Here is a 57671-nt window from a genome sequence, read left to right on the forward strand (position 1 = left end):
AGTATCCGGAGGAAGAGAAAGAAAAATCGATTCCCTGAGTAGCGGCGAGCGAAACGGGAAAAGCCCAAACCAGGAAGCTTGCTTCCTGGGGTTGTAGGACACTCTATACGGAGTTACAAAAGGATGAGTTAGGCGAAGCGACCTGGAAAGGTCCGCCAGAGTGGGTAAAAGCCCCGTAACCGAAAATTCATCCCCTCCAGAGTGGATCCTGAGTACGGCGGAACACGTGAAATTCCGTCGGAATCCGGGAGGACCATCTCCCAAGGCTAAATACTCCCTAGTGACCGATAGTGAACCAGTACCGTGAGGGAAAGGTGAAAAGCACCCCGGAAGGGGAGTGAAATAGATCCTGAAACCGTGTGCCTACAAGTTGTCAGAGCCCGTTAATGGGTGATGGCGTGCCTTTTGTAGAATGAACCGGCGAGTTACGATTCCATGCGAGGTTAAGCAGAGAATGCGGAGCCGCAGCGAAAGCGAGTCTGAATAGGGCGAATGAGTATGGGGTCGTAGACCCGAAACCAGGTGATCTACCCATGTCCAGGGTGAAGGTAAGGTAACACTTACTGGAGGCCCGAACCCACGTACGTTGAAAAGTGCGGGGATGAGGTGTGGGTAGCGGTGAAATTCCAATCGAACCTGGAGATAGCTGGTTCTCTCCGAAATAGCTTTAGGGCTAGCCTCAAACGTTAGAATCTCGGAGGTAGAGCACTGTTTGGACTAGGGGCCCATCCCGGGTTACCGAATTCAGACAAACTCCGAATGCCGATGATTTATGTTTGGGAGTCAGACTATGGGTGATAAGGTCCATAGTCGAGAGGGAAACAGCCCAGACCGCCAGTTAAGGTCCCAAAGTATTCGTTAAGTGGAAAAGGATGTGGCGCTGCCCAGACAACCAGGATGTTGGCTTAGAAGCAGCCATCATTTAAAGAGTGCGTAATAGCTCACTGGTCGAGTGGCGCTGCGCCGAAAATGTATCGGGGCTAAACGAATCACCGAAACTGCGGATTGACACCTTTGGTGTCAGTGGTAGGAGAGCGTTCCAAGGGCGTTGAAGCTGGACCGGAAGGACTGGTGGAGCGCTTGGAAGTGAGAATGCCGGTATGAGTAGCGAAAGAAGGGTGAGAATCCCTTCCACCGAATGCCCAAGGTTTCCTGAGGAAGGCTCGTCCACTCAGGGTCAGTCGGGACCTAAGTCGAGGCCGATAGGCGTAGACGATGGACAACAGGTTGATATTCCTGTACTACCTCCCCACCGTTTGAGTGATGGGGTGACGCAGAAGGATAGGGTGAGCGCGCTGTTGGTCATGCGCGTCTAAGCAGTGAGGTGTGAAACGAGGCAAATCCCGTTTCTCTAACATTGAGCTGTGATGGCAAGGGGTGTATACCCTGGAGTCCCTGATTTCACACTGCCAAGAAAAGCCTCTAACGAGGTGGGAGGTACCCGTACCGCAAACCAACACAGGTAGGCGAGGAGAGAATCCTAAGGTGATCGAGAGAACTCTCGTTAAGGAACTCGGCAAAATGACCCCGTAACTTCGGGAGAAGGGGTGCTCTGGTAGGGTGTATAGCCCGAGAGAGCCGCAGTGAATAGGCCCAGGCGACTGTTTAGCAAAAACACAGGTCTCTGCAAAACCGTAAGGTGACGTATAGGGGCTGACGCCTGCCCGGTGCTGGAAGGTTAAGAGGAGAGGTTAGCGCAAGCGAAGCTTCGAATTGAAGCCCCAGTAAACGGCGGCCGTAACTATAACGGTCCTAAGGTAGCGAAATTCCTTGTCGGGTAAGTTCCGACCCGCACGAAAGGCGTAACGATCTGGGCACTGTCTCAACGAGAGACTCGGTGAAATTATAATATGCGTGAAGATGCGCATTACCCGCGACAGGACGGAAAGACCCCGTGGAGCTTTACTGTAGCCTGATATTGAATTCCGGTGCAGCCTGTACAGGATAGGTAGGAGCCTGAGAGACCGGAGCGCTAGCTTCGGAGGAGGCAATGGTGGGATACTACCCTGGCTGTATTGGACTTCTAACCCTTGCCCGTGATCCGGGCAGGAGACAGTGTCAGGCGGACAGTTTGACTGGGGCGGTCGCCTCCTAAAGAGTAACGGAGGCGCCCAAAGGTTCCCTCAGAATGGTTGGACATCATTCGCAGAGTGCAAAGGCATAAGGGAGCTTGACTGCGAGACCTACAAGTCGAGCAGGGTCGAAAGACGGGCTTAGTGATCCGGTGGTTCCGCATGGAAGGGCCATCGCTCAACGGATAAAAGCTACCCCGGGGATAACAGGCTTATCTCCCCCAAGAGTCCACATCGACGGGGAGGTTTGGCACCTCGATGTCGGCTCATCGCATCCTGGGGCTGTAGTCGGTCCCAAGGGTTGGGCTGTTCGCCCATTAAAGCGGTACGCGAGCTGGGTTCAGAACGTCGTGAGACAGTTCGGTCCCTATCCGTCGCGGGCGCAGGAAATTTGAGAGGAGCTGTCCTTAGTACGAGAGGACCGGGATGGACACACCTCTGGTGTACCAGTTGTCTTGCCAAAGGCATCGCTGGGTAGCTATGTGTGGACGGGATAAATGCTGAAAGCATCTAAGCATGAAGCCCCCCTCGAGATGAGATTTCCCATTACGCAAGTAAGTAAGATCCCTCAAAGATGATGAGGTGGATAGGTCTGGTGTGGAAGCATGGCGACATGTGGAGCTGACAGATACTAATAGATCGAGGACTTTCCCAAATATAAGTGAAGAGCCGTAAGGCTGTCTTGAAACATCAATGTTGGTTTTATCCAGTTTTGAGCGAACAAGCTCAAGTTGTCTGGTAATGATGGCGAAGAGGTCACACCCGTTCCCATACCGAACACGGAAGTTAAGTTCTTCAGCGCCGATGGTAGTAGGGGGCTTCCCCCTGTGAGAGTAGGACGTTGCCGGGCAATTCATAAAACGAGTCGAGGAATTCATTCCTTGGCTCGTTTTTTTGTTTGTTGAATTTTTTTTTTATCCAGGTGGTAAAAGGCTGGTTGAATGGTGTCTATTTGGGAGAAACTTATTATATGTGGATGGGTAGGATAGGTGGAGGTAGGCTTCTTATGAGCGGAATTTAGGATTTATGATCACAATGTCGAGTTTATGAGCGGAATATAGGATTTATGATCACAATGTCGAGTTTATGAGCGGAAATCGGGATTTATGATCAGAATGCTGGGGTTATGAGCGGAATTGAGGATTTATGATCACAATGTCGAGTTTATGAGCGGAATCCTGGGTTTATGATCAGAATGCTACATCTAAAAGCAGATTCGGAAATAAATGAGCAAACTTGAAGTAATCTTAAGGTTACATACTAAAAAACCCCTCCAAAGCTAATCCGCTTTGGAGGGGTGTATGAGCTTTAACCAATTACCATTGGTTGAAGTTTTTATGTTCTGCGTAATGAAGGAAACCTTGTTTCTCTGCATACTTCTTGCTCTTCGCATGTTGTTCAAATGAAACAGTTAGCACTTTGAAGTTGTGTTTCTTTTGTAATTGCTGAAGACCTTTAATCTGATTTTGGGACCATTCATCTCTCGTCATAGATTTGTATTCAAATCCTTCCCACATAAGAGCATCCATGTATTGAACCGTGTCCGCTCTAAACAGCTCTATTCCCCAGTTTTGAATATTAGAGAGGTTTTCATATTGACGATCAAGCTGATTCAGCAATGTGATGAAACCACTCTTCTGTGCATTATACTGCTGAGGGTCTTTGCCGTAAAATTGATCTTCCATATCACCGACTGTATCAAAAAATACTCCATCAAACCCTTTATCGACTACTTGTGTTTGAATGTCATTCATTAGAACAGAACGGTAATGAGAAGATGTCATATCCATGAGATAAGAATCCCATTCTTCAAAATGGACACGTTCCCCATTCTTAATGAAGAAGTCTTGTGGTTGGAGAGACTCGATTCGTTCAGTGTTCCATGTATCTGATTCCATGACTGATACGTACGCATACAACTTTGTTCCAGACTTTTGTAATTTCGTAACAAGCTCTTTTGTATAAAAAGCTGGTTCTACAATGACCAGGTCGTATTTTTTCATCTGACGCTGTATTTTTTGAGTCGGTTCATCGTAAAAGATTTTATAGGATTGAACGTGGTCAAGTGGAGAAGAATCCATCGCTGCAAAAGTCTCCTTTCCGGAAACAGTACTAGCAAACAAGAGGCAGAGGAGCAGGACGGGAAAAAGTTTCTTAAACACAAAAAGCCCTCCTAGGCTATTAGAAGGGAAGGGAGGTTAGTAGGCTGGCGATCGGTATACTTTTTTTAAGAAGTATCGACGACCCATACCTTTGCGCCCCTATTTTTCAATAGGTTTGCCCTTCACAACCCTCTAACGGGTAGTTTTTAGTTAGCCATTGGCTACTACCAATACTATAACTTGCATATGTTTGTCAAGTCAATTTGTTAAATAGATTGAAGGAATTATTTTCCGATAATGTTTGCGGGTTTGACACATAAACTAGATTGTGTTAATCCGAAAGTTCCTTATCCTTTCTTGAATAGAATCTATTGGGAATGTGGGCATCACTGTGGTGGAATGAAATACATTAGCTTCCCATTTAGCATATAAAATGCACAAAATAATAAGTAATGAGATATGCATTAGACCACCCCCTTAAGAAGAGAATTGGCAATTCGTGTCTGGATACCATCTGAATATTTTACATCTGTACTTGGGAGTAAAAATAGCAATTGATATGAAGAAGGGTTCCAACTGATGATATCCATTTCACGCAATTCATCCCTCAACAAGTCGAATAGTTTGTTCATATTAAGAGGTTTCTTTGGAAGGGACACGGTAAAGGATGAGTAAGGCTGGTTAAAACGATGTTTCCGTTCTTGATGAATGGCTAGCATATCGCTGTAATAGGAAGTTGTATAAAAAGGTGTGCCGGGAACTAGTACTTTTTCTCGTCGAACTTGCTCTTTTTGCAAAGCAACAGTTAGAGGATCAGCGACAAATCGAAGAATCCATTTAAGTGTTTCGAGTCCATCGGGCGTGACACGAAACGAATCAACTTTTCGAATGACTAATACATATTTCACAGCAGTTCCGGTATAGATAGGCGCGCAGATGAGAGGACCAGAAGAATCAGGATTGTCTATTGAACGCATGTACAGTTCTTTTTGAGTGAGGACTTTTTTGAAAAGGAATGGATGATCTTCGTAAAAATATGAAGGCGGCATTTGTTCTTCACCCGAACTGCGGTGAACTTTCAGGCGCCAAACTTTGTTGGAATGATCTACATGATAAATACCATACACTTCTGCTCTGTAATGATCTTGTATAATACGGATTGCCTCGTTCAAGATCTTTTCAGAGTGCCCCCGGTTCAGCAAGTTCGTAATTGCATATATAGTGGCAAGGTTGGTTTCATTTTCGACTATTTTCTTCTTCAGATGGTTATTCGCATCTTGAGAAGCGGTGAGTGCTTGTCGAGATTGCTCATACTCTTGCTGTAAGTCTTCTTTTTCATGAAAGAGACTCTGGTAACGTTTGTTGAGTGAAGTACGGAAGGCGCCGCTTAGCAGCCCAATTACGAAAATGGATATTGCAAACCGGACAAACCCAGGTTCATGGAGAAGGTTGAGGGGATTGCTGCCGGCTTGCGTCGCGTAGAACAAGTGGAGCCCAATTCCCCCAGTGATTGTGACTAAAGAGTAGCCAATTCCATAACGAATTCCGAACAAAAAGGCTGTTAGAGCCAACAAAGTTCCTATCCATTCCAGGTTTAACAGCTGGTAGCTTGCTGCAAAAACAAAAAGTAGTGTAACTGTGACAAGCTCTATTAAAATGATCCAGTTCTTTTCGGTTCCATAAACGATTGAATGCTCACTTCTCATACTAGTTCACGTCCTTTCATCAAAAACCTCCAGTATTCCGACATTCCATTTGGGAAACTATCACACGGCGGCCCGTAGAGTTGTTCAACCACTCTAAAGTTGTTTAGAGTACCGTGTTCCAAATCTCCAGCTCGCTTGTTTGCCCTAAACAACGGGTCACCTCTGAAATATTAGTCTGAATTCCTGTCCTGACGTGGATCATAGACATTCGAATAGCGTAGAATGGAATGAGATAGGTTATGATGGGCACACGTCAATCGAATATTGGGTCTATATGTTCTTTTTGACAATCCGTATGGGGATAGAGGTTCAAGTGCATGCTCTTGTGAGATGGGCAAAGTCACTGGGACGCCGTATACTGCAGCGTCTTTCAATGGATCTTCCACCGAGACGGATAGGGAAGATTGTGGGTTTAGATTCTTTCTCTTCCCATTCGATAGATTATCAATAACAACTACGCGAGGGCCAAGTTCTAAGAGTCGTGTAGTTAAATGGGAACCAATAAAGCCAGCCCCTTTAGTAACTGCAATTCGCATGTGCACACTCTCCCTAGTAGTGAAATTTTATAAAATGGTAGCATAGGGTCATAGAAGTGGCAGATTGGGACATAAGCATTCGACAAGTAGTCTTAAAACTTTTTAGAAACATCGATTAAACGCAAGATAAAGGTCTGAAATCTAGATAATATGTAGAGTATACATCTTTTTGCAGTATAAGGTAACTAAAAATTTGAAGTATACTAAAAAAAGGAGGAAGCTTGTAAAACTTACGACATATGGCTTAGTTTTTATAAAAGGAGAGTTTCTATGAAAATAGGGATTAAGGTCCTCAAACGATTTATAAATGAACGTTTTTTCGATCAAGCCGCTCAAACCGCTTATTACTTGCTGTTATCTATGTTGCCATTCTTCATTTTTGTCCTTTCATTATTGAATTTGTTTCCGGTCAATGAGGAGATTCTGTTTCGCTTTTTACGACCGTTTATACCTGAGCAGTCTTTTCTGCTGATTGAGGACAATGTTCGTGAGGTGTTGAGAAACGGGAAAGGAAAATGGTTGTATTTCAGTTTGGCAGGAGCATTCTGGTTATCTTCTGTAACGGTACAATCTTTAGCACGTTCGCTGGACTTGGCAAATGGGTATATACGGAAGAGAGGGTTCTGGCTATCGTTAATCCGTGATCTTGGGGTGACATTACTATTCATGCTCGTAGTACCTCTCTCCATTCTTCTTCCATTCATTGAAAACATTCTCCACGAAGTTATCGCTTACTATGATCGAATTGACGATTGGAAAGGCTGGCTGTTTTTATGGCCCAAAGTAAAATGGGGACTGGGTACAATGTTTTTGTTTGTCTTTTTCCTGCTCTTCTATAAAATTGTTCCGAGTGGTAAAGTATTATTTCGTCAAGCGGTGCCGGGTGCATTGCTCTCGACGCTTGGATGGCAGCTGTTTTCGTATCTATTTGGAGGATGGGTAACGGCAGTAGATTACACACGATTATATGGTCAGTTATCAGGAATCATCATGCTGGTGATTTGGTTTTACATGACCGCCGTTATTATTTTGATTTCTGGATTATTGAATGCAGAGTGGAGTAAGTCTAAAAAAAGGAGCGGGTTAAATGTTAACAATTTTAGCGGTCGATGATGATCCAAATATTTTAGAGCTGGTCCGCATAACATTATCTGCTGCGAGCTATCGTGTGATGAAAGCAAAGAACGGCCGGGAAGCGCTGGAGCTCATGGAAAAAGAAGTACCAGACCTTGCTGTCGTCGATGTGATGATGCCTGAAATGGACGGATATGCACTGACGAAGAAACTGCGTTCCGAATGGGATATCCCTGTACTATTGCTTACTGCAAAAGGAGAACTAGAGGATAAGGAAAAGGGGTTTCTAGCGGGATCGGATGACTATCTGGTAAAACCTTTTGAACCGAAGGAATTGCTGTTTCGAATCCGTGCGATTCTGCGGCGTTATGACAAAGCGGTCGATGTATTTATACAGGCAGGACCCTTATCCATTAATCGTCAAACCTATGAAGTGTCAATTGGGAACAAAGTATTGCTGCTGCCATTGAAAGAATTTGAACTGTTGTCGGTTCTGGCATCACGTGCGAATCAGGTGTTCACGCGGGAGGTATTGCTGGATCGAGTATGGGGATTTGACTATGAAGGCGATGAACAAACATTGAATGTCCATATTAAGCGGTTGAGGGATAAGCTGGAAGGCCTCCCAGAGCAAGTAAGTATCGTAACCGTACGGGGTGTCGGTTATAAGCTGGACACGGGTGCAGTATGAGGTCCCTATATGGTAAGTTTCTGCTTTATACAGCAGGAATCATGGCGTTCAGCGCACTTGCGGCGTTTCTGGCGGTCAATACGTTTTATCATCAAAACTTAAAAGGGTCGAATGATGAAAAAAATATGAACATCGCTCGACAACTCGTAAGTTACATTGAAAAAGCATCACCTGATGACTTAGACCTCTATTTGGAAACGCAAGCGGCAGCAGGGTACAAGTTATTGATTGTAAATGAAGACTTAAAAGGCCAGCGTTACGGGCAGTCATTTCGTCTGGATAACTTAGAAGAAAGCGATGTGAAATCCGTACTTCAAGGAACGGACTATCACGGCATGAAAAACTATCCGACAGAAACCTTTGTGACAGGCTTCTTTTCAGATGAAACCGCGAATACAGTCGGCGTTCCATTTACATATAAGGGTGAGGAGTATGCCCTGTTTTTGCGTCCGGATATTAAGTTGCTTTTCACAGAAGTTCATTACTTGCTTGGCGGTATGGTCATAGTGATGGCAATCGCGAGTCTGTTAGCAATGTTGATTGTGGCAAAACGTCTGATCCGGCCGATTACACAACTGACGCTGGCAACGAAGAAAGTGGGGAAAGAAGAATTCAGCGGCATCCTGCAGATTCATCAGAAAGACGAAATTGGACAGCTGGCGGAAAGTTTCCAAAAAATGACCGAGCGTTTGGGAGAAAATGATTTAATACGCAAGAAGTTCATCAGTGACGTGTCTCATGACTTTCAATCGCCGCTATTGAATATTAAGGGCTATGCGGGCCTGTTGATGGATGAATCGCTGCCTGCTGAAGAACGGGCTGGCTATGCTAAAGTGATCCAGTCCGAGACTGATCGCTTATCGTCATTAACCAAACAGCTGCTCTTGCTGACGTCACTTGATCAGATGATGAGTCCGTTGAAGCCTGTTTCATATGATGTCAGTGAACAGTTGAGAGAGACAGTGCGCAAATACCGATGGTTGCTCGAGGAGAAACAAATTTCACTTTCTATGGAAATTGAGGACTCTGCGATAATCGGGGATCCGGCGTTTCTTGAGAAGGTATGGGAGAACTTGTTGTCGAATGCGTTAAAATATACGGCTGATTACGGCACCATCGATGTTTCCTTAGTTTCAGATGAAACCTCTGTAACTGTGCAAATCGGAGATTCCGGAATTGGGATTGCAGAAGAGAACCTCGCGCATATCTTCAACCGATTTTACCGGGAAGATGACTCACGGACAATTGCCGCCGAAGGGACTGGCCTGGGGTTATCCATTGTTCAGCAAGTGATTGAGCTCCACAATGGAGAGATTTCCGTCGCGAGTGAAAAAGGAAAAGGAACCGTCTTTACAATTATTTTGCCCAAACTGTAATGTGCAGTACATGTTGCGTTCATGTTCGGGTCGTATGATAAAGGTAATCAGAACGATACAGGAGGAATGCAACATGCAGGAAAAATGGAGTATACGCTTAATACGAATTGCTGCGTTATTTGGATTGGTCGGAACGGTGCTTGGTTCACATATGGCGGGATCAGGATCCTACGCATTTAAACCCATTCATGCACACATCTTGTTAGTAGGTTGGCTATCTGTCTTTTCATGGGGCGTCTTTTATAAAATTTATCGCGTGCGCGCAACGAAACTCGTGGCAGTTCACGGGTGGGCAGCGATTATCGGTTCAATCGGATTAACTGCTGGGATGTGGCTCCAGTTCATCCATCCATTTGATATTAATGAAACGTTCGCACTTGTCTTTTATATTGTAGGCGGAACAATTCTGTTACTCGCTTTTGCGCTATTCGTAGTGATGACGTTCCTAATTGACCGTACGGAAAAAAGATAATTGATTCAATTTGGCCGCTCCTATTCATAGGAGCGGTTTTTTGATCTGCAGCAGCTTCCGGCGCGGAACCCGCTCGTTCTGGCGGCCAACCCGCTCGTTCCGACAAGGAACCCGCTCGTTCTGGCGGCCAACCCGCCCGTTCCGGCGAGGAACCCGCTCATTGCCACAATTCACCCGCCCAAAAACCAAAAAAACCTGCAAATCCATCACTCTACAGTGACAGACTCACAGGTTTTCACCTATCTGCTCAGCTACCTCATCAAATTACAATCCGCGATATCCAGTTTCCGCTTTGAATCGGACTTCTGCATACGCAACTTCAGCTTCTTCATGTCGTTTCGCTCCGATATACGTTCCGACAATAGCTGCTAGGAATCCAGCCGGGATCGAGACGATGGCCGGGTTCACGAATGGGAACAGTGGATCTCCTACGAAGAACGCAGCCCCGGGAACCGGATTAATGACGTTAGGACTGACCGCAACCAGCACAAGCGCCGTGATTAATCCGGTCAGCATCGATGCAACTGTGCCTGTCGTATTAAATTTACGCCAGTAGATTGTCAGTAAGATTGTTGGAACGTTTGCAGATGCAGCAATACAGAAGGCCAGCGACACTAGAAACGCTACATTCAGTTTTTCAGAACCGAGGGCCAGCAAGATGGATACAATCCCAACACTGATTGCAGCAATACGCGCAGCCTTCACTTGCTGCTTCTCTGTTACTTTGCCTTTCATAATAATCTCAGCGTAAAGGTCATGAGCAATGGCGGAAGCACCGGATAATACTAGTCCAGCTACGACAGCTAGAATTGTAGCAAACGCTACTGCTGCAACGAACGACTCTAATGCATCCCCGCCTAATACACCTGCAAGCATCGGTGCAGCCATGTTTCCGGCTGCGTTTTCTGCAATGATTGCCTTAGATCCAACAAACTTCGCAGCACCGAATCCTAGGAAAATCGTCAACACGTAGAAAATCCCAATAATCCATACTGCGTAGACAACTGACGAACGTGCAGTCTTCGCATCTTTCACCGTAAAGAAGCGCATCAAAATGTGAGGAAGACCTGCAGTACCTAACACAAGCGCAAGCAATACGGAAATTAAGCCAATCGGATCTTTATAAACAACACCCGAATGCAGGAAGGACTCTCCATGATTGGTCGCAGTTCGCATAATATCGAACATCCCCACGAAGTTGAAATTGAATTTCATGAGCACGAGGAACGAAATCACAATCGTACCAATCATAAGCAAGATTGCTTTTACAATTTGAACCCAGCTCGTTGCGGTCATTCCGCCGAACAGTACATAAATGAGCATCATTACGCCCACGATGAGAACAGAAATCCAGTAGTCGATGCCAAACAGCAACTTAATCAGCGCACCAGCGCCAACAAGCTGTGCGAGCATGTAAAACAGGACAATTGTAATCGTATTCAAAGCGGCGGCTCCGCGGACTTTCTTCGCGCCAAACCGAGAACCAATCATATCCGCCATCGTATATTTACCAAGGTTTCGAAGCGGTTCAGCAATTAGGAACAGCACAACCAGGTATGCGGTCAAAAACCCGACACTGTAATAAAATCCGTCAAATCCATTCAGCGAAATTGCACCAGCAATTCCAAGGAATGAGGCAGCGGATAAATAGTCGCCTGCGATGGCCATGCCATTCTGCCAGCCTGTGAGTGAGCCACCCGCTGTATAAAAATCACTGGCAGTCTGCGTTTGTTTTGCAGCCCAGTACGTAATATAGAGTGTTAATAAAATCACAGCAAAAAAGATTGCGATAGAAATCATACTCATAAACGGAGTCCCCCTTAGTCTCTAACGTGTTTTTGGATAATCTGGTCAACGTCTTTATCGAAGTCACGTGCTTTTTTCACATAGATTTGCGTGAATACCCATACCATCACGAACAATCCAAATGCGTATACCCATGTCCACGTCATCCAGCCAATAGCCCGGGTTTCTAAGATGGACGTGTATCCTGTCAGAATAGGCAACAGCAGATATATCGCAAAAAATGCAATGACATAAGGTGTTAAAAAGCGATTCTTCTTTTTGACCAGATGCTTAAACTCGGGTGTCTCGATGATTCGCTCATAATCTAACTTGCCATCAGTCGTACGTGGCAGCTCCGGATCTCTCTTCAACTCCGCTTCTTGCAACTCGATTGTCAATTCTCCATCCCCTTTATAGATTCGTTCGAATTAGTTGGATTTCTATGAAACTCATCCCCCAATGAATTCCAAACAGTGAATCGCCTTCCAATAATCCTATTTGTCCAACGTATCAAATAGACAGAAAATAAGCAATATTATTTTTATATAAGGTGGATGCTTTGAGATTAAGTAATTAAAAAGAAAAACCCGCAACCATCCTCAGGCAGGATCGTTGCGGTGATATAAGAAAAAACATCCTTACTTTCTGTAAAAAGTGTCAAGCAATCGTCTCTCCATGCTTCAATACTTTTAACTGTTTGTCTTTCAGTGCACGCTGCTTCCACTCGGCAAGCAGGCGATTCAGCGCTTCTTCTGTAGTGTCATCCGCAAGATAAAAGGCTCCGTAATGCATGGGGATGAACACCTCAGCGCTGACATCCACAAACGCCTGAATGGCTTCTTCAGGTGTCATATGCTGGGTCCCCATAAACCACTCGGGCTCGTATGCACCAATTGGCATGAGTGCATACGTAATAGCCGGAAATCTTTCACCAATCTCACGAAATCCCTGGAAATACCCGCTGTCACCAGCAAAGTAAATCGAGTCAGATGCTTCATTTGAAGCTGGTATTCTCCGTTGAATGACCCAGCCGCCCCAATGAGAGGTATTTGTATCTGTCAGTGTTCGTTTCGTCCAGTGCTGAGCCGGAACAAAGTGGAATTCAACAGCACCGATATGCACTTGTCCCCACCAAGGCAGCTCATAAACTCGATTTTCTTTCATCAGTCTGCGCACTTTAGGGCCAAGCCCCTCGGGGACAAGTATGGCAGGCGTGCCTTTCAGTTTCTTCAAAGAAGGCACATCCATATGGTCATAGTGAGAATGCGATAACAAAATAATATCGACTGGCGGGATTTCATCTATGGAAAGTCCGGGCTCTTCCAGTCTTTCACTGAATCCCATGCTCTTTGCCCAAACGGGATCTGTCACAATCGTCAAACCAGCAAGCTGGATCAGAAACGTTGAGTGACCAATCCAAGTAATCGTGAAATCCTTCTGGCCGGCATGAAGGATTTCCAGTTGTTTATCTTCGACTTGGCCAATTTTGAAGCTCATATCTTTTTGTTTACGGAAGCGCTCCATTTGCCAGCGCACCAATTCCTTGAATGTTGCGGTCCGGGCATTCGGATCCATATTTCGATAGCGGTTTGCAGACACAAGCCTTCACTCCTTTGAAAGACTGACTTCATCATCGTCACTTGGTTTCGCGCGGTACACAACAAACGAAAGCACAACCGCGACAATCGACATTGCAAAGGCTATGAAGTATACCAATTCAACACCTGACACCAACGCTAGGTTCATCGTCGCAGGATCTGTCGGCGTTGACGACTTTTGCAAGACGTGCAGCTGCCGGGAATTCATAATGCTGATGAAAACAGATACACCAATCGCCCCTGCAACTGGCTGCAGTGTAGACATAACAGCTGTTCCATGAGGATAAAGACGTTTCGGGAGCTGATTCAGACCATTCGTCTCCGCAGGCATCATGATAGCGGAGACAGACAGCATGATGAGAATATAACTGACAACAACTACCCATACAGGTGTATCCACGGTCAACTGACTCATCATGAACATCGTGCCGCTTAACACGAGTGTTGCGGGAATCATCAACACACGGGGCCCGAACTTATCGAACAAGGCACCCATAAATGGAGACATGATTCCGTTCAAGATACTGCCCGGCAGCAGAACCAATCCAGCTGTCGCCGCAGTTAAAGCCAGTGGACCCTGCATATAGATTGGCAAAATGATTTCTGAGGCGAACATCGCCATAATGATGATCAAAAACATCACGACCGCGTGTGAAAACATAGGATAGCGGAATACGCGCATATTCATAATAGGTTCGTCGAGCTTAAGCTGACGCCAAACAAATAGCGCGATGCCGATAACTCCCATGCCGATGAACAGCCAGACGTTCGGACTTGCAAATCCATCTTTGCTTTCTCCGACAGAACTGAATCCATAGACAATGGAGCCGAAACCAATTGTTGAGAACAAGAGAGATACGAAGTCAATCTTAGGCTTTGTCACCTCTGACACATTAACCAGATACTTGTAGGCAAAGGCAATTGAGAACAACGCGAAGGGAATGACGATGATAAACAAATAGCGCCACCCTAAGTATTCAACAATAACTCCTGACAGCGTAGGTCCGATTGCAGGAGCAAACATAATGACGAGACCAATCATCCCCATCACTTTCCCGCGTCGTTCAGGAGGATAAATTAACAGGAAGACGTTGAAAATGATTGGCATCAATAAACCAGTTCCGACTGCTTGAATCAGCCGGCCAACTAGTAAGATAGAAAATGCAGGGGCACTTGCGCAAATGATTGTACCCAGCGTGAATACGACCATCGTTCCTAAAAACAGCTGTCTCGTTGTGAACCACTGAAGCAGCAGTGCAGAAATCGGTATGACAATCGCCATGACGAGCATGAACCCAGTCGCCATCCATTGAACAGCTGTTAACGAAATCGAGAACTGATCCATCAGGGTGACGAGCGCGATATTTAATAATGTTTCATTTAAAATGGCGAAAAAGGCACCAATTATGAGCGTTAACATAATAGGGAGCACTTTCACGTTCGGATTATCCGCTAAATATTCATACTGTTTCTGTTCCATTCAAAAACCTCTTCCATGTTTAGAGTGATTTAAGCTGACGATTACTGATGGTGTTTTCGGATGATCCCTAACATAGCAACAAAAGAGGCAACTTCCGATGCTGAAAAACGATCTTCAATTTCTGCAATTGCTTGTTTCAATGAAACATCCAACTGTTTGTAGTCCTCCGCAATTTCAGGGCGGACACTTAAGTAGTTGACGCGCTTATCAGTGCTGCATGGTGTTTTCGTAACAATCCCTTTTGCGACTAGTTCATTAACTTTCACAGTAACTGCAGAGCGTGCTACGTGAAGTGTATCTGCTAAAAAACTGGCCGTGCACTTTTCGTTATACAAAATGACTTCCATATACAGCAAACTATTATAAGTCAAATTTCCATACACATTATTGTGATTCATTTCACGAAGGCTTTTTAAAATTTGTTCGTAATAGAATTGGTCCAGCGCATGGATAAGTTTCATGTAATCACATCCTGTTTGTTAAGTGAAACTAATTATAATCGTTTAACTAGATAAAGCAAGAGTAACGATCAATTGTAAAAAACAACATCAGCTTCTCGTTGGAAAAACTATTTTTTCAGGATCATATTTCTTTTCATAGGGTCCATGGTATAGTGAATACTACTTTCTAAAGAATTGAATCGATGCATCAATATGAATTCTTAAGGATTGAAAAGTATAATTTTCATTAAAATTAAAACAAGAAGGCAGGTGTATTTATGGGAATAGGATATATAATTACGTTGATTTTATCCATTACAATAGTGATCAATCTTTTATTGCTGGTGGGAGTACTGTTTTTCGAAAGACGCGACATCGGGAATACATGGGCATGGATATTAGTCATGGTGTTTATTCCTATAGCGGGCTTTTTCATCTATCTGTTCCTCGGTCGGAATTTGAAGCAAAAGAACTTCTATAAGCTGACGGATGAAGAGAGAAGAGAAATTGATACGGAAGTGAATCACCAATTATCGACAGTCTATAGAGAAAAGGTTCAACAGTCTCCGTTGCTCAAGAAACATGAAGAACTCATTCACATGAACTTGATATCATCGGATGGACTATTATCCACGGATAATGACATCCAGATCTTCGAAGATGGACACAAGAAATTCGATTCCTTAATTGCGGATATTCAGTCAGCTGAAAAGGAAGTCAATGTTCAGTATTACATTATCCAGTCTGACGCATTAGGGACAAGACTTCGGGATGCCTTAATAGAGCGTGCGAAGGCAGGGGTGAAAGTTCGTCTCCTGTATGATGAAGTCGGTTCCAAAAGGACCTCACCTAAGTTTTTTGATGAATTGCGTGCAGTAGGCGGCGAAGTCGAGGTGTTTTTCCCATCGTTTTTCAGGTTGATAAACTTCAGAGTAAACAACCGGAATCACCGAAAACTAGTCATTATCGATGGACGCATCGCGTATATTGGCGGATTCAATGTCGGGGACGAGTACCTGGGGCTGGACAAAAAGTTTGGCTACTGGCGGGATACACACCTGCGTATTAAAGGAAAAGCCGTCCACCACATTCAAGGGAAGTTCATACTGGATTGGCATCGTGCCGGCAATAACAAGCCGGGTGAATGGGAGGAGTACACATTTACGGAAGAACCTAACCAAGGAATGAGCCCGATTCAAGTCGTTTCGAGCGGACCGGATTCTGTTACAGAGCACTTAAAAAACATGTACATCAAACTTATCTTATCTGCGAAAAGAAGCGTTTATATTCAAACGCCTTATTTCATACCGGATACAAGCTTTATGGATGCATGCAAAATTGCATTGCTGTCTGGAGTTGACGTGCGAATCATGATTCCATGTAAACCGGATCATCCGTTTGTCTATTGGGCAACGTGGGCGTATGCTGGTGATTTACTCGATTATGGAGCTAAGATTTTACTGTATGAAAATGGATTTTTGCATGCAAAGACCATCGTTGTTGACGAAGAAGTGGCAGCAGTGGGAACGATGAACATCGACTCTCGCAGTTTCCATTTAAACTTCGAAGTCAGTGCAATCGTCTACGATGAAAAAATAGCGAAACAGCTGCATAGATTGTTCTTGAAAGACATTGAGGTCAGTTCGGAGCTGACGCCTGAACGCTATGCAGAGCGTTCGCTGCTTATTAAATTCAAAGAAGGCATTTCACGTCTTCTATCACCCGTGCTGTAATAGCTGAATGAAAAATGGAAAGCCACTCTTATCATAAGAGGGCTTTCCGTTTTTTGTTACACAAAGACTAAGTTTATTTTTCCTTCTTTCAATTCAAGCATAGCGTCAAATTTCTGACCGTTCGCATGCGTGAATCCTTTAATGACGTTTGTTTTTCCTTTTGTGCAAAGCAGTTTTACTTGAGGCTGAGTCAGTTTCTTTTTCAAAAACAGTCCAGGAAACGTTTGCTTGCAGCCGTTTTTATAGTTGCTGCAGCCGTAAAATTCTTTGCGCGCAACAATCATGCCATTTCCGCACTTCGGACAGGGGGCAACTTCTGTTACAGTATAAGATTTTCGACTTGAAGATTTTGAAGGAGGCAATACGATATCGATCTTTTGCTTCTCCAGTTGGACCGGCACGTCTTCAAGCAGTTTATAAATGAATTTCGATACGCTTCCTAAAAAGTGCTGGCCAGTTCCTTCGCCATTGCCGATTTTTTTCAAATACGTTTCCCACTTTGCTGTCATTGAGGGGCTCGCGAGCAGACTGCCTTCTATCGCCTGACATAGGACGCGTCCTTTGTCGGTGATCGATACAATGTTTTTCGTAACTGAAATATAACCATGCTTTTTTATCGTTTCGATAATATTACTTCGGGTTGCTTCCGTACCAAGCCCTTCAATTTCTTTTAAAATATCGGTCTCTGTCTGATCCTCAACGAGCTTACCGCACGTTTTCATCATCGCGATCAGCTGTCCTTCTGTGTATGGTTTTGGCGGCTGGGTCGCGCCTTCTTTAATACCAATTTCACTCTGCACCGTTTCACTCTTCTCCAAAGGAGGCAGTGCGGGTTCGTCCGCTTCTTTTCCTTTTTTCGGAGGTGCTGAAAATAACTCTTTCCAGCCTTTGTCCACTTCCGTTTTTCCGGTCGTAAAGAAGGGGAGTCCGTTGACGTCTGTCGTCACTTTGGTTTCAGTATATAAATAATCCCGGTGGAACATCGCGAGTGCAGTCCGGACAACTTCTTCATATAAGTTCCGTTCTAACGGTGCCAATCTGGAAATGGCAGCTGCTGTAGGAACCTTTTTTGTTGGGATAATGGCATAGTGTTCCTGAACTTTTGAGCTGTCCACGAAGCGCTTTTTTGGTGTTTTCGAAGCGATCTCGAATGACTGTCCAATGAGCTCCTGGTATTTTTCAACCGATGCCGCCAAGTAATTGAACTCACTCGGCGTAATATGGCGCGTGTCCGTACGCGGATACGAGACAAGTTTCTTCTCATACAGTGTCTGCATCGTTTTCAAGACTGTCGCAGGACTTGCTTTCCAGCGGCGATTTGCAGTTGCCTGCAAAGTGGAAAGTGAGTGCAGCTGTGGCGGCGGCATGCGTTTATCAGCAGTTTTCAGCTCCGTGATAGTTCCGGGTGTTCGTTTCGTGATACCGCGGCTATTCAGGGCATCTGCGATCAGCTCACGCTTCGGCTCTTTCAGCTTGGCCTTTCCTTTATACGTACCGTTTGCCGCGGTAAATAGCGCCTCTGCTTCAAAAAATGGTTCAGAGACAAACGTCTCAATTTCACGCTGCCGCTGATAAATCAAATACACAGTCGGCGATTGAACCCGTCCAATCGGGAATACTTCCTCGATCCCTTTCGCTTTCAATAACAGCGTATACAACCGCGACCCATTCATCCCAACGAGCCAGTCACTGATCTGGCGGGACTTTGCTTCTTCATACATTTGCAAATCCTTCTTATTGTCGCGTAAGTTCTCAAACCCTTTGATTACTTCATCGGCTTCTAAGGAGTTAATCCAAAGACGTTTAATCGTTTGTCCGCGTGCACCTGTCTGATCGTAAATACTATAGAAAATATTCGATCCTTCGCGATCCACATCGCACGCGTTAATGACCGTATCAGTCCCTTTGACTAATTTCTTCACGACTTGGAATTGCTTGAACTTTCCTTTAGATACTTGGAATTCGTAGTGATCAGGCAAAATCGGCAGGCTGCCAAGTGACCAGCGTTTCCATGCGGGATTGTATGTATGCGGTTCTTTCAATTCCACGAGGTGCCCAACACCCCACGTCAAAAAAGCCCCTTCCGGAAACGTCGGACACGGATGAATTTCCATATAGCCTTCGTGTTTACGTGCAGTAAATGCATCCGCATAAGCTTTTGCTTGGGATGGCTTTTCAGCGAGTATCACTGGTTTCATGACGGCACCTCTTTTGTTAAGTTTCAAATAATCTATTCTTATAAGGATAGCGTATTTCAGTAAATGGAGCCAGTAGGTTAAGGAATAGAATCTATTAAAGTAAAATTGATAAAATGTGAAATTATTGGTAATCTGAAGATACAAACTATTAAAGGAGAGATTTTATGAAGCGATTGTCTGCAATGCTCACCGTACTAGCTTTGTCTTTCTTTCTAGCTGCACAGCCAGCTGCGGCAGCAGGATTCCCGGACGTTCCCGATACCAGCCGTTTTCACGATGAAATGAATTATTTAGTTGAACAGAATATTATCAGCGGGTATTCCGATGGGAACTTCCAACCCAAGAAAAATGTAACACGGGGAGAGGTTGCGATTATGATTGGTCGTATGCTGAAACTCGATGGCACGCAACGAAATACGAAATTCAAGGACGTTAGTAAAAATCATGGTGCAAGCGGCTATATTCACTCAGCTTGGGACCGCGGTCATTTGAGTGGCTTTGCAGATGGCACGTTCCGTCCAGACACCCCCATCTCACGTGGCGATATGGCGATGATACTTTCGCGTATTTTTTGGTCTCAAGCGGGCACCACGGGAGAGTTTAGTGATGTTGGGTATAATATGAAAGCTTCTTATGCGATTGGAACACTTGCTGGTTCTCACGTACTCACCGGATATCCCGATGGTACGTTTCGACCCGCTGCATACGTGACACGTGAGCAATTCTCAGCATTTATGGCCCGTGGACTGAGCATTGAGTTTAAACAGCGTACCATGAAAACAGACGGGTATGCATATGATTTGACGAAAACGTATATTTACGCAAAATCCCAGGGCGAAATCCAGATTTCTTATAAGAAAGTCCACACGAAATTTGGAGGAAATGCGTTTTACGGATATCTGTGGGAATACAAAGATACAAGCGACGGCAGTATTGAATATATTGACCAAACAGAAGACAAAGACGGACTCTACATGGTATTTCCTATTCCGCACGGCAGTAAAGAGTTAGCTTATCCGATAAAAGTAAACTCCAAATGGCAGCCGGGTATGGATATGCTCGAATCCAATGCCATAACTGGAGTGAACAAGACTGTAAGTACGCCTTATAAGACATTTACAAATGCTGTAGAAGTATCTAACAGCAGCGGCCAGAAAAGGTATTATGTGAAAGGTATAGGTGAAGTGAAAGTAGTGGGTAAGACAGGGGAAACAGTTTCGGAGTTAAAATCGATTCAGTAAGCTTGAAGAGCATCCATAGCAACTTCATGCGATTCAGCCGGTCACAAATGCAGCTGAAACGCTTAAAGAACTGAGCCTGGCTGTGAATCGATTTAAAGTATAAAGTTGAAAAGCCATTCCTGTTCAGAAAATGAACGGAAATGGCTTTTTTATTAAAGGATTGGTCACAAACCGGTGTTACTTATCTTCTGACTGAGGAAGCCATCCGTACATACGTATGGCGTCGACCTCGGATGACAATTGAATACGTCATAATATTTTCTGGCACCGCAATTCCGTAAAAACCTGTATCGCCGATGTGATAAATATCGGCGCCGGCCATCTTGCTATTCAAGGCAATCTGGCGGATGGTCGCTTCGTCTGCACCTTCTTGACTTGTCCCAATCGTCAGCATGGCTAACGCCCCTTTAGAGTGAACGAAACGAACGTATCGCTCGGCCGTTTCAACTGTGATACCAGGTACAGTGCCGGGTGCAGGCATCAAAATTACATCTGCCCCTGCTTCTATGAAGTTTGAAAGAGTCGCTTCTGAAATTATGCCGCTGCCTGTTTCGTTTGTGACACCCGCTCCATGCATTTTTCCAGCAATAATGAGCCCTTCTTTACCAAACACTTCACGCGCTTTTTGAATGGCAACTACCGTTTGATCATTGGTTACACCGGTTTTCGGGTTCCCTGTTAAACAAATAAAGTCAAAGCCAAGTTTTTTTGCTTCAATTAGTGTTTCTTCAGTAGCTGTTCGCCCTTTCGAAATCGGTTCCAGTTGTTCAATTTGCTCTGCATTCAAGTCAACTGGTTCCAAATTGAGGCCGACGGGGCGTCCCGTTAATTCTTTGACTTTTTCGATGATGGATTCATTCGTTTCGCATGTATAGCCCTTAACGGAGGGGTTAAATACATCAAACACATTCAATAATAAAAGATCCGCGCCAAAGGAAGCGGCTAATTCAGCATTGGTGATTCCAGGGTATAACGGAGCAACAGACGTCATCGTTTCGGATAGCATCACGCGTCCTTCGCATGCTCGGATTGAAGCTTTTAAGTCTTGTCCGTTCATGTTCTGGAAGTCGGAAGCTGTACAGTCTAATAATCGTTTCACAAAAGTTCCTCCCTTAAAGTCCAACTAGTTATTCATATTCAGTTCGTGAGTTCAAGTATCGCATAGATAAAACAGGAATGCTTTTTATGAAGATTTGGCTGTCATAGTTCAGGGGATATCGATAGTATAGATGTAAATTCAGCTAAATAGGAAGGAGAGAATCATATGGAGAAGTACCGTGAACCTTTTTCATACTTACCGTATTTTGAGGAAGTAACGGGCAAAGATTCAAAAGCAATTATGATTCAACTGTTTGAGGAGAACGTTTCTTCTCTGGTCCCATTGCCGGCAATGCCAAAAATGGTTTTCTTTGAACAAGCTCTGCGCAGACTAGGAGAGCTTTGTGGATTTATCGACAATGACTAGAAGCGTTAAGAAAGGGTGAGTACATGAAACCCAGGATCACTATTGGCTCCGAAGTAGATATACACACGTTAGAATTCGTGCAAGTCATTATCGAATTTAGCACACCTCCTGCTCATATCTTAATGAGGACTTCCCAAAATATCTCCGTTGAAGAAGGGAATGAAAGAGTCCAAAAGAGTTATGAAGATTTCCAAAAAGAACTTTCTATTCTATTGAAGGAAGAGGGGTATTCTTATACAATCCTTCATCGATATACGGCCAGCTTGAATGGCGTCGCTATGGAACTGCAGGGGATTGCCATCCAACAACTGTTATCATCGCAAGTGATTCAAGGGATTTATCCGAATCGGGAAATGAGAATACCAGAGAAACCGCTAATGTGAACACCATTCTAAATAACCATCGTCCGTCTGCAGACTAGACGGGCTTTTTGCTGCTTAAAATTGAATTATGAAGATTGTCCCAATTGATTTGTCCTCTATTAATGGCGTGTGTAACTTTGAGACGCGTAACATTTAATGGAAAAAGAATGCTGTCGAGAAGAAATTTTTTGAAAAGATTGACTTGAAGTGCATAAATGATTTCTTGAAAACATTAGGTTTAATACCGAATAAGTGAGTTGATGCTAAGAAAGGAATTGAAGAGTTAAGAGAGTTTCTAGATAGATTATCCCTGGAGGATGAACGCAAATGATTCAAAAACTATTTATGAATATGCTGGAAGTATCCATCCATACTTGTTTCCATCATCATTTTAGTCGTTTGTCTGCTGTCACCTATATGGGATAAAAATATATTCTAAAATGGAAGTACGTTGTATGGCTCGGAATTACAATTCGCTTGCTCATTCCGATTGCATTGCTGGGTGATCCCAGAAAAATTAACCTGACACAAAAGAAGATTTGAAAACAACAAAATACTACTATAATCACTTATACTTAGATGGAAACGGGAAAGACGAAATTCTTACAGTAGTAATGGGACCTTACCTTAATCAAGTGGAACGAGCACTTACGCTCATTCAAACTCCAATCGTGATAAGTAATCAAGTCACGAATTAATCTAAAGAAATTGCCGTAATGAATAGCGGTGGAGGGGCAGCAAGGATTCCAGTAACGTTCAGGTATCCAGATAATTAGAATGAATCGTAACTTGATTTCTCTCTGATAAAGACTAAAATAGAAAAGTACTTTATTGGAGGAAAAACGAAATGAAAACTATATTGAATCCTATTTTTAAACGCTATTGGAATCCTTATGTCGTATTACTGATTGCTGGTATTCTTAGCGCTCTATACTTTGGCCTCACCTCTACTGTTTGGGCTGTTACTGGTGAGTTCACACGTCTCGGCGGAGATCTTCTGAAACTGTTTGGCGTGGACATTTCAGGGTGGCAGTACTTTGACATGGTACATCTGCAAGGAACGACTTGGAATCGCCCGGATGGCTGGATTGTCTGGGGGATGTTTGTGGGTGCTTTGATCATGGTGTTATTGGGCAATAACTTTAAAATCCGTCTTCCGCAGCAAAAACGCCGATATGTCCAAGGGCTTGCTGGTGGGATCATTGCCGGGTTCGGTGCACGTTTGGCACTAGGCTGCAACTTGGCTGCATTTTTCACTGGAGTACCTCAGTTCTCATTCCATTCATGGATTTTCATTGTCGCAACGGGACTCGGAACGTACTTCGGTGCGAAATTGACGAAAATGCGCTGGTGGAAAGGGAAGCCGACGTTAACACGCGGTGCTGCAAAACCGTCCAAAGTGAAAAAGCGTGTTATCCAGCCATATGTAGGAGTAGCAATCGCACTTGTCTACATTGGCTTGATGGTCTACTTCTTTGCAACTGGACAAAAACTACTAGGCCTAGGCGCATTATTCGGCCTGGCATTCGGAGTTCTCATTGAACGCGGTCAAATTTGTTTCACGTCTGCTTTCCGGGATCTATTCCTTGTCGGTCGAAGTATTATGGCAAAGGCAATAATCATCGGAATGGCGATTAGTTCTGTACTAACGGTTATTATTATATCCATATATGACTTAACGCCAATCACTCAAATTGCAGCGTTAAGCACATTTGTCGGTGGTGCATTATTCGGTCTTGGTATTGTTATGGCTTCTGGTTGTGAAACTGGCATGATGTATCGACTCATGGAAGGACAAGTCTTGTTCTTGCCTGTATTTGCGGGAAACATCATCGGCGCAACTTTCCTAGCCTATGCATGGGATCATTTAGGCGTTTATGATACATTGGTTAAAAGCGGAGCGAAAATTAATCTGTTGGATTCATTTGGTCCGGTCGGTGCTATTCTTGCAACGCTCGCAATGCTTGGTCTGCTTTATGCATTAACAGTTTTTCGTGAAAAACGCTACCATCGCCAGTTGGCAATGAAGAGGGGAGTGAAACACCATGCAAGCTAACAAAGAAGCCGATTTTACACTCGATCTGCGCGGAGAATCGTGTCCTTATCCTGTTGTCTACACTTTAGAGGCGCTAGAGGCGATGAAGAAAGGTGAGCTCTTGCAAGTCATCACAGATTGTCCAGGATCTTTCCGTAATGTACCTGAAGAAGCAATCGCCCATGGCTACACGTTTGCTCAAGATCCGATTAAGAACGGTCAGGAGTATCTGTTTTATATTTATGCCTAATAGTGAGTGCATTAACCTGCACTTCCCGGAAAAAGCTGGAACCAAAGTCGAATTGACTTTGGTTCCAGCTTTTCGTTAGACAAATGAGAGATTCAGGTTTAATTATGCTCTCTGGCTTTCTGTGTATCTCGGACGTTTTTCTGGACCGTGATAGCCGCAAAGATACTTAAAACAAATGCCATTCCATAAAAGCCTTTTTCACTTAAAATGATACTGCCTGCATTGTACAGCCCGATTGCCATGAGTGAAATCGCAACAATGAGAGCAAACCAGCTTAGTCCGTAGTAAATGTTAGTAACGGGGATATCCTCGTCTTTGTCTCGCACTGCTTTTTGCAGGGAAACGGCTGCGTAAAGTCCGAATATCAAAATCGCAAAGTAGTAACCTTTTTCATTCAGCTCCATAGCAGCATTAAAGAGACCCACAAGATACGCACTAATTCCGATAACAAGGGCTACCCAGGAAGCCCCTTTAAACGCGGGAGTAGGTTCTCCGTCTTTTCTCTCTGTTTTTCGTTTAGGTTCATCTCCGCGTTCTCTATCAAAAAAGTCTTTAGGATCGTTCGTCATTGGAAGTTTCTCCTCCCCTTTTCAACATCATATCCAAACGCGTATCTATCGGCAACCCTTTTTGCAACATTCGGTAAGTTTGATAGAATGTGTTCTTGCGCGATTGTCTAGATATATATGGGGAGAAGTACATGTATATGATAGTGGCTATTTATTTTTCCATCATCATTCTTTGAACGGGGCTCAACAATATGAATTCACCCAAAATCTATGAGCACGGACTTTAACTCATTGAACGTTTCGTAATCGTCCTTTGTATCGACATCGAATACAAGCGTTCGATCTGCACACGGTAATAATCTGCCCTTTTGAAGAAAACTTCCCCGCAAGATTGCCCGTGCACCTCTGTCGCCCCGTAATTTCATGAGGTCACCATAAATTGAAGATGAAAAGAGGACGGGTGGCGTAATGGATTGGTCAACTGTTGTCGCTGCAAATTTGAGTGCAGGATTCTGTTTCAAGCAGTCGATTAGTCCGGAAATCATTTGCAGGGTGATAAATGGCTGATCCGCCAGCATGACAATCACGCCCTCTGCTCCATTCTCCCGCGCCTGTTCAATTCCGCAGCGCAAGGATTCAGATTGACCTTCATGGGAGGCAGTGCATTTGATGATTTTACATCTGTCGTTTTCCTTCATCTTAACCGGAATCCAATCTGCATTGTCGCATACCTTTGTAATTACATATACTTCGTCAAGTGAGGATTCCAAAGCGGTTTCGAGTGCTAAACTTCCTAACGTCATACTTCCAACAGGTAACGCTAGTTTGTGAGATCCCATTCGACTGCTTTTTCCAGCAGCAAGGTAAACGCCAACAATCTTCATAAGTATTTCCCCTGTCTAACTGCAATAAGTTCAGCCGCGATGCTGATCGCAATTTCCTCAGGTCCATCTGCGCCTATCGAAAGTCCGATAGGTGTGTGGATTTTGCTTGGAATTTCTCCGCCAAATAGCCGACTCGATCTTTTTTTAGAACCGAGTATGCCGACATATAATAACTTCAAGTTGAGTAAGTGCTCCACAATTGCTGCGTCAGTTTGAAAATCATGAGTCATGACAACAACGGAGTCTAGCGGACTAAAATTCACGTCAGCAATTTGTTTCCGGATATCCCCAATTTGGATTGACGCTGCAGTCGGAAAGTGTTGCTTGTTGCAAATTCCATCTCTCCAGTCAAACAGATGAACAGCATATCCAATCTGAGTGGCAAGCAAAGCAAGGGGGCGTGCATCTACACCTGCACCTAATATGTAAAGGGCGGGCTCAGGCCAGATAAGTTGTGAATAGAAGTGTTCCTTTCCTATCTGGAATTGTCCGGCTTTAGTCTGGAATGGTCTCGTTACATCCTTGTTTAACAGCATCTCCACGGAAGACGAACCATCTTGACCCATATAGGTATAATCATCGAAGTCTGTCATCGATTGCAGTAAATGGACGGGTTCTTTTTTTATTAATTGTTTGTAGATAAGTCTAAGGAATTGTCTGAAGTTCTCATCAATATCACGTACCAACACTGTTACAACCCCGTTGCATCCTGCTCCGCGGCCCCAGCCTAGATCATCTTCGGCACTCAGGTCATAGTCTGCAAGTTCAGCTTTTCCAGTATGAAATAATCGACTGGCACGCGCAGACAAGTCATTCTCCAGGCATCCGCCGCTAACTACGCCTATGCGGTCCCCATTTTCTTGAAGAAGCATCCAAGCCCCTTCCTTCCGATATGAAGATCCATCAACATTCACAATCATTGAAAGAACAACGGCTTGGGGATCATTTAAAATCGTTTCAATCATGTATTGGATGGAATACACATGACCACCTCATTTCTTACAATCTACTATTGCCCATGAGTTTGCGTTCTATTCCAATACAACTTATATAGTTGCGTGATTATGGAGAGGATAACAAGTAATTAGATGGGCTTATTCAGGAGGAATGTATAAATGACTACTGGCGGATGGAGCTTTGTCGGGAAACCAGAACAACGAATTGATGCTGTAGAGAAGTCGACAGGGAAAGTCAGATATGTAGGGGATTATTCAGTACCTGGGTTGATGCATGCAAAACTTGTGACGAGTACACAAGCGCATGCCAAAATTACATCTATAGACACGACAGAAGCTTGGAAGGTGCCTGGCGTACGTGCCATTGTGACGGGAGAGGTATTTCCATACCATATCGGTCCTATTTTAGCGGACCGGCCGCCTTTAGCATTCGAGAAAGTCAGATACTGCGGGGAGCCAGTTGCCATCATTGTGGCAGATCATGAGTACCAAGCGAAGTTAGCAACAACGAAAGTGAAAGTCGAATACGAACCGCTGCCCATTGTGAATTCTGTTCAGCAGGCATTCCAGACTGATGCACCGCTCGTACATGAGAATGCAGGAAGTTATACGAAGATTATCAGCAACGTCTATCCGAAAACCGGAACGAATATCGGCAGTCATATTAAAATTCGCAAAGGAAACTTTGAAGATGCATGGGAAAGTTGTGAAGAAACGATTACTGCGAATTATTCATTTAACTTGTCGGATCATGTGGCATTGGAGACAAGAAGTACAAGGGTGGAGATCAATCCCAGAGGGAAAGTTATCGTCCATTCCTGCAGCCAGTCTCCATTTACGATAAAAAAAGTGCTCAACCAGTTTTTTAATATCGAAGTAGGAAATGTTTTAGTTCACATCCCGATGATTGGCGGTGCGTTTGGAGGCAAGGGGACGGTTCAGTTAGAACCTCTGGCTTACTTAGCTTCGAAATCAGTCGGGGGAAAGTTAGTCAAACTTGAAATGGATCGGGAAGAAGATATGACAACATCTCCTTGTCGTGTCGGTCTGGACGCAACGGTTCAGCTTGGGGCAACGAAAGAAGGAAAATTAGTTGCGGGGAAATATACGTATTTGCTCGATTCAGGAGCGTATACAGACCAGGCGGCGGGGATCACAAGAGCAGCGGCTTTAGATTGTACAGGTCCCTATGACATCCCGAATGTATGGTGCGATTCCTATTGCGTCTATACAAATCATCCATTTGCTACTTCTTTTAGAGGGTATGGCCACCCTGAACTCACCTTTGCGGTTGAAAGAACGATGGATCAGCTGGCTAAACAGCTGCAGATGGACCCTATTCAATTGCGTATTATCAATGGTATTAAACCTGGACACACGACACCAACTCAAACGGTGTTGACTGCGAACAATATAGGAGACATCGAAAAGTGCATCAATCGTGTAAAAGAACTCATCCAATGGGATGAAGGGCAAAAAATGGTGAGCGGCAAAAATAAGGTGCGTTCGAAAGGAATCAGTACGTTCTGGAAAACCTCTACGACGGCAACGAATGCAGAAGCGGGTGCCATTTTGACATTTGAAGCAGATGGCAGCGTGAATTTGAATTGTGCAGCGATCGAGTTAGGACAAGGAACTAAAACAATCCTAGGACAAATTCTAGCGGAAAAGTTAGGGATGGAAATGGACAAGATCCATGTAACGATGGAAACGAATACACAGTATGATCCGCATCAGTGGCGAACCGTTGCCAGCAGCTCGACATTTTTGGCAGGACGGGCAGTCATTGCAGCTGCAGATCATGCAATTACCCAATTGAAGAAGACTGCGGCGACTGTGTTGAAATGTTCACCTGACGACTTGGATGTTGGCGGGGGGAAAGTGTACTTAAAACCTGATCCCGCTTTCGGTGTTGATATAAAAGAAATAGCGTTGGGATATACCTATCCAAGCGGACATTCAATTGACGGACAAGTTGTGGGAATTGGAAAGCATATTCAACGGCATTTGACACCGATGGATGAAGAGACGGGCTTTGGTAAGCCTGGACCTTGGTGGTCGGTTGGAGTGCAGGCGGTGGAGGTGGAAGTGGATACACGAGATTTCACATATACCATTTTAAAAGGCGTCACCGTTCTTGACGGGGGGACGATTATTAATCCGAAAACAGCCGAACAGCAGATGCGCGGAGGGATGTATATGGGACTTAGTTACGCTGCGAGTGAAAAGTTTATATTCGATGAACAGGGGGTTGTGCAGAACACAGGTCTCCGTAATTATCCGATGCTGCGGTATGGGGAGCAGCCTGCTCAATATCTAGTGGACTTCATCGAATCTCCTGCTGCAGACGGTCCTTTTGGGGCAAGAGGGATCGGCGAGTATGGGGTCATTGGTGCTCCAGCCTGTTTAGCAAACAGCCTTTCTCATGCACTGGATACAGCGCTTAATCAATTGCCGCTCACACCTGAATCCCTTTGGGAAGCGAGCAGGGGGGCAGATGAATGATTGCATTTGACTTCAACTATATAAAGCCGACAACTGCTAAGGAAGCCAGCAAGTTGTTTCTTAACGCGAAGCAAGAAGGGTATAAAGCGATGTTCTATTCAGGCGGTACGGAAATTATTACATTAGGTCGTGTAAATCGGTTGCAAACAGATATGGTCATCGACTTAAAAGGGATTCAAGAGTGCAATGTATTGGAAATAAGCGATAACGAATTAATCATAGGCAGTGCTGTTTCTTTAAATGAGATTACCCATTCAAAGTTATTTCCTTTGTTGGGTAAGACAGTCCAGCGAATTGCAGATCATACTTCACGAAACAAAATTACAATTGGCGGAAATCTTAATAGTGAGCTGATTTATAAAGAAGGTATATTGCCCCTGCTGGCAGCAGATGCAAAAGTGAAATTAGCAAAAGGCAAGGAGCAGCGGATAATTCCCCTAGAAGCTGTTTTTAACAAGCAATGGAAACTTGATGAAGGTGAATTTCTCGTCCAAATCCTTTTAGATAAGGGCTATTTAGACCTTCCCCATAAGGCGTTGAAAAAAACCAGGATTTCTAAAGTTGGATACCCTGTTGTCTCTGCTGCTGCACTGGTTAAGGATAATCAGATCCGCATCGCTTTTAGCGGGGTCTGCCAGTATCCGTTTCGTTCTATTGAACTGGAGTCTGTCTTAAACGATACTAAGGTCCCGATAATGGAAAGAGTTGGAACAGCTTTGCGACATCTTCCCGAAGACATTGTGGACGACATTCAAGGAACTAAAGCATATCGTACCTTTGTCTTGCGGAATGTGTTAAAGGACATGCTAGAGGAATTGGAGCTGACGAAATGAAATCGCTTAGCAAAGCGTCTAAACAACTCATTCAGCTGCATGTGAACGGGGAAACACATGATGCGGTTGTACGTTCTGCGGATACGCTGCTTATTGCGTTAAGAGAACAGCTTGGATTGACAGGTGCTAAACGTGCTTGTGAAAATGGAGATTGCGGGGCCTGCACGGTTCTAGTCAACGGGAAATCTTCACATTCCTGCTTATCATTAGCTGTTGAAGTCGTCAATCAGCCGATTACAACCATTGAAGGTCTTTTAGATTCACCTGTTTCAAAAGCATTTGTTGATAATTGGGCGATTCAATGCGGTTATTGTACGCCTGGTTTTATCGTAAATTGTCATTCGCTTATCACGACTCATCCTAACGCTGATGATCAGTTAGTAGAGGAATGGCTGCAGTCCAATATATGCAGATGCACGGGGTATGAAGAAATACGGGAAGCTGTGCATACTTTGTTAGCTTCCGGACAGAAAGAAAACGAATAAACGTCCATGACTTTTAAAGTCATAGACGTTTTTCTTTAAGCTTTTTTGAAACTGTTATTGCCGCTGTTTAAAGACTGGATAAGTTGAAGGGTCTGTGCGGCCTGCTCGATTTGCTGCTGGACTTGCTCCAATTGCTGTTGTTCTGCTGTGGTGGACTGGGTAATTGCGAGACCTTGCATGTAGTTCAATTGTTGAATAGCTTGTTGAAGCTGCTGCTGGGCTTGCTGCAATGGAGCCAAGTCTCCCATGACTGTCATTTGCTGAATAACTTGTACAGCTTGCTGCATCGCTTGTAACGCTTGTTTCTTTTTCAAACCAAACTGCTGCTCAGATTGTGATTGGTTTTCCTTAAGCTGCTGTTGCTGCTGTTTAATTTGCTGTTCTTTGTAGCTTTGACCAGATGCACTGCTCTTCATCGTCATACCAACCGCTCCTAACTAAAGTCATCTTTTAGATTATCTTTAGTTTGTCCTAATTTGTACATTTCATGAAAAGATTTATGATCCAAAGCTGGCAAAATTCCTTTACTTGAAATTTCCACAAGAAAAATAGGGATTTGTCCATTTAAAAGTGACCCTTTGCACGATTGAACACAATGTAAGATGTATGAGCTTAGTTCATGTCTATGAATACGGCACGAACTTTTGGAACGCCATCCTCATCGGTATCTGTATAGCTTCCATAGACCGTCACGGAAGTGCCTTCAGGAATTTCTGTGCGTTCTCCCAGGCGGATATCATCCACCCATAAAACCTCTTCAGAGGAATCAGTGACAACATTCTTTAATCCATACTGGCCATCTTCAATGGCAAAAACCGTCCCTTTGAAAGCGACTTTTGTGTTCGCAGGAACTTCTCCCTTTGCGATATCTTCATACTCGATCACAGTAGAATCTGCTTTTAATCCTTCTTCTAATCCAACCTGATCGTCTGCAGATTCAGAACCCGCTGTTTCCTGTGATTCTGCAGCAGCTGGTTTTTTATCGGAATCTGAAACGGACTCAGATTTGTCTGCATTGTTGCATGCAGCAAGCATGAATGCTGCTGCTAGTAAAATAACTGCTTTTTTCATTTATATCGCCTCCATTGTTCATAATAATCAATTCTGCATGAAAAGAAAACTAAGTAATGGAATATGGACAAAAAAATCCTGAGTGAAAAGATACTTTTCCCCTCGATTATGAACAAGCACAACAAATAGCATTGCAAAAAATCGCACATAGTAGATGGAAGTGATTTCTTTTTTCATCGAAAATCATTTCTTTACCAGCTTGTAAGATGATTTGACTGCCAGTATAGAGTAAGATTTGAACGAATTGCAAAGGTACACCCGTTACAGAGAAAATTGATTCATGAAAAAAAGGGCTGCTGCGGCAGCCCTTTCCTCACTTCAACAATCCTGCATTCTTAAGAAACTCACGTGCCACATCTTCAGGATTTTCTCCACCCGAGTTTACGCGGAAGTTCATGTCACGCATTTCATCGTCGGTTACTTTTCCTGAAAGTTTATTTAAAACATCTTCTAGTTCGGGATACGTATCCAGTGTTTTTTTCAACAATAAAGGTGCGCCCTGGTAAGGCGGGAAAAGTTCTTCGTCATCTTCCAGTACAGTCATTTCGTACTCTTTCAATTCGCTATCTGTCGAATATGCATCCATCAGGTTAATGTCGCCAGTTTCAATTGCTTGGTACCGCAGTTTAGGTTCCATCGTTTTTACAGTAGGGAAGTCAAGACCGTACAATTTCTGGATGCCTTTGTAGCCATCTTCACGGTCATTGAATTCAAGCGTGAATCCGGCTTTTACATTCGCTTCCACTGAAGCTAAATCCGAAATCGTCTTCACTCCAGTCTGTTCTTCAAATTGCTGTGAAATTGCCAATGTGTACGTATTGTTATAGGACATCGGCGGCAATAAGACCATATCGAATTGATCGGCAAGACCATCGCGTGCTTGTTCATACACTTCCTTGCGATCATTGCTGACGGCTTCGTCTTTTAGAAATTCAGAAAGGGCTGTCCCTGTGAACTCCGGATACATGTCAATGCTTCCTGACTTAAGGGCATTGAATACAAATGATGTTTTTCCAAGACCAGGTTTCAGTTCGACAGTCAGATCAGTTTCATCTTCAATGAGGAGCTTGTACATATTTATGAGAATTTCTGGTTCAGCACCGAGTTTTGCACCCAGTACCAGCTGTTTATTCGAACGTCCAGACAAAAATGGGAACACGATAACGAGCAATGCCGCAATGAAAAATACAATTAAAGCAGTGGCAGCTCGTTTGAATGAAAGACCTTCAAACTTTTTAAGCAAGAAATCGAATGCGAGTGCTAAGAGAGCAGCTGGAATCGCGCCCATTACAATAAGAGACGGATTATTACGGTCAATCCCCAGAAGGATTAAATCTCCGAGACCGCCTGCTCCAATGAGTGCAGCCAGCGTAGCTGTCCCTACGATTAACACCATCGATGTCCGGATACCGGCCATAATAACCGGCATCGCAAGCGGGAGTTCCACCTTGGTAAGCCGCTTCCATGTCGTCATCCCCATAGCAGTAGCAGCTTCCTTTAGAGAGGGATCGACTTCTTTGATGCCGGTATACGTGTTGCGAAGAATCGGCAGCAGCGCGTATGCAACGAGTGCGATAATGGCGGGTACCTTCCCAATACCAAGCAGTGGAATCAGTAATCCGAGCAGAGCGAGAGACGGAATCGTTTGCAGCACTGCGCTAGCTCCGATAACACTTTCCGCAATCCGCTGCTTGTTCGTTAAATAAATTCCAAGTGGTATGGAAATTAAAACAGCAAAAACAAGTGCAATTAAGGAAATTTGGATATGTTCTAGCAGAGCACTAGCCAATTCTCCTTTACGATCTTGAAAAACATCAAAGAACTGACTCATGCAGTCGCCGTCCTTTCTTTCTCAAGGGCAGCTAAAAAGGCTAGAACTGACTCCCGAGACAACTTCCCAACGAATTTACCATGCTCCTCGACAGCAACTTCATCGGCAATGAGCAATGCGTCTAATACTTTACTCCAGCCGGCATCAATTGATAATGAAGGGATTTCAGCATGATTAGGTTCAGCAGCAGGTTGCATATGATCGCGTATGACAAATGGCTGCGCCCCCCGGCTGCCGATGAATTCTTGTACAAACGGTGTTGCAGGGGCAGCTGTAATTTCTTCGGGTGTTCCCATCTGCTCAATTTTCCCATCCTTCATAATGCAGATTCGATCCCCCAGCTTCATCGCTTCTTGAATATCATGTGTAACGAATACAATCGTTTTTTGTATGGTTCGCTGCAGATGAAGCAAGTCTTCTTGCAGCTTTAATCGACTGATTGGATCGAGTGCACTGAATGGTTCATCCATCAAAACAATATCTGGATCTGCAGCAAGTGCCCGGACGACGCCGATTCTTTGTTGCTGACCTCCGGATAATTCACTAGGTTTACGCTCTCTGTATGTATCTGGATCTAACCCGGCCATATTCAGCAATTCAGTAACCCTGTCGTGGATGCGATCTTTTTTCCACTGTTTCAGTTCAGGTACAATTGAAATATTTTCCTCGATCGTCATATGAGGAAACAGTGCGATTTGTTGAAGGACATAGCCAATTTGCCACCGTAATTCATGAATTGAATACTCACTGATTTTTTTATCATGAATGCGAATGGTTCCATCTGACAATGGAATAAGCCGGTTAATCATCTTCAGTGTCGTGGTCTTTCCGCATCCGCTTGGTCCGATTAACACAAAAAATTCCCCTTCAGCAATTTCGAAGTTTACATTTTCTATAACGTTCGTTTTTCCATCATATGTCTTAGAGACACCTTCAAACTTTATCATTGTCACCGCTCCTTCATTTTTAGGAAGCTCTTTTATACTCGATTTGCTAGAAAGAGATCTATATACCTTTATCCTAAAAATGAAGAAAAAAACCTCCATTGTTCAGTTAATTGAACGAATGGAGGGATGCAGCGCACCTATTACTTTTTTCTTTCTATTGGATAAAGATTCGTAAAGTAATCATTTGTCACTTCACGTACTTTCCCGCTTAGGAATAATACTGCGATCACATTTGGTACAACAACGATGGCCAGCAGTAAATCAAGGAACTTCCAAACAAATTGCAACCCGCCGAGCGCACCGATAATTATAGCTGCAATGTACACGAGGCGCATCACTTTTGAAAATCCAGTACCGAATAAGAATTCAGCCTGTTTTTCTCCGTAATAAATAATAACAACTACGGTTGTAATGACGAACAAGAAGAGGACAACCGAGATAATGATACCGCCAATTGCTGCACCGAAGACTGTACTATATGCTTCTGTCACCATCGAAGAGGCGTTATCCGCATCAATGACTTTCCAAACACCGGTCGTCAGTACGACCATTGCCGTCATTGTACAAACAATGAGCGTATCGACAATAACTTCAAATACTCCCCAAAATCCTTGCTTTGCCGGATGATTATTCACCGCAGCCGCGTGTGCTATCGGTGCGGTTCCGATACCCGCTTCGTTGGAGTAAAGTCCGCGTGCCAATCCCCATCGGATAGCTGCAGCAACACCAGCACCTGCGAATCCGCCTGCTGCAGATAATGGCTGAAATGCATATGTAAAGATAAGTCCGAATGCTGCAGGCACTTCTGTAATATTGAATGCAATTACAATAAGTGCACTGACGATATATACGACCACCATCGATGGAATAAGTCGTTCTGTCACACGGCCTATTGTTTTAATTCCTCCGAAGGAAACCAGTGCTACTAAAATGGCAATCAGAATTCCTGTAATATAAGGAGGCAACCCAAACGAACTGTCGATTGTTGTTGCAATTGAATTGGACTAAACCATTGTACTGGCAATAATTTCGATCATCAGTGCAAACGCAAAAAGATACGCAACCTTTTTCCAGCCAAGTCCTTTTTTAATATAATACATGGGACCGCCTACATAATCCCCTGCTTCGTTCTTCTCCCGATATTTGATACCAAGGACGACTTCAGAATACTTCGTGCCGATTCCGATCAGCGCAACGAGCCACATCCAAAAAATTGCACCTGGTCCGCCAAGGGCAATCGCAACAGGCACACCGACAATGTTGGCGGCGCCCATCGTAGAAGCAAGTGCTGAAGTAGTTGCCTGAAATGGTGTTAACGTCCCGTCCCCGGAGCCTTTAGACAAGATCTTCCCGAACGTTTGCCGCAGTATGTGAGGCATGTACTTGAATTGAAAGAATCCGAGACGGATGGTAAGAAAAAGCCCTCCGCCGATTAGCAGTACAATAATTGGCGCTCCCCATAAAAAATCTGAAATAACTGCTACCCATCTTGTAAACGTATTCAAATATCCCATCCCCTTTGAGTGCTTGAAATCGTGCGTGGAAGCTTCAAGTTCTACATGCCGAACATATAGTGAATTCCGAATTATAAATCGGATTAAATACTATATTAGTGAAACAATAAAAGAGTTGTCAATCATTTATATATAACAGAATATACAGTCTATTTTTATTACATTCATAAACAATTATTATTCAAAAAGCGATGGAAGTTTAAATTATGGGATGATTTCCTTGAATCTCGTTTAGGATGGTTCAAAAGGGTAGTGTAGTTTGCCTATTTAATGACAAAATGCTGAATTAACGTGACTTGACTAAGAATGAGGCAGATGAATGACTGACAGATGTTATGAATAAAGATAGGCCAAGTTAAGAAGGCTCAATTGATTGGGAAATAGTATTAGGTCGAAAGTGAATAAGAACGTTTATAGGGGGATACCGACGGATGTTCTTTGCTTTGTGTCAAAGTCAGTTATGAACTAAGGGGATTCCCTATTTCATCCCAATTTACTTTAATGCCATATCTTTAAAGAATTCTATTTGATACAATAGTCTCAAAGAAAGGAGGAATTAAAAATGAGAAAAACCTCTACTTTAGTACTAACTGTGTTGGTGGCTGTTTTTGCACTTACAATTGTCCTTATGTCTTTCCAATTAAAAACGAACAAAGCAGCTGAAAATGATGGTGTAGCAGATGTAACTGAAACTGAATCCGGCAGCGCTGCAGGTGGGGAAATACAACACAATCCGCCCTCAATGGATGATGTGCCAGACGATGAGCTAGGTGATGCTATTAAGCGGGGATACGACCTTGTAAACGATACATCAACGATTTTACGGGGAGAAGCTCCCACTGCAGAAGACGGTGAGAAACTGGTAAACGAACTGTCTTGTACGAGTTGTCACGCAGGTGCTGGCTTGGACAGTGAAGTTTCTTCGCTAGTAGGAATGTCAGCGGTGTATCCGATGTATATCGGACGTTCCGGTAAAATTGTATCATTAGAGGATCGCATCAATGGATGTATGGTTCGAAGCATGAATGGAACCAAGTTTGAAAGTAATGATCCAGACTTAAAAGCAATGGTCGCATATATGACGTATATTTCTGAAGGAATTCCAGTAGGTGCGGAGTTGCCTTGGCGTCATCAGAGTAGTGTAGACGACATGCCGATTCCAAGTGTGGCAGATGGAGAAAAAGTTTATCAGCAATCTTGTGCAACATGTCACGCGGGTGATGGAAGCGGAACTGGTTCAAACACTGGTCCAGCATTATGGGGAGATGGTTCCTTTAATGATGGTGCAGGGATTGCACGTCTGACAAAAATGGCAGGTTATGTGCACAACAACATGCCGGTCGGTAATCCGGGAAGTTTGTCAGACCAGGAAGTTGCTGACGTTTCAGCGTTCATTCTATCCCAAGACCGTCCTGAGTTTGGAAATCACGAAGGAGATTGGCCGAATGGCGGACGTCCTAGCGACTCGATGACAAAAGAACGCCGCGATGAGATCAAAGCAGGCACAATCGACTGGGAAGCAGTCATTGGCAAAAAAGAATAAATGGAAACCCCCAACGCTTAATGACTGCGATTGGGGGTTTTTATGTTTCTTCTATTTATGCATGAACGGGAATAGAACGCTCCAGTAATTCTGCCAGATCTTCAGCAGGCATTGTCCGTGTACCGCCGCCTTGTACTGTTGACGCGGATCCACCGCCTTTACCTTCAATTGCAGGCAGTGCAATTGCTGAAATTGTTCGCATATCTGGCGTAAGCGAATTTGTACGCGATGCCACGAATTGCAACTTCTCGCCATCTTCCGAAACGAGTATAACAATTGCCTGCTCACGAAGCGCAAGAGTTTTACGGGCAAGCTTTTGCAGCTCTTGCATGGAGCGGCCTGAATAGACTCGACGAATGACGGTAGTTTTTCTTCCAGCAAGAGCAGAAGCTTCAACATCCAGCAGTTGTTCATTTACAGCTTCTAACTGCTTTTCTAAGCTATGCTGTGCATCTAATAGTTTTTGTGTGGCGTCAGCTGCTTGTCCTAGAGGCGCGCTCAGCAGCCGTGCAACGTTCGTAAGTTCGTCATGAACCACGCCCAGCTGACGGAGAACACGATTACCGCATACAAAGTGAATGCGTGTATTCTTTTTCTGCTTTTCAGTTGAAATAATTTTTAACGATCCAATTTGTCCAGTGGAACTAGGGTGTGTGCCCCCGCAGCCATTTGTATCGAAGTTCGGAATGATTACAAGGCGAATTTCTTCATCGACACTGACTTGTTTACGAAGTGAATAGGCGGACAACTCATCTTGCGTTACCCATTTCTGCTCAATCAATCGATTTTCAAGGATGATCGCATTAGCAAGTGATTCCGCTGCACGGAGTTCATCATTGGAAACATGTTCAGTCGCAAGGTCAATCGTCACCAGTTCCCGGCCAAGATGAAAACTTACAGTGGGGTAGTTGAAAAGCTCAACGAAAGCAGCTGTGAGGATATGCTGTCCTGTATGTTGCTGCATATGATCGAATCTTCGCGACCAGTCAATTTCCGCTGAAATAGTTCCGCCCGCGGTGAGAGGGTTTTCTAGATAGTGTCGAATTTCTCCATCGACTTCTTCCACGTCCACAACCGCAATGTCTGCAATATGACCGGTGTCATGAGGCTGCCCGCCGCCAGTTGGATAAAACGCAGTGTTTTCCAGTACCGCAAACGGTCGTCCAAATTCATCAACCGAATGTTGTGTTACTGTGGTCGTGAAGCTGGTGCGATAGGGATCTTGATAATATAGACGATCTTGTAACATTAAAAAAACTCCTCTCTAGCTTGTCTCTTTTTCCATGTATTCATTGTACGGGGTTGCTGTCCTATATGCAAAAACGTCTGGACTGCATTAAAGCAGTCCAGACGTTTTGTTCAGGGCTCGTTTAACTCGCCGTTGTGCAAGCGAAGGTAATGTCATCCCGATTAGTATGATGAAGATCCCGATGATTTGGATAAACGTTATATGTTCTCCGACCAATACAACGGAAGCAGTCATAGCAACCGGGAGCTCCATGGCGCTAAGAATAGAGGTCATAGCCGTCCCGACTTTTGGAACGGCGATCGAAAAGAGATAAATAGGAATAATGATCCCGAATAGGCCGAGAACCAGCCCGTATAGTAAGAGACTTGACGTGAATAATTGTCCCGTCCAAACAATTTCAGGGGATTGGAAACACATAATGACAATCGCTGCAAAAAACGAAGTGAACAGCAAGCGGGTAGTAGTGTCCATCCCTTCGACAGCTTTCTGATTTGCCATCACAAAAGAAGCGAAGCTTGTTGCAGAAGCTAATCCGAATGCCCAACCTTGCCACGGGATGCCGCTTAAATCTACATTTAAGATTCCTGCTGCGAAAATCGTTCCTGAAAATAAGAAAATGAGTGAGATGACTTCAACCCTTTTTGGGTAACGACGCCGTGCAATACAGTCAAACAGCATCCCGATCCATGTGAATTGAAAGAGCATAACAACAGCTAGTGAAGCAGGCATATATTCAACGGTTTTTCCGTAAACAATACCTGTTAAAGCGGTGAAAAATCCCGCAAGTATAAGTGTCCAGCCTCCACCAAAGCGAGGGCGTTTGTGCTGAATGATAACGAACAGTAAAATAGCGATTAGAAAACCGATCGTATATTGGCTGGTAACAGCTTGAGAAGCCGTGTACCCATCTTTAATTGCTAATTTAACAATTGATGAAAGAATTCCGTAACTGCTGGAAGCAATGATTACGAGCAACGGATAAAACCAGAATTTCATAAAGCAATTCCTCCTAAGCTAACTAGTATATCATGCTCATTTCCATTTTGAAACATAAGATGTCTAACCTCTTTTATTTCCCGGGAAATAGAAACACAAAAAGACACCCTCAATGAAGAAGGTGTCCATGAAAAGTACTATCGCCCATTATACTTTTCTTCGCTTGAAGACTGATCTTTAGATTTTCGATGATTTTCTTGTTTTTCTTCTTCCCATTCCATCCTTGTGTCTTCCACAGGAACAGCATCCACGGTCTGCATATCCTCATGCATATCGAAAAGGGACTCCTTATCTGTTCTGACCGCGTCTGGATTATCCAAATAGGGTTGTACAACCTCTTTACGGTCTTCGGATGTAAAAGACTTTTTCTTGTCGTTCATAACTAGTCCTCCTTTAAGGAGTTACTCCGCTTTGACGAGCTTCAGCAAAAGACTGGACAGTGCTTTTTGCTCTTCTTTATCTCCGACCTTCCAGAGTTCTTGAAGGACGTATTGTTCACGATTTTTAGGTTCTTCATGCTTTGCAAGGTAGCCTGCTACATATTCCGTAGCTTTCGTGAGCTGTTCTTCACTTAGTCCTAACTTTTCACCTTTGTTTACTTTGTCGGAAAGATAATCCTTAAACGATGTAAAGTTCTTTAAAATATCTTCCTTCTTTTCACTGTCCATTTTGTTCAGTTCGCCTTCAACTTTGCCTTTAACGTCCATAGGAAGCATTCACTCCTTCTATTTGATACTAATAGTATTGACTAATCGAGAAAAAATAAACATTAAAAGAAGTGTTTCTAAAGTTGTCTGTTTGGGGAATAGATACATACATATGGTCTGATTAATTTTAAAGGGAAGGAAGTGAACGAATCATGAAAAAAAAACGGTATGTAGGTACATTCCATTCGATTGATAATGTGCTGATAAAAATTACGGAGCTGAAGTCGTTCGGATATAACAAGGACGAAATTTTGGCGGTATCCAATTTAGATGACAACGATCGGATGCTGGAAGATCAAACAGATATTGTATTAGCCACAAGAGAACAAGATGGCTTCCTAGGGCGTATGAAATTCTTTTTTACAAATGAGCAGCCTGCGAAAGAAGCTTTTGAACAGCTCGGTTTCAATGAACAGCAAACAAAAGCATTTTACAACGAAGTCAAAGACGGCGGTGTCGCTTTATTTGTATTGGATGATCCAGAATCTCCCCGCCACCCGGATCCCTCAAGTGAAAACAGCAAGGTCAATGCGATTTCTACAGACAGTTCGAGTGGAATATCGGATAGCGGGGCTCCGCTTGAAAATGCAGGTGAAGATGCCGAAGCGGAAGAAAACGCTGGCAGATACCCGCGTATAAATACGAATAATCTTTAACGCAAAACCCGACTCATAAAAAGTCGGGTTTTGTATGTCAATACATCATTTTCATTGTTCTCCGGCTCTGTCAGCAAGGGGAAAAATTCGGCATTAAAAAAGGTTGCAAGCAGGCCATGGAAACATGACTCGCTTGCAACCTTTTTCTAATTTAATGGCGATCGTCTTTCATTTCGCCAATCTTTTCTTGAACTTCACCCTTCATCTTATCGTACTTACCATCTGCTTGTTTTTTAGCATCGCCAGTTGCATTACCATATTGGTCTTTTGCTTCACCTTTAGCTTTGTTCACTGCGCCTTTTACTTTGTCTGAAAAACCATGATCTTCACTCATCAAAAAACCTCCTAAGTTGTATGTAGTCTTTTAATACCCCTGCATAGCAAAGGTTAAACACAGATTGAAACCGGGTATAGATATTACCGACTAATAGAACCATAAGAGAATGGACCTTCACTCTTAATTGGAAATAGGTCGAATCAAGTCTATTGGAAACACAAAATTATTTGTATACTTATTAGTAAATACTTTTATAAATTCCCGGAGGTGATGAGATGATTCGCAAGGGAAGATTTGCCCGCTGGAATGAGAAAGAATATGAAATCAGTTCTAGAAACAAACAAATTTACTTAGCGACAACAGATGCAAAGGAATTGAACAATGGATTTTCACGTATGGGCGGCTCTACTGCCACGTTACTCAGACCAGTGGATGTAAAAGAGCTGGAAGACGCATATGAAATTGTGCCTTATGCAATACTTGAGGGTCATCGATTTGCGATTGAAGGACTTGATCCTCTTACTGGAATGGTGAAATTAGTGACCAACAACGCGTATGCGGTTAAAAAAGTGGAACTGCACCCATATGGCAGTGACGCATACATGATCGAACTTCCTTATAAGAGCATTACTGTAGAAGAAGACCGTATTCCAATACTTGGTTTTGAAAATAAATTCGTCTAAAAAGCCCGTTCGCCTCTATAAAAGAGACGAACGGGTTTTGCTGATTCAAAGATAGTTAACTGCATAATGGATGCTCACTTTACGAAATTAGGGAGTGATTCATGTGATTAGCTTAAAAAACTGTCGAGCAGTCCTCTCTTTTTTGAGGACTCATTTCCTGATGTGTGCTTCCGGTCTCCGCGCATCGGCGTATTTGCAAAATCGTCCACTTGTTTAGAAAGTTTGTCTCGTGAATCTTTGTTTCTCATCAGGTAAGCCGCGCCTAACCCAATTGCAGCAAGTGCCAACTTTTTTCTCATAAAAAATCCTCCTTAAAAATTGTAGTATGTATTAAATTCCCCGATTTATAAAATACAAACAGCAGCTGGAATATTTCCAGCTGCCGGTATCGAACCTAGAGCAGAGCTTATTTTGAAGAACTGCCTCCTGCGAATGAGTCAAATTGCTTCATCATCTTAGTCCTGGCATCTTCGTTGCGCATTAAGTACGCAACACCAAGACCGAGAGCCACAAGTGCTGTCTTTTTCATAATGAAACACTCCTTCTCATTTACATTCGATTCACCCCTAATTTACCCATTATCTAAAGTGATTATACAAAAAAAGTCATATTCTCATCGTTTTCTAATGAATCTTTCATGATGTTCACATTTCAGTCTTGTAAAGTTGTATTTACAAAGAAAAAACATTTGGAGGAGAGGAAATCACATGGCGATCGAAATCTTTAGCAGGAAAGAACAGAAGTATTTGATCACACGCCGTCAATATAAAGAATTGGTTGAACGTATCGGTCCTAAAATGCGAAATGATAAAAATGGAACTGAAGGAAGATATTCTGTCACGAGCCTTTACTTCGACAGTGCAGACAAATCCATTTATTTTGAAACGAAAAACAAGTTGAAGTACCGCCAAAAGCTTCGGTTACGTGTTTACGATGAAGCGGACTTAAACAGCACTGCCTTTTTTGAAGTGAAGCAAAAACATAATAAAGTAGTCAACAAACGTCGTATGCTATTGCCGCTGAGGGAGGCATATCGCTATCTGGAAGGTGATACAAAAGAAGATTTATCGGACATCGAGACATCTAATGCCCAAGTCATGAAGGAAATTGATTATTTCCGACAGTACTACAACTTGGAACCGGAAATGGTCGTGAGCTACAGTCGACATGCGCTTCATGGAGTAACGGATCCGGAATTGAGAATTACGTTCGATTTCGATCTTCGCTGCAGAAAAAACGACTTGCACATCGAGAATGGACCCTATGGAGATCATTTCATCGACTCGGATCTTGTTGTTTTAGAAGTGAAAGTGGATCATGCTGTACCCCTGTGGCTTGCACGGATGTTGCAAGATTTGAACTGCGAACAGCGCAGTGCGTCAAAGTTTTGCACAAGTACCGAATTATTAAGCGGGGAAGTAATTCCGCAAACGGGATATACAGAACCGAAAGAATTAGAACAACCAACAATTGGAGGAATGGAAGATGGATCAGATCACGAGCTTGTTTACATTTAATGGAGTAGAGGGTTCACCAACAATTTGGATGAGTCTTGCAGCAATGGTTTTAGCATTTGTACTTAGTTTAATCATTACAAAAGTGTACCAAATCACGTTTACAGGAGAGCGGTATTCACAAGCGTTTGTCCATACGATCATTATGATGAGTGTGGTTGTGTCGGTTGTAATGAATGTAGTCAGCGGTAATGATGGAGTTGCATTTGGGTTGTTTGCTGTATTCTCTTTAATCCGTTTCCGAAGCGCCGTTACAAACGCAAAAGACATTGCTTACATTTTCTTCGGACTATGTGTCGGGATGACAGCGGGGCTTATGCAGTTCCCGCTTGCGATTGTGTTGACACTGTTTGCTAGTTTGATTTTCTACTTCTTGTACAAAGTAGATTATGGCAAAGGAAAAGATACACAGCTGCTGAAAGTGACTGTGCCTGAGAACTTGAATCACGAAAACTTATTAGATGATATTTTAGATGAAAAAACTGACTTCTACCAGCTTCGACAAGTGGAAACTACGAATCTGGGTACGATGATCTTATATACATTTGCCATCCGCAGTAAAGTCGAAACAAAAGACCAAGTTCTTCTTGATGCTATCCGTGAACGCAATGCGAACTTGAAAGTATCGCTTTCTTACTTAGAAATGCGCGACTAACTGAAATAGAAATCATCCCTTATCTTAAAGGGGTGATTTTTTTGTTCCGTGTTCGACACGATGCACGGAAACTCGTATACTAATAACAACTAAACAATATATAATTTGGAAGGAGGCTGTATCTTGACTAAGAAGTTGTGGTTCCAGTCAGGTGTCGCCATTTTACTGGCATTATTGATTATTAAATTCTTTTTAGAAATCAATTACATCTTTGCACCAGTTGGTATTATTGCAAAAGCTATTATCCTGCCGCTCGTTTTAGGTGGTGTGCTGTATTACATGACAGAACCGATCCAGCGTTTCCTAGAAAAGCGGAAAGTACCCAGATGGGGGAGCATTTTAATCATTTTCGTCATCTTAATCGGAGGCGTTTATGCGTTCTCTGCAGTTGTCGGCCCGCCTATTGCAAATGAGGTTAACAAATTGATCGATAATGGACCGACGATTACCAAAGAACTGACTCATTTAAAAGATGTGGCGCTTGAACAGAAGAAAGATTTACCTCCTCAACTAGAGGAATCACTCAATAGTGCAGCTGATAAAATCCAGTCCTATGCGCTGAAATTTGGCGGCTGGTTTGTTTCATTCTTACAATCATTCGTTCAAGCGATTGTTTTACTTGTACTCGTACCTTTCTTCTTCGTCTTTATGTTGAAAGATCATGAGAAATTGGCACCTAAGATTTACAAGTATTTCAATGGGAAGCGCCGTGAGTGGGTTAAGAAAACAATTCATGACATTGACCACGTGCTGCGCAGCTACATTCAAGGACAATTTTTAATCAGTGCGATTCTCGCAACGATTATTTTAATCGGTTATTGGATTATTGGTCTGCAATATGCACTGCTCATCGCCATTTTTACGTTGTTTATGAACCTGATTCCATTTATCGGCCCGTGGATTGCCGTAATGCCTGCAATTCTCATCGCATTTGCCCAAGATCCGAAATTGGTCATTTGGGTGGCAGTCATCACGTTAATCGCGAACCAAGTGGATAGTAACTTCATTACCCCTAACGTAATGGGGAAATCACTCGACATTCATCCGCTTACCGTCATCACCTTGCTACTTGCAGCTGGTAATATTGCAGGGTTTGTCGGAATTATCGTGGCTGTACCTGTATATGGAGTAGCAAAAGTCATCGTCACTAACATTTACGCAGCTCGAAAAGATATTAAAAAAACCGCCACCAAGACGGTTTAAAAAACTCCGCATCCGATAGTGGGTGCGGAGTTTTTTTGTGCAACTGCCCACCCAGCCTAGTAGGCCGGCGCATAGATTGAGGTGAGGTGGTGAAAGTGACTCAGTCAGGTAAACTTGCGCAAGATCCAGTGCGCGTAGAACGAGCCGAATGGAAACGTCAGCAAACGAAAGCCCGATTGCAGCAGTTGCTCACAGTCGTTTCTCCAGTTTTTTTACTTGTGCTCTGGGAAGTGCTATCCAGAACAGGCGTCATGGATATCCGTTTCTTCCCGCCGCCGACTGCGATTCTGCATACATTCTGGGAACTGCTAGTTAGCGGAGCAATCGCAGAACATGTAGGTGTCTCCTTGTACCGGATTGCATTAGGATTTCTTGCAGGTGTGATTCCAGGAATCATTATTGGACTAATGATGGGGCTATTTACGCCGATTCGGCACTTTGTTTCGCCTCTTGTGATGGCGCTAATGCCGATTCCTACACTAGCCTTGCTTCCGATCATCATTATTCTATTCGGAATTGGAGATTTGTCGAAAGTCATCACAATTGCAGGAAGTGTTTTCTTCCCAGTCGTCATTAATACGGCTGCAGGTGTTCTTAACATCGACAAAATATACCTAGATGTCGCGAACAACTATGGGGCGAGCAAGTCTCAATTCTTTTTCAAAATCGCACTGCCTGGGGCACTTCCGGTTATGTTGGAAGGAATACAAATGGGGCAGGCGATTGCGCTGTTAACAATCGTGGCGGCGGAAATGATGGGTGCAACTTCTGGTATCGGGTATCTGATTTGGACGTCGTACAAAGCGTTTCTTCTTCAAAATATGTTTGTTGGGTTAATCATGATTTCGTTCTTTGGTTATTTGTTCTCGTTGCTGTTAAGGGGTCTTCAGAAAAAACTGCTGCCGTGGAGGTGAACAGATGCCCCCTAAAATTGAAATTGATGATTTGACGAAAGTGTTTGTGAAGAAAACAGGAAGTGTGACAGCGCTGCAAAATAGCTCAATGACCATTGAAGACGGCGAGTTTGTCTGTCTGGTTGGTCCGAGCGGATGCGGCAAAACTACGCTGCTGCGCATTCTGGCTGGACTTGAGAAACATAGTGCCGGAACTTTTAAGATTAACGCTGAACAGTCGAAGCGCCCGTTGCAATCCATGGTGTTTCAAGAAAAAGGGATATTACCGTGGATGACTGTTAAAGACAACGTCGCATTCGGTCTCTCGATGCGTAAGGTTTCGAAGGACGTCATTGCAAAACAAACAGCTTATTATTTGGAGAAAACCGGTCTCACCCAATTTGCTAATCTTTATCCGAGTGAATTGTCTGGAGGTATGAAGCAGCGTGTCAGTATTGCCCGTGCGTTTGCCAATGACCCAGAGATTTTGTTAATGGATGAACCATTTGCTGCTTTAGATGAACAAAATAAGTTTATCCTTCAAGAAGAATTGTTAAGTATTTGGGCGGAAACGAAAAAAACAGTGCTGTTCATCACCCATAGTATTGACGAAGCATTGATGCTCAGCGATCGAATCTTACTTATGAGTGCACAGCCAGGGCAAATCATTCAGGAAGTCAGAATTGACCGCCCGCGTCCGCGAAAAATCGAGGAAATACGGAAAGATCCCGAATTGGCAGCACAGTTTGTCGATATCTGGCAGCATCTGCAAAAAGAAGTGCAGAAATCGAGAACATGACGAAAGGGGAAGCGTGTGAAACAGTGGATGAAAGTAGGTTGGCTGTCGGTTATATTAGGTGTTTCGGTTGTACTTGGAGGATGCGCTGAGAAGGAAACAACGAAGCCTGCGCCAGTGACAAAGCCGAGCGATGGAGCTGAAACAGGTGAGCTTACACCGCTTGAAAAACGTACGAAAGTGGTTATCGCAGAAGATGGCGCGGCGTCCGGAGCTGGATTTTATATTGCGAAAGAACGCGGGTATTTCGATGATTATAACATTGACGTGGAATTTACTGATTTCGCGAATAGTGACGATATGCTTCCAGCACTTGCTGCTGGGGAAGTCTCAATTGCCGGCGGAGTTTCTACAGCTTCGTTCTTCAACGCAATCGCTCAAGGCATCGATGTACGAATCATTGCGGATAAAGGGCACAATATGCCAGGCGAATCGTATTTCTCTTTCGTCATTGGCAATCACATGAAAGATGTCATTAAAGACTATCCAGACTTCAAAGGGAAAAAAATTGCGGTGTCTTCACGCAACTCGATAGATGGATACATCTACGAGGAAATGCTGAAGCATGCGGGCCTTACAGAGGAGGATGTAGAATACGTCCATATCGCTGATTTTGGTGCAATGCTCGGTGCGATTGACTCAGGAACAATCGATGCTGCGCTCAATATCGAGCCGCTGATCGCACAGGGAATAGACAAAGGATTCCATGTGCGTTTCGGAGATGCAACGGACTATGCTCCAGAATCACAAATCGCGATGGTACTCGCATCACCCCAATTCATGGAGGACGAAGAATTATCCATTCGCTTCATGGCGGCCTACTTACAAGGGGTTCGGGACTACAACGATGCATTCTTTGAAGAGGTAGATGAGGATGCAATCATCGACATCATGGTGAAGCATACAGCGCTGAAAGATGCGGAGTTATGGGATAAAGTCTTTGTAACGGGGCTGGATCCGGACGGAAAGATGTTCGTGGATGACATTCAAAAACAATATGACATGTATAAAGCAAACGGTGCGATTATTGGGGACATCGATTTCGACAAAGCGATTGACAGCAGTCTTGCAGAAGAAGCCGTTGAATTACTCGGGGAATATGAAGCTGCTAAGAAGTAATGAAACAGACTGTCCGAAACGTCAGGTTGTCTGACGTTCGGGCAGTATTTTTATGGAGTTAGTCGCAATTGTCATTTGGCGGCAACAGCAGTTTGCCAGCTATGCAGTAACATGCCGATAATAATAACAGCGATACCGGCTAAAGACAGAGGACCTGGAAGCATCAGGTTAAGGAGCAGCATTTCACCGGCCATAGCAAATATAAGCTCTAGGGACTGTGTCGCTTCCACTGCAGCAAGTCGTCCCTGATCATGTTGGACAAGATCCGTTGCCATGAAGAACAAAGTCGTGGCAATGACACCGGAACTCACCCCGACTACAAATGACTGACCAAGCTGACTGAGAGAAGGAAGCCCGGCAGTAATCCATGCATAGATTGCAAGCGCAAACCAGACAGGAACTGTCATCAAAGTCATGGCAAGTACCCGTTGAAACGTATCCAGTGATCCGCCTAACAGTTCCATCATCTTGCGGTTGCCGAGCGGGTAGGCGAAGGCCGCAACAAGAACAGGCAATGTCCCAAACGCGAGGGCTTTTCCTGTCACTGACTGCGCATGAGGGATTTGGATAAAGACCACCCCTGCAAGAATGACAAGTGAAATGATAAGTGATGGCAGGGGAATCCGCTGTCTAACCCGCTGTTGGCCGTTCGCTGTTTCTATGGTGATGAAAAACAGTGGAGCCAGTAACACTCCTGCTACAATCGTCAGCTGCCAAGTTCCAGCCAGCAGCCAGCCGGGGGCATATGCTGCTGAAAAAGTTAACGGACCATAAAATAGCACAAAGGCAACAAAGCTCCATGCAAAAAAGGGCCACGGTTTGGCCGTCATTTCACGCTTGACCGCCCCGAGACCCTTTCGTGCACCAACAATTGCAAAAAGAAACGGAACCATGAAGAAATAGCGGAGTGATGCACTCCACATCCAACTGCCCCCCGATAGTTCCATCGAGCGGTTGAGCACAAATGTAACCGCGAAAAAGACAGCGGCAAGTACGCCCAGCCAGATTCCTTTCATGGTAACGCCTCCTTATGCACGGGATTCGTAAAGTTTTACAGCTTCAATAATGACTTGAGCCGCTTTTTCCATTGTCTCTGCAGATACAAATTCGTAGCGTCCGTGGAAGTTTTCTCCCCCGGCAAATATATTAGGCGTTGGAATACCCATATAAGAAAGTTGTGATCCGTCAGTTCCGCCCCGAATCGGTTCAATAATGGATGAAATCTCTAAATTGTTGAATGCTTCGGAAATGATATCCACGATTTCCATATGAGGCTTGATTTTCTCACCCATATTGAAGTACTGATTTTGCAATTCAAGCTCAACCGCTTCCTCGCCGTAATCAGATTGCATTTGTGAAACGGTATCGAAAAACAATTTCTTGCGTGCCTCATAGGAGTCCTTGTCGAAATCACGAATAATATATTCCAGCACTGTCTTCTCAACTGAACCGTGGATGTCCATTAAGTGAATGAATCCTTCACGTCCCTCTGTTAACTCAGGAATTTCTAAAGCAGGCATGGCCGCTTGAAATTCTTGTGCACGTAAAATGGAGTTCACCATTTTCCCTTTTGCAGTGCCTGGATGAACGTTTGTTCCTTTGAATGTAACGCGTGCACCGGCTGCATTGAAGCTCTCATATTGCAATTCGCCAAGCGGACCGCCGTCCATCGTATAAGCAAAGTCGACACCAAATGCTTCTACATCGAATTTGTGCGGGCCGCGTCCAATTTCCTCATCCGGTGTGAAAGCCACGCGTAATTTACCGTGCTTCACTTCAGGATGCTGTTGGAAATAAGCCATCGCCGTCATGATTTCTGCAATACCAGCTTTATCATCTGCGCCAAGCAGCGTTGTTCCATCCGTTGTAATCAACGTCTGACCGATATAATTTTGGAGTTCCGGGAAACGGCTGACAGAGAGAGTTGTGTTCTCATTCAACACTAGATCACTGCCTTCATAGTTATCATGACGCTGCGGATTCACATTCTTACCTGTGAAATCAGGTGATGTATCCACGTGCGCTAAGAAGCCGATTACAGGGATCTCTTTGTCTGTATTCGCAGGAAGTGTAGCAAACAAGTAGCCGTTCTCATCGAGCGTAATGTCTTCCATGCCTAGTGTTGTAAGCTCTTCCTTCAATAGATGCAGCAAATCCCACTGGTTAGCAGTCGACGGTGTTGTCGAACTCTTTTCATCAGATTCAGTGTCAATCTTTGCATAGCGAATGAATCGTTCTAATAGCTGTTCTTTCATAATATCTAAAAAGTCCCCTTTCAAATCTATGTAGTAATAAGCGGCTGCATGTGTTTTTGAGAATGAACAGACGACAAAACCGACAGAACTAGTGCGATCTGCCGGAGGTTGAAGTCGGTGCGCTGTAGATTATTCGACTGTGTAATTTTTATGAGCGACAACGGTTAGTGTGGAAGCGGCGCCAATCAGATCAGCGTCTTCTTCTGAAATTTCTACAATAACGGAGTTCTCTAAGATCTTGTGGATTGCCCCTACAACGAAAACATCATTACGTGTGAACGAAATCTTTTCGCCAATTTTACGCGCTGCGATAAAATCAGAGACAGGATGTTCCTTACGCGGAAAAGCCAAACGAATCCCTCCTCTAGTCTGTTTCGATCTCTTTAGAATTGTGAAGACCCATGGCCATTCAGAAAAACAGACAGTGTGTCGTGCGGTTGGCCCGATGGTTTGGAACAATAAAATTTGTAATACTGCTATAAGTATAGCATAATTCGAACAATTTCGCGCTTTTCATGTCGAAGGAAGTGGATTTGATTGACGATATACCAGAAGGGGTATAACATGTACATAATGTTGAGAGGAGGCCAGATCCATGGAATACGATGCAAAAGTGGTGAATCGACTAAAAAGAATTGAAGGTCAAATTCGCGGAGTCCTGCGGATGATTGAAGCTGGTGATGAATGCAAAGACGTCATAACACAGTTATCTGCGTCTCGCTCTGGAATCGATCGGACTATAGGGTTAATTGTAAGCACGAACCTGATTGCTTGTATGGAAAACGAAGAGTTGTCGGATAACCCGCAATCGAAAGAGGCACTTGTTAAAGAAGCTGTCGACTTACTAGTAAAGAGCCGCTAACTGCGTGCTCTTTTTTTGTGGGATTAAACATTAAAGTCTTCTAACGGTTCTCTCATCAAGTCCTAATAAACATCACAGTTCTGGAAGAGTATGCATCAATTGCTTCTGTCATCGACCCAGCAAGCTTCACTGCACGTGTTACTGAAGACAACGTGAATAACCCCACAATCTTGCTAACGGACGCGAGCAGTTCAAAAGCATCTACGTAAAACGCACAAACATGCTCAAAATCATCAACCTAAAAGGCGGCCAAATTTTCTACGGCACAGCTTAATAATTAATTCTTACCCGCAAACCAAAGTCTGCCCAGATTTTGGTTTGCGGTTTTTTTGTCCCTTTTCTGTGCAGTTGTTTGTCCTGCGAGAATCCGTTGACTGAAGGTGCAGGCGGCGGCTCCGGCGGAAATCGAACCCCGTTTAATTAGTAAACACGAAACTATCAAACAATTTTGATTTAACTGTTGACTTTCTATTTTCAAGCACGTATACTCAGTTCCAAGATGGAAAACTGAATAAGTCACAAACTCTTATCAAGAGCGGCGGAGGGACTAGGCCCTGCGATGCCCGGCAACCGGCAAGCATACCAGCTTGCAAAGGTGCTACTTCCTACAGATCTATTGTTAGATCTGAAAGATAAGGGGAAGTGCCAGCAATGGCAGATCCTCTTCTATCGGTAGAAGGGGGTTTTTTTAGTTTCCCCATCACCCGTCCGGTGTGCGCAGTTCCATCAAACTAATTTCCGGAGGTTATGTATATGACAAATTTTCAACCCGAAACCCTGTTACTGCACGGTGGTCAAGAACCAGATCCAACGACTGGGTCACGAGCTCTTCCTATCCATAGAACTACATCATTCGTATTTCGTGATACGGACCATGCCAAGAATCTTTTCGCACTGCAAGAGGCTGGCAACATCTACACACGTATCACGAACCCGACAGTCGCTGTGTTTGAAGAACGCATCGCGTTACTTGAAGGGGGAACAGCAGCCGTTGCACTCTCATCAGGCATGGCGGCAATCGCATTCTCCATCTTGAACATTGCAGAAGCCGGTGACGAAATTATTGCAGCGTCCAACCTATATGGCGGTACGTACAATTTGTTCGCTGTAACGTTGCCGAAGTACGGGATTACTGTTAAATTTGTCGACTCAACTGATCCGGAAAACTTCCGCAGTGCGATTACGGAAAAGACCAAAGGGATCTTCGCTGAAACAATTGGCAACCCGAGCCTGCAAGTGCTCGATATCGAAACGATTGCATCGATCGCGCACGAAAATGGCGTTCCGCTTTTAATCGACAATACATTTGCCTCCCCATACGGATGCAACCCGATTGAATTTGGTGCTGACGTTGTTATCCATTCTGCAACAAAGTGGATTGGCGGTCACGGAACGACAATCGGCGGAGTGGCAGTAGACGCAGGGAAGTTTGATTGGACACAAGGAAGATTCCCAGGCTTCACAGAGCCGGACGAATCATATCATGGATTGCGTTACGGCATCGACACGGCAGGCGCTGCATTCGCGACAAAGCTCCGTGTTCAAGGACTGCGTGATTTCGGCCCGTGTCTCGATCCGGACAGTGCGTTCAACTTCCTGCAAGGCTTGGAGACGCTTCATCTGCGAATCCAGCGTCATGGGGAAAATGCTCAAAAGGTTGCGCAGTTCCTGAAAGAACATCCATCGGTTGACTGGGTTACCTACACGGGTCTCGACGATCATCCAACAGCAGATCTTGCTAAGAAATACATTAAAAATGGGGCAGGTTCTATTATTGTCTTCGGAATTAAAGGCGGACGTGACGCAGGACGCCGTGTAATCGATAACGTAGCCGTCTGGTCCCACGTAGCGAACGTCGGGGATGCAAAGTCGTTAATTATCCATCCGGCTTCTACGACGCATCAGCAGCTGTCTGGAGAGGACTTGAAAAATTCAGGGGTAACAGAGGAACTCATTCGTCTCTCGGTCGGTCTTGAATCAGCAGAGGATATTATTGCAGATTTGAAACAAGCGATTGAAAAAGCAGTACCCGTTACTGCGTAATTAACACAAAAACACCGGAATCCTCATATGGATTCCGGTGTTTTACTAGTTAATGTTTCGGACGTTTACTATGCTTCACGTCTTTTTGCAGCTCCTTAAAGAGCGCAGTGACCATAAACAGTATGATGAACGAAAACGGCAGTGCTGCGATAATAATCGTGTTCTGCAGCGCGGAAAGACCTCCGACAGATAGCAAAATAATTGCAATACCTGATTGGATGAGCCCCCAAATCATTTTGACACTGTTAGGCGGGGTCAGCGAGCCGTATGTCGACTGCATTCCAAGAACAAAGGTCGCTGAATCCGCTGAAGTGATGAAAAACGACGTAATGAGCAGAATTGCAAATGCTGATGTTAACGTAGACCATGGCAGCTGACTAAACAGTTGGAAAACAACGATCTCCGTGTTAGCAGAAGCTAAATCAGCAGCACCTGATTTCTGAATTTCAATCGCAGTTGTTCCGAACGCGGAGAACCAGATGAAACTAAGAATACTCGGTGCGAGCAATACCCCTACCATGAATTCACGGATGGTACGCCCTTTTGACACACGTGCGATGAACATACTGACGAATGGTGCCCAAGAGATCCACCAAGCCCAATAGAAGATTGTCCACGTGTCGAGCCATTCCCGATTCCCGGCATTCAGTGGAGCGGTACTTAAACTCAAGTCGATAAAGTCAGACACATAGCCTCCGACTGAATCTGTAAAGATGTTCATGATGAGCAAAGTAGGTCCTAAGATGAGCATGAATCCAAGTAATGCCAGTGCTAATACTAGGTTCGTATTTGATAGGTACCGAATTCCTTTGCTAAGTCCAGACCATGCAGACATGATGAACAGGACAGTAACAACAGAAATGATAATAAATTGGGACCGTATGCCGATTTCAAACCCGAACAAATAGTTCAGGCCGGCATTAATTTGAACAGCGCCAAAGCCGAGAGACGTGGCCACGCCGAATGACGTTGCAAAGACAGCGAGGACATCGATGATAGTTCCCCAGGGCCCTTTCATTTTGTCGCCAAAAATCGGCTTCAGTGTTGCTGAAATTAATCCTGGTTCCCCTTTGCGGAATTGGAAATACGCTAAGCATAGCGCTACGATTCCGTATAAAGCCCAAATGTGGATTCCATAATGAAGAAAAGTTTGACGCATGGATTCTCTGAAAGCCGCATTGGTTCCAGGCTCTGCAGTTGCAGGGTTTACCGCGAAATGTGAAAGTGGTTCAGCAGCGCCATAAAAGACGAGCCCGATCCCCATTCCAGCTGAAAACAGCATTGCAATCCAGGTGATTGTGGAGAATTGTGGACGATCCGTGTCTTTCCCTAATCGGATTTTTCCGTAGGGACTGAAGATTAAGTAGATACTGACGCCAACTAATAGCGTCATTAATAACATGTAGTACCAACCGAATGCAGTGGACACGAAGTTTTTCACGATGCCGGTCCCAGCCTCAAAACGCTCTGGATCAATGACACCGTAGCCAACGGCCAAGACGATTAGACCAATCGTTATATAAAAGACATTTGATATTTTTCTCATGGTTCCCCCTTAGTGACGATAGTTTTCACAAGCAGTTTACCACTATACTATTGATTATGAAGAAGTGCAACCGTATAGCCAGCGCGCCCGAGGGGAGTTCTAAGCTTATGGATTGTTTGTATTATTTACAGTATTCAATGAAGGTAAACCCAAAAGAGAGCTTTCCGTGAAATAAAGTTCAGGCATTGTCACAAAGCTGCGGGGAAATGCTCATAAACAAGTGCAGTTGTAGCCGATTCGTTGTGTCAGCACGTGGAGTCTGGTGAAAACAAGCGGAGCGCTTCCAATTAGTTCCTAAATGGGTGCGAGTTGTGTCCCGTGGCTGATTAATTCTCCTGTGTGGCCGATTGTTTGCTGGATGTGGCCGATTGTCTGCGCCATGTGGCTGATTCTTCTGGCTATGTGTCCGATTCTCTTCGGGATCTGTCCGATTCCCAGCGTCAGCAAGTGGAGTCTGGTGGAATTAGGCGGAGTGCTTCCAATTAATCCCTTAATGGATGCGAGTTGTGTCCCGTGGCTGATTAATTCTCCTGTGTGGCCGATTGTTTGCTGGATGTGGCCGATTGTCTGCGCCATGTGGCTGATTCTTCTGGCTATGTGTCCGATTCTCTTCGGGATCTGTCCGATTCCCAGCGTCAGCAAGTGGAGTCTGGTGGAATTAGGCGGAGTGCTTCCAATTAGTTCCTAAATGGGTGCGAGTTGTGTCCCGTGGCTGATTAATTCTGCTGTGTGGCCGATTGTCTGCGCCATGTGGCTGATTCTTCTGGCTATGTGTCCGATTCTCTTCGGGATCTGTCCGATTCGCTGTGATGGCAGGTGGAGTCTGGTGGAAACAAGCGGAGCGCTTCCAATGAATCCTTAACATTCCTTGAAAGGTGTCCACTGCTTGAATTATTCACCAAGAGTACCGCCTTCCGCGCCTATAGCCCATTCATCACAATAAAAAACGGAAGAGTCATCAGTTCATGACTGATGACTCCCCCGTTTTTTAATCTTCATCTTTAATGTCGCGATCGGGCGGTATTGGTTCACTCCGCCACTCATCGATTTGCTGCTTAAGCTGCTCCAGCTGTTCAAAGTAGAGACCAAATTGGCTTTCATTGATCAAGAATTGGGTACCGTCGTGGACGGAACGGATTCGCTTGTCCAATACATATTGTCGGACCTGCTCAACCGGCATTCCTAATTTGACAGCAGTCTCTTCAATCGTCAGATACATCCTTCATCCTCCGTCAAATCAATTTTGAGAGCGGCAGCCGTTTATTCAACGTATGCATCAGCGGAATTCCGATAGCCATCACAATGAATTCACTAATGGCCAGATATCCCCACGTAATCCAGAATGGGAGGCCGAACACTAAATGCAGCTGCCATGAGATGATGCACATCGTGGTCGTAAAGACAGCCGTATTGACCATCATCCGTTTCACGGGACTCGTGATTCTTTTAATTAGAAAAAGGGTGATGCTTAACGAAATAATCGAATGGCCGACTCCGAATAGAAGGTCCATGGGGCCGACTTCCGATAATAGTAAGTTCGATACAAAGACACCGATAATGATGCCTGCGAAATATTTTTTATTGAAAACGACCAAATGGTTAAAGATTTCAGCTAGACGAAACTGGATGTTCGTAAAGCCGAACGGGGCTAAGACGATCATAACGGCCACGTAAAGTGCCCCAATGATGCCGCTTACTGCAAGTGTTTTTGTTTTCATTTCCTTATAAGCTCCTTAGTTTTTTTTCGTGGGAGGATTTCGAACCACGTATTTTGAACGCTATTCAGTTTAGCACTGAATGAGAGATTCGTACAGGGGATGAATCGACGATATAAAGTTTGTTCCGAATAGAACTGGGAATATAGGGAGTAACTATAAACAGCACGATTATGTTGGGAGGACTGAAGATGACCGAGCAAGAGAATAATGAAAAAATGTCGAGAGAAGAAGCTGGACGCATGGGCGGGAAGGCAACAGCGAAGAAGCATGATAAAGAGTTTTATCAAGAAATCGGTAAAAAGGGAGGACAGGCAACCTCGCAAAATCATGGGAAAGAATTCTATGAAGAAATTGGACAAAAGGGAGGAGCAGCCCGCGCAGAACATAGGAGTAAAAAAACGGATGACAGCTAAAGCATAAGAGAATTTTCACTTTTACTATCGGATGAAAAGGTGAGACGAAGACACACATGTACACGATTTAAATGAAGAACCATTAAAATAAGTATGGATCGATGTTTTCTTCAAAGCAGGAGGGGAACATAAAAAAGAGTACTATCTAAAAGGCAGGCAGTTGGCGCATATCACTTCCATCCTCACTAGACGGAGCATATGTCCGCGACTGGCTGCTTTACTTCATTGAAGGAGGAATTCGTATGACCTCTCAACAGTATGAGGAATGTTTAAAAGCGTGTATAGAGTGTTTAGAGGCATGTAACACTTGTTTTGACGCTTGCTTAAAAGAAGATGATGTGAAAATGATGGCGGAATGCATTCGTCTGGATCGGGAATGCGCGGATATTTGC

Annotated in this window: 58 protein-coding genes, 2 rRNA genes, 1 pseudogene and 3 riboswitches (2 of these 64 only partly in view); of the genes and pseudogenes, 28 read left to right on the forward strand and 33 right to left on the reverse strand. The window is 44.1% G+C overall.

Going from position 1 to position 57671, the window contains the following annotated elements:
- Nucleotides 1–2727 (forward strand): 23S ribosomal RNA (locus PGH26_RS00565) (it extends 205 nt beyond the left edge of the window).
- Between the two features lie 79 nt (nt 2728–2806).
- Nucleotides 2807–2922, forward strand: a 5S ribosomal RNA gene (rrf, locus tag PGH26_RS00570).
- A gap of 466 nt (nt 2923–3388) precedes the next feature.
- Here the strand turns inward: rrf and PGH26_RS00575 are convergent.
- The 3 genes from PGH26_RS00575 to PGH26_RS00585 form a co-directional block, all read right to left on the reverse strand.
- On the reverse strand, nt 3389–4234 hold the full coding sequence (locus PGH26_RS00575) for a glycoside hydrolase family 191 protein (protein WP_323692098.1): 846 nt from the start codon (nt 4232–4234) through the stop codon (nt 3389–3391).
- A 35-nt stretch (nt 4235–4269) separates the two neighbouring features.
- Nucleotides 4270–4364, reverse strand: a riboswitch (cyclic di-GMP riboswitch).
- A gap of 274 nt (nt 4365–4638) precedes the next feature.
- Nucleotides 4639–5880, reverse strand: coding sequence for a hypothetical protein (locus PGH26_RS00580; RefSeq protein WP_323692099.1), 1242 nt, complete (start codon nt 5878–5880; stop codon nt 4639–4641).
- Between the two features lie 170 nt (nt 5881–6050).
- Nucleotides 6051–6416, reverse strand: a complete 366-nt coding sequence (locus PGH26_RS00585) for an NAD-dependent epimerase/dehydratase family protein (RefSeq protein WP_323692100.1) — start codon at nt 6414–6416, stop codon at nt 6051–6053.
- 270 nt (nt 6417–6686) lie between these two features.
- Here PGH26_RS00585 and PGH26_RS00590 point away from each other — a divergent pair, with 270 nt between their 5' ends.
- From PGH26_RS00590 to PGH26_RS00605, 4 genes are all read left to right on the forward strand, one after another.
- Complete coding sequence (locus PGH26_RS00590) at nt 6687–7529, forward strand: YihY/virulence factor BrkB family protein (RefSeq protein WP_323692101.1); 843 nt, start codon at nt 6687–6689, stop codon at nt 7527–7529.
- Entirely contained in the window at nt 7504–8181 is a 678-nt protein-coding gene (locus PGH26_RS00595) for a response regulator transcription factor (RefSeq protein WP_323692102.1), read from the forward strand. Before PGH26_RS00590 ends, PGH26_RS00595 begins: the two co-directional genes overlap by 26 nt.
- Nucleotides 8178–9557, forward strand: a complete 1380-nt coding sequence (locus PGH26_RS00600) for a sensor histidine kinase (RefSeq protein ID WP_488803654.1) — start codon at nt 8178–8180, stop codon at nt 9555–9557. Before PGH26_RS00595 ends, PGH26_RS00600 begins: the two co-directional genes overlap by 4 nt.
- Nucleotides 9558–9630: 73 nt before the next feature.
- On the forward strand, nt 9631–10029 hold the full coding sequence (locus PGH26_RS00605; protein WP_323692104.1) for a hypothetical protein: 399 nt from the start codon (nt 9631–9633) through the stop codon (nt 10027–10029).
- A gap of 20 nt (nt 10030–10049) precedes the next feature.
- Here the strand turns inward: PGH26_RS00605 and PGH26_RS00610 are convergent, their stop codons facing one another.
- From PGH26_RS00610 to PGH26_RS00635, 6 genes are all read right to left on the reverse strand, one after another.
- A complete protein-coding gene (locus PGH26_RS00610) occupies nt 10050–10196 on the reverse strand; it encodes a hypothetical protein (RefSeq protein ID WP_323692105.1) in 147 nt (48 codons plus the stop codon).
- A 97-nt stretch (nt 10197–10293) separates the two neighbouring features.
- Nucleotides 10294–11835: a solute symporter family protein gene (locus PGH26_RS00615; RefSeq protein WP_323692106.1), complete on the reverse strand. Its 1542-nt coding sequence runs from the start codon at nt 11833–11835 to the stop codon at nt 10294–10296.
- A 14-nt stretch (nt 11836–11849) separates the two neighbouring features.
- A complete protein-coding gene (locus PGH26_RS00620; protein ID WP_323692107.1) occupies nt 11850–12212 on the reverse strand; it encodes a DUF485 domain-containing protein in 363 nt (120 codons plus the stop codon).
- A gap of 259 nt (nt 12213–12471) precedes the next feature.
- Nucleotides 12472–13389, reverse strand: coding sequence for an MBL fold metallo-hydrolase (locus tag PGH26_RS00625; protein ID WP_323693437.1), 918 nt, complete (start codon nt 13387–13389; stop codon nt 12472–12474).
- A gap of 30 nt (nt 13390–13419) precedes the next feature.
- Nucleotides 13420–14892, reverse strand: coding sequence for an MDR family MFS transporter (locus tag PGH26_RS00630; protein ID WP_323692108.1), 1473 nt, complete (start codon nt 14890–14892; stop codon nt 13420–13422).
- A 41-nt stretch (nt 14893–14933) separates the two neighbouring features.
- The gene (locus tag PGH26_RS00635; RefSeq protein ID WP_323692109.1) at nt 14934–15353 is read right to left on the reverse strand and encodes a MarR family winged helix-turn-helix transcriptional regulator; all 420 of its coding nucleotides are present in this window, start codon (nt 15351–15353) and stop codon (nt 14934–14936) included.
- A 257-nt stretch (nt 15354–15610) separates the two neighbouring features.
- Between PGH26_RS00635 and cls the strand changes: the two genes are divergently transcribed.
- A complete protein-coding gene (gene cls / locus PGH26_RS00640; protein WP_323692110.1) occupies nt 15611–17065 on the forward strand; it encodes a cardiolipin synthase in 1455 nt (484 codons plus the stop codon).
- Between the two features lie 56 nt (nt 17066–17121).
- On the opposite strand, the gene PGH26_RS00645 is transcribed toward cls, so the two are convergent.
- Nucleotides 17122–19263 (reverse strand): type IA DNA topoisomerase, encoded by a 2142-nt coding sequence (locus PGH26_RS00645; protein WP_323692111.1) that lies wholly within the window; start codon nt 19261–19263, stop codon nt 17122–17124.
- 164 nt (nt 19264–19427) lie between these two features.
- Here PGH26_RS00645 and PGH26_RS00650 point away from each other — a divergent pair, with 164 nt between their 5' ends.
- Nucleotides 19428–20504: an S-layer homology domain-containing protein gene (locus PGH26_RS00650; protein WP_323692112.1), complete on the forward strand. Its 1077-nt coding sequence runs from the start codon at nt 19428–19430 to the stop codon at nt 20502–20504.
- Nucleotides 20505–20685: 181 nt separating this feature from the next.
- Here PGH26_RS00650 and PGH26_RS00655 read toward each other — a convergent pair whose 3' ends face one another.
- The gene (locus PGH26_RS00655) at nt 20686–21603 is read right to left on the reverse strand and encodes a DUF7916 family protein (RefSeq protein ID WP_323692113.1); all 918 of its coding nucleotides are present in this window, start codon (nt 21601–21603) and stop codon (nt 20686–20688) included.
- A 165-nt stretch (nt 21604–21768) separates the two neighbouring features.
- Here PGH26_RS00655 and PGH26_RS00660 point away from each other — a divergent pair, with 165 nt between their 5' ends.
- The 4 genes from PGH26_RS00660 to yedF all read left to right on the forward strand — a co-directional run bounded on the left by PGH26_RS00660 (nt 21769) and on the right by yedF (nt 24616).
- Entirely contained in the window at nt 21769–21969 is a 201-nt protein-coding gene (locus PGH26_RS00660; RefSeq protein ID WP_323692114.1) for a hypothetical protein, read from the forward strand.
- Nucleotides 21970–21992: 23 nt separating this feature from the next.
- Nucleotides 21993–22352, forward strand: a complete 360-nt coding sequence (locus PGH26_RS00665) for a protease inhibitor I9 family protein (RefSeq protein WP_323692115.1) — start codon at nt 21993–21995, stop codon at nt 22350–22352.
- 826 nt (nt 22353–23178) lie between these two features.
- Nucleotides 23179–24387 carry a selenium metabolism membrane protein YedE/FdhT gene (yedE, locus tag PGH26_RS00670; RefSeq protein WP_323692116.1) on the forward strand — a complete coding sequence of 403 codons (1209 nt, stop codon included), beginning with the start codon at nt 23179–23181 and terminating at the stop codon, nt 24385–24387.
- On the forward strand, nt 24377–24616 hold the full coding sequence (gene yedF / locus PGH26_RS00675; protein ID WP_323692117.1) for a sulfurtransferase-like selenium metabolism protein YedF: 240 nt from the start codon (nt 24377–24379) through the stop codon (nt 24614–24616). Before yedE ends, yedF begins: the two co-directional genes overlap by 11 nt.
- Nucleotides 24617–24714: 98 nt before the next feature.
- On the opposite strand, the gene yiaA is transcribed toward yedF, so the two are convergent.
- From yiaA to PGH26_RS00690, 3 genes are all read right to left on the reverse strand, one after another.
- Nucleotides 24715–25185 (reverse strand): inner membrane protein YiaA, encoded by a 471-nt coding sequence (gene yiaA, locus PGH26_RS00680; RefSeq protein ID WP_323692118.1) that lies wholly within the window; start codon nt 25183–25185, stop codon nt 24715–24717.
- Between the two features lie 197 nt (nt 25186–25382).
- Nucleotides 25383–26009, reverse strand: coding sequence for a nucleotidyltransferase family protein (locus PGH26_RS00685; RefSeq protein WP_323692119.1), 627 nt, complete (start codon nt 26007–26009; stop codon nt 25383–25385).
- On the reverse strand, nt 26006–26992 hold the full coding sequence (locus tag PGH26_RS00690) for an XdhC family protein (protein ID WP_323692120.1): 987 nt from the start codon (nt 26990–26992) through the stop codon (nt 26006–26008). Before PGH26_RS00690 ends, PGH26_RS00685 begins: the two co-directional genes overlap by 4 nt.
- A 132-nt stretch (nt 26993–27124) precedes the next feature.
- Between PGH26_RS00690 and PGH26_RS00695 the strand changes: the two genes are divergently transcribed.
- The 3 genes from PGH26_RS00695 to PGH26_RS00705 are packed head-to-tail and all read left to right on the forward strand — an operon-like array spanning nt 27125 to nt 30788.
- The gene (locus tag PGH26_RS00695; RefSeq protein WP_323692121.1) at nt 27125–29470 is read left to right on the forward strand and encodes a xanthine dehydrogenase family protein molybdopterin-binding subunit; all 2346 of its coding nucleotides are present in this window, start codon (nt 27125–27127) and stop codon (nt 29468–29470) included.
- The gene (locus tag PGH26_RS00700) at nt 29467–30303 is read left to right on the forward strand and encodes an FAD binding domain-containing protein (RefSeq protein WP_323692122.1); all 837 of its coding nucleotides are present in this window, start codon (nt 29467–29469) and stop codon (nt 30301–30303) included. The genes PGH26_RS00695 and PGH26_RS00700 overlap by 4 nt, the downstream gene beginning before the upstream one ends.
- The gene (locus PGH26_RS00705; RefSeq protein ID WP_323692123.1) at nt 30300–30788 is read left to right on the forward strand and encodes a (2Fe-2S)-binding protein; all 489 of its coding nucleotides are present in this window, start codon (nt 30300–30302) and stop codon (nt 30786–30788) included. The genes PGH26_RS00700 and PGH26_RS00705 overlap by 4 nt, the downstream gene beginning before the upstream one ends.
- 35 nt (nt 30789–30823) lie before the next feature.
- Here PGH26_RS00705 and PGH26_RS00710 read toward each other — a convergent pair whose 3' ends face one another.
- The 5 genes and pseudogenes from PGH26_RS00710 to PGH26_RS00730 all read right to left on the reverse strand — a co-directional run bounded on the left by PGH26_RS00710 (nt 30824) and on the right by PGH26_RS00730 (nt 36142).
- Complete coding sequence (locus PGH26_RS00710; protein ID WP_323692124.1) at nt 30824–31210, reverse strand: hypothetical protein; 387 nt, start codon at nt 31208–31210, stop codon at nt 30824–30826.
- A 190-nt stretch (nt 31211–31400) separates the two neighbouring features.
- Nucleotides 31401–31859: a hypothetical protein gene (locus PGH26_RS00715; RefSeq protein ID WP_323692125.1), complete on the reverse strand. Its 459-nt coding sequence runs from the start codon at nt 31857–31859 to the stop codon at nt 31401–31403.
- A gap of 313 nt (nt 31860–32172) precedes the next feature.
- Nucleotides 32173–33690, reverse strand: coding sequence for an osmoprotectant update ABC transporter permease/substrate-binding subunit OpuFB (gene opuFB, locus PGH26_RS00720; RefSeq protein ID WP_323692126.1), 1518 nt, complete (start codon nt 33688–33690; stop codon nt 32173–32175).
- The gene (locus PGH26_RS00725; protein WP_323692127.1) at nt 33687–34637 is read right to left on the reverse strand and encodes an ABC transporter ATP-binding protein; all 951 of its coding nucleotides are present in this window, start codon (nt 34635–34637) and stop codon (nt 33687–33689) included. Before PGH26_RS00725 ends, opuFB begins: the two co-directional genes overlap by 4 nt.
- Before the next feature lie 140 nt (nt 34638–34777).
- Nucleotides 34778–36142, reverse strand: a pseudogene (locus PGH26_RS00730) (alanine/glycine:cation symporter family protein).
- A 571-nt stretch (nt 36143–36713) separates the two neighbouring features.
- Between PGH26_RS00730 and PGH26_RS00735 the strand changes: the two are divergent.
- Nucleotides 36714–37694 carry a c-type cytochrome gene (locus tag PGH26_RS00735; protein WP_323692128.1) on the forward strand — a complete coding sequence of 327 codons (981 nt, stop codon included), beginning with the start codon at nt 36714–36716 and terminating at the stop codon, nt 37692–37694.
- A 55-nt stretch (nt 37695–37749) separates the two neighbouring features.
- On the opposite strand, the gene PGH26_RS00740 is transcribed toward PGH26_RS00735, so the two are convergent.
- The 4 genes from PGH26_RS00740 to PGH26_RS00755 all read right to left on the reverse strand — a co-directional run bounded on the left by PGH26_RS00740 (nt 37750) and on the right by PGH26_RS00755 (nt 40646).
- Nucleotides 37750–38943 (reverse strand): alanyl-tRNA editing protein, encoded by a 1194-nt coding sequence (locus PGH26_RS00740; RefSeq protein ID WP_323692129.1) that lies wholly within the window; start codon nt 38941–38943, stop codon nt 37750–37752.
- An 87-nt stretch (nt 38944–39030) separates the two neighbouring features.
- On the reverse strand, nt 39031–39939 hold the full coding sequence (locus PGH26_RS00745; protein ID WP_323692130.1) for a DMT family transporter: 909 nt from the start codon (nt 39937–39939) through the stop codon (nt 39031–39033).
- 137 nt (nt 39940–40076) lie between these two features.
- The gene (locus tag PGH26_RS00750) at nt 40077–40319 is read right to left on the reverse strand and encodes a hypothetical protein (protein ID WP_323692131.1); all 243 of its coding nucleotides are present in this window, start codon (nt 40317–40319) and stop codon (nt 40077–40079) included.
- Nucleotides 40320–40340: 21 nt separating this feature from the next.
- Entirely contained in the window at nt 40341–40646 is a 306-nt protein-coding gene (locus tag PGH26_RS00755; RefSeq protein ID WP_323692132.1) for a DUF3243 family protein, read from the reverse strand.
- A gap of 152 nt (nt 40647–40798) precedes the next feature.
- On the opposite strand from PGH26_RS00755, the gene PGH26_RS00760 reads away from it, so the two are divergent.
- A complete protein-coding gene (locus tag PGH26_RS00760; RefSeq protein ID WP_323692133.1) occupies nt 40799–41302 on the forward strand; it encodes a general stress protein in 504 nt (167 codons plus the stop codon).
- Nucleotides 41303–41453: 151 nt separating this feature from the next.
- Here the strand turns inward: PGH26_RS00760 and PGH26_RS00765 are convergent, their stop codons facing one another.
- Nucleotides 41454–41636 (reverse strand): CsbD family protein, encoded by a 183-nt coding sequence (locus PGH26_RS00765; RefSeq protein ID WP_323692134.1) that lies wholly within the window; start codon nt 41634–41636, stop codon nt 41454–41456.
- Nucleotides 41637–41854: 218 nt separating this feature from the next.
- Between PGH26_RS00765 and PGH26_RS00770 the strand changes: the two genes are divergently transcribed.
- Nucleotides 41855–42262 carry a hypothetical protein gene (locus tag PGH26_RS00770; RefSeq protein WP_323692135.1) on the forward strand — a complete coding sequence of 136 codons (408 nt, stop codon included), beginning with the start codon at nt 41855–41857 and terminating at the stop codon, nt 42260–42262.
- A 107-nt stretch (nt 42263–42369) separates the two neighbouring features.
- Here PGH26_RS00770 and PGH26_RS00775 read toward each other — a convergent pair whose 3' ends face one another.
- Nucleotides 42370–42561: a hypothetical protein gene (locus tag PGH26_RS00775; protein ID WP_323692136.1), complete on the reverse strand. Its 192-nt coding sequence runs from the start codon at nt 42559–42561 to the stop codon at nt 42370–42372.
- Nucleotides 42562–42668: 107 nt separating this feature from the next.
- Nucleotides 42669–42791, reverse strand: a complete 123-nt coding sequence (locus tag PGH26_RS00780) for a hypothetical protein (RefSeq protein ID WP_323692137.1) — start codon at nt 42789–42791, stop codon at nt 42669–42671.
- Nucleotides 42792–42969: 178 nt separating this feature from the next.
- On the opposite strand from PGH26_RS00780, the gene PGH26_RS00785 reads away from it, so the two are divergent.
- From PGH26_RS00785 to PGH26_RS00810, 6 genes are all read left to right on the forward strand, one after another.
- Complete coding sequence (locus PGH26_RS00785; protein WP_323692138.1) at nt 42970–43779, forward strand: polyphosphate polymerase domain-containing protein; 810 nt, start codon at nt 42970–42972, stop codon at nt 43777–43779.
- Nucleotides 43748–44431 (forward strand): DUF4956 domain-containing protein, encoded by a 684-nt coding sequence (locus PGH26_RS00790; RefSeq protein WP_323692139.1) that lies wholly within the window; start codon nt 43748–43750, stop codon nt 44429–44431. The genes PGH26_RS00785 and PGH26_RS00790 overlap by 32 nt, the downstream gene beginning before the upstream one ends.
- Before the next feature lie 123 nt (nt 44432–44554).
- Complete coding sequence (locus tag PGH26_RS00795; RefSeq protein WP_323692140.1) at nt 44555–45634, forward strand: AI-2E family transporter; 1080 nt, start codon at nt 44555–44557, stop codon at nt 45632–45634.
- Nucleotides 45635–45723: 89 nt separating this feature from the next.
- The gene (locus PGH26_RS00800) at nt 45724–46548 is read left to right on the forward strand and encodes an ABC transporter permease (protein ID WP_431312508.1); all 825 of its coding nucleotides are present in this window, start codon (nt 45724–45726) and stop codon (nt 46546–46548) included.
- Between the two features lie 4 nt (nt 46549–46552).
- Nucleotides 46553–47326, forward strand: a complete 774-nt coding sequence (locus PGH26_RS00805; RefSeq protein WP_323692141.1) for an ABC transporter ATP-binding protein — start codon at nt 46553–46555, stop codon at nt 47324–47326.
- A gap of 27 nt (nt 47327–47353) precedes the next feature.
- Nucleotides 47354–48442, forward strand: a complete 1089-nt coding sequence (locus tag PGH26_RS00810) for an ABC transporter substrate-binding protein (RefSeq protein WP_323693439.1) — start codon at nt 47354–47356, stop codon at nt 48440–48442.
- Between the two features lie 71 nt (nt 48443–48513).
- On the opposite strand, the gene PGH26_RS00815 is transcribed toward PGH26_RS00810, so the two are convergent.
- The 3 genes from PGH26_RS00815 to PGH26_RS00825 all read right to left on the reverse strand — a co-directional run bounded on the left by PGH26_RS00815 (nt 48514) and on the right by PGH26_RS00825 (nt 51048).
- A complete protein-coding gene (locus PGH26_RS00815; protein ID WP_323692142.1) occupies nt 48514–49458 on the reverse strand; it encodes a DMT family transporter in 945 nt (314 codons plus the stop codon).
- A 12-nt stretch (nt 49459–49470) separates the two neighbouring features.
- Complete coding sequence (gene pepT, locus PGH26_RS00820; protein ID WP_323692143.1) at nt 49471–50697, reverse strand: peptidase T; 1227 nt, start codon at nt 50695–50697, stop codon at nt 49471–49473.
- A gap of 129 nt (nt 50698–50826) precedes the next feature.
- Entirely contained in the window at nt 50827–51048 is a 222-nt protein-coding gene (locus tag PGH26_RS00825; RefSeq protein ID WP_323692144.1) for a DUF2187 family protein, read from the reverse strand.
- 244 nt (nt 51049–51292) lie between these two features.
- On the opposite strand from PGH26_RS00825, the gene PGH26_RS00830 reads away from it, so the two are divergent.
- Entirely contained in the window at nt 51293–51559 is a 267-nt protein-coding gene (locus tag PGH26_RS00830) for a metal-sensitive transcriptional regulator (protein WP_323692145.1), read from the forward strand.
- 523 nt (nt 51560–52082) lie between these two features.
- Nucleotides 52083–52198, forward strand: a riboswitch (SAM riboswitch).
- Between the two features lie 114 nt (nt 52199–52312).
- On the forward strand, nt 52313–53602 hold the full coding sequence (locus PGH26_RS00835; protein ID WP_323692146.1) for an O-acetylhomoserine aminocarboxypropyltransferase/cysteine synthase family protein: 1290 nt from the start codon (nt 52313–52315) through the stop codon (nt 53600–53602).
- Between the two features lie 49 nt (nt 53603–53651).
- Here the strand turns inward: PGH26_RS00835 and PGH26_RS00840 are convergent, their stop codons facing one another.
- The 4 genes from PGH26_RS00840 to PGH26_RS00855 all read right to left on the reverse strand — a co-directional run bounded on the left by PGH26_RS00840 (nt 53652) and on the right by PGH26_RS00855 (nt 56866).
- Nucleotides 53652–55148, reverse strand: a complete 1497-nt coding sequence (locus tag PGH26_RS00840; protein ID WP_323692147.1) for a BCCT family transporter — start codon at nt 55146–55148, stop codon at nt 53652–53654.
- Nucleotides 55149–55442: 294 nt separating this feature from the next.
- Nucleotides 55443–55724: a hypothetical protein gene (locus PGH26_RS00845; protein ID WP_323692148.1), complete on the reverse strand. Its 282-nt coding sequence runs from the start codon at nt 55722–55724 to the stop codon at nt 55443–55445.
- Nucleotides 55725–56136: 412 nt separating this feature from the next.
- On the reverse strand, nt 56137–56367 hold the full coding sequence (locus PGH26_RS00850) for an excisionase family DNA-binding protein (protein WP_323692149.1): 231 nt from the start codon (nt 56365–56367) through the stop codon (nt 56137–56139).
- A 13-nt stretch (nt 56368–56380) separates the two neighbouring features.
- Nucleotides 56381–56866 (reverse strand): QueT transporter family protein, encoded by a 486-nt coding sequence (locus PGH26_RS00855; RefSeq protein WP_323692150.1) that lies wholly within the window; start codon nt 56864–56866, stop codon nt 56381–56383.
- Nucleotides 56867–56875: 9 nt separating this feature from the next.
- Nucleotides 56876–56920: riboswitch (PreQ1 riboswitch) on the reverse strand.
- Nucleotides 56921–57054: 134 nt separating this feature from the next.
- Between PGH26_RS00855 and PGH26_RS00860 the strand changes: the two genes are divergently transcribed.
- On the forward strand, nt 57055–57279 hold the full coding sequence (locus PGH26_RS00860; RefSeq protein WP_323692151.1) for a KGG domain-containing protein: 225 nt from the start codon (nt 57055–57057) through the stop codon (nt 57277–57279).
- Between the two features lie 242 nt (nt 57280–57521).
- A protein-coding gene (locus PGH26_RS00865) for a four-helix bundle copper-binding protein (protein WP_323692152.1) crosses the window boundary here: on the forward strand, nt 57522–57671 show its 5' portion. 180 nt of this gene lie beyond the right edge of the window; the window shows 150 of its 330 coding nt (coding positions 1–150); its start codon is at nt 57522–57524; the stop codon falls past the right edge of the window.

Source organism: Sporosarcina jeotgali (assembly GCF_033304595.1).
Classification (GTDB): Bacteria; Bacillota; Bacilli; order Bacillales_A; family Planococcaceae; genus Sporosarcina; species Sporosarcina jeotgali.

Bases quoted from the DNA above. Each gene is read 5' to 3' on its own strand.
- PGH26_RS00835 (WP_323692146.1), top strand. From the start codon at position 52,313: ATGACAAATTTTCAACCCGAAACCCTGTTACTGCACGGTGGTCAAGAA.
- PGH26_RS00580 (WP_323692099.1), bottom strand. From the start codon at position 5,880: ATGAGAAGTGAGCATTCAATCGTTTATGGAACCGAAAAGAACTGGATC.
- PGH26_RS00745 (WP_323692130.1), bottom strand. From the start codon at position 39,939: ATGAAATTCTGGTTTTATCCGTTGCTCGTAATCATTGCTTCCAGCAGT.
- PGH26_RS00755 (WP_323692132.1), bottom strand. From the start codon at position 40,646: ATGGACGTTAAAGGCAAAGTTGAAGGCGAACTGAACAAAATGGACAGT.
- PGH26_RS00660 (WP_323692114.1), top strand. From the start codon at position 21,769: ATGGAGAAGTACCGTGAACCTTTTTCATACTTACCGTATTTTGAGGAA.
- PGH26_RS00630 (WP_323692108.1), bottom strand. From the start codon at position 14,892: ATGGAACAGAAACAGTATGAATATTTAGCGGATAATCCGAACGTGAAA.
- PGH26_RS00850 (WP_323692149.1), bottom strand. From the start codon at position 56,367: ATGTATCTGACGATTGAAGAGACTGCTGTCAAATTAGGAATGCCGGTT.
- PGH26_RS00765 (WP_323692134.1), bottom strand. From the start codon at position 41,636: ATGAGTGAAGATCATGGTTTTTCAGACAAAGTAAAAGGCGCAGTGAAC.
- PGH26_RS00665 (WP_323692115.1), top strand. From the start codon at position 21,993: ATGAAACCCAGGATCACTATTGGCTCCGAAGTAGATATACACACGTTA.
- PGH26_RS00585 (WP_323692100.1), bottom strand. From the start codon at position 6,416: ATGCGAATTGCAGTTACTAAAGGGGCTGGCTTTATTGGTTCCCATTTA.
- PGH26_RS00710 (WP_323692124.1), bottom strand. From the start codon at position 31,210: ATGACGATGAAGAGCAGTGCATCTGGTCAAAGCTACAAAGAACAGCAA.
- yedE (WP_323692116.1), top strand. From the start codon at position 23,179: ATGAAAACTATATTGAATCCTATTTTTAAACGCTATTGGAATCCTTAT.
- PGH26_RS00740 (WP_323692129.1), bottom strand. From the start codon at position 38,943: ATGTTACAAGATCGTCTATATTATCAAGATCCCTATCGCACCAGCTTC.
- PGH26_RS00695 (WP_323692121.1), top strand. From the start codon at position 27,125: ATGACTACTGGCGGATGGAGCTTTGTCGGGAAACCAGAACAACGAATT.
- PGH26_RS00840 (WP_323692147.1), bottom strand. From the start codon at position 55,148: ATGAGAAAAATATCAAATGTCTTTTATATAACGATTGGTCTAATCGTC.
- PGH26_RS00700 (WP_323692122.1), top strand. From the start codon at position 29,467: ATGATTGCATTTGACTTCAACTATATAAAGCCGACAACTGCTAAGGAA.
- PGH26_RS00750 (WP_323692131.1), bottom strand. From the start codon at position 40,319: ATGAACGACAAGAAAAAGTCTTTTACATCCGAAGACCGTAAAGAGGTT.
- pepT (WP_323692143.1), bottom strand. From the start codon at position 50,697: ATGAAAGAACAGCTATTAGAACGATTCATTCGCTATGCAAAGATTGAC.
- PGH26_RS00715 (WP_323692125.1), bottom strand. From the start codon at position 31,859: ATGAAAAAAGCAGTTATTTTACTAGCAGCAGCATTCATGCTTGCTGCA.
- PGH26_RS00615 (WP_323692106.1), bottom strand. From the start codon at position 11,835: ATGAGTATGATTTCTATCGCAATCTTTTTTGCTGTGATTTTATTAACA.
- PGH26_RS00635 (WP_323692109.1), bottom strand. From the start codon at position 15,353: ATGAAACTTATCCATGCGCTGGACCAATTCTATTACGAACAAATTTTA.
- PGH26_RS00625 (WP_323693437.1), bottom strand. From the start codon at position 13,389: ATGGATCCGAATGCCCGGACCGCAACATTCAAGGAATTGGTGCGCTGG.
- PGH26_RS00590 (WP_323692101.1), top strand. From the start codon at position 6,687: ATGAAAATAGGGATTAAGGTCCTCAAACGATTTATAAATGAACGTTTT.
- cls (WP_323692110.1), top strand. From the start codon at position 15,611: ATGGGAATAGGATATATAATTACGTTGATTTTATCCATTACAATAGTG.
- PGH26_RS00760 (WP_323692133.1), top strand. From the start codon at position 40,799: ATGAAAAAAAAACGGTATGTAGGTACATTCCATTCGATTGATAATGTG.
- PGH26_RS00855 (WP_323692150.1), bottom strand. From the start codon at position 56,866: ATGAAAACAAAAACACTTGCAGTAAGCGGCATCATTGGGGCACTTTAC.
- PGH26_RS00595 (WP_323692102.1), top strand. From the start codon at position 7,504: ATGTTAACAATTTTAGCGGTCGATGATGATCCAAATATTTTAGAGCTG.
- PGH26_RS00860 (WP_323692151.1), top strand. From the start codon at position 57,055: ATGACCGAGCAAGAGAATAATGAAAAAATGTCGAGAGAAGAAGCTGGA.
- PGH26_RS00735 (WP_323692128.1), top strand. From the start codon at position 36,714: ATGAGAAAAACCTCTACTTTAGTACTAACTGTGTTGGTGGCTGTTTTT.
- PGH26_RS00845 (WP_323692148.1), bottom strand. From the start codon at position 55,724: ATGGCGCAGACAATCGGCCACATCCAGCAAACAATCGGCCACACAGGA.
- opuFB (WP_323692126.1), bottom strand. From the start codon at position 33,690: ATGAGTCAGTTCTTTGATGTTTTTCAAGATCGTAAAGGAGAATTGGCT.
- PGH26_RS00650 (WP_323692112.1), top strand. From the start codon at position 19,428: ATGAAGCGATTGTCTGCAATGCTCACCGTACTAGCTTTGTCTTTCTTT.
- PGH26_RS00725 (WP_323692127.1), bottom strand. From the start codon at position 34,637: ATGATAAAGTTTGAAGGTGTCTCTAAGACATATGATGGAAAAACGAAC.
- PGH26_RS00805 (WP_323692141.1), top strand. From the start codon at position 46,553: ATGCCCCCTAAAATTGAAATTGATGATTTGACGAAAGTGTTTGTGAAG.
- PGH26_RS00790 (WP_323692139.1), top strand. From the start codon at position 43,748: ATGGATCAGATCACGAGCTTGTTTACATTTAATGGAGTAGAGGGTTCA.
- PGH26_RS00780 (WP_323692137.1), bottom strand. From the start codon at position 42,791: ATGAAAAAGACAGCACTTGTGGCTCTCGGTCTTGGTGTTGCGTACTTA.
- PGH26_RS00815 (WP_323692142.1), bottom strand. From the start codon at position 49,458: ATGAAAGGAATCTGGCTGGGCGTACTTGCCGCTGTCTTTTTCGCGGTT.
- PGH26_RS00600 (WP_488803654.1), top strand. From the start codon at position 8,178: ATGAGGTCCCTATATGGTAAGTTTCTGCTTTATACAGCAGGAATCATG.
- PGH26_RS00705 (WP_323692123.1), top strand. From the start codon at position 30,300: ATGAAATCGCTTAGCAAAGCGTCTAAACAACTCATTCAGCTGCATGTG.
- PGH26_RS00605 (WP_323692104.1), top strand. From the start codon at position 9,631: ATGCAGGAAAAATGGAGTATACGCTTAATACGAATTGCTGCGTTATTT.
- PGH26_RS00770 (WP_323692135.1), top strand. From the start codon at position 41,855: ATGATTCGCAAGGGAAGATTTGCCCGCTGGAATGAGAAAGAATATGAA.
- PGH26_RS00810 (WP_323693439.1), top strand. From the start codon at position 47,354: ATGAAAGTAGGTTGGCTGTCGGTTATATTAGGTGTTTCGGTTGTACTT.
- PGH26_RS00775 (WP_323692136.1), bottom strand. From the start codon at position 42,561: ATGAGAAAAAAGTTGGCACTTGCTGCAATTGGGTTAGGCGCGGCTTAC.
- PGH26_RS00785 (WP_323692138.1), top strand. From the start codon at position 42,970: ATGGCGATCGAAATCTTTAGCAGGAAAGAACAGAAGTATTTGATCACA.
- yiaA (WP_323692118.1), bottom strand. From the start codon at position 25,185: ATGACGAACGATCCTAAAGACTTTTTTGATAGAGAACGCGGAGATGAA.
- PGH26_RS00685 (WP_323692119.1), bottom strand. From the start codon at position 26,009: ATGAAGATTGTTGGCGTTTACCTTGCTGCTGGAAAAAGCAGTCGAATG.
- yedF (WP_323692117.1), top strand. From the start codon at position 24,377: ATGCAAGCTAACAAAGAAGCCGATTTTACACTCGATCTGCGCGGAGAA.
- PGH26_RS00645 (WP_323692111.1), bottom strand. From the start codon at position 19,263: ATGAAACCAGTGATACTCGCTGAAAAGCCATCCCAAGCAAAAGCTTAT.
- PGH26_RS00830 (WP_323692145.1), top strand. From the start codon at position 51,293: ATGGAATACGATGCAAAAGTGGTGAATCGACTAAAAAGAATTGAAGGT.